Origin of the sequence: Natronobiforma cellulositropha (genome assembly GCF_025629245.1) — an archaeon.
Lineage (GTDB): Archaea > Halobacteriota > Halobacteria > Halobacteriales > Natrialbaceae > Natronobiforma > Natronobiforma cellulositropha.
Genome location: NZ_JANZXN010000008.1, coordinates 1 through 40,428, shown reverse-complemented (window position 1 = coordinate 40,428; position 40,428 = coordinate 1). Strand labels below are relative to the sequence as shown.

50 protein-coding genes and 1 pseudogene are annotated in these 40,428 nt (G+C 68.8%); 10 read left to right on the top strand and 41 right to left on the bottom strand.

The genetic code is table 11. The features are described 5' to 3' along the window. Positions 1-94: 94 nt before the first annotated feature. The 5 genes and pseudogenes from N0B15_RS04175 to N0B15_RS04155 form a co-directional block, all read right to left on the bottom strand. Positions 95-193, bottom strand: a pseudogene (locus tag N0B15_RS04175) (helix-turn-helix domain-containing protein); the annotation flags it as partial. Beyond that, positions 194-316 carry a hypothetical protein gene (locus N0B15_RS04170; protein ID WP_004971932.1) on the bottom strand — a complete coding sequence of 41 codons (123 nt, stop codon included), beginning with the start codon at positions 314-316 and terminating at the stop codon, positions 194-196. A 205-nt stretch (positions 317-521) separates the two neighbouring features. Then, positions 522-800, bottom strand: coding sequence for a nicotinamide riboside transporter PnuC (gene pnuC, locus N0B15_RS04165; RefSeq protein WP_263018208.1), 279 nt, complete (start codon positions 798-800; stop codon positions 522-524). A gap of 153 nt (positions 801-953) precedes the next feature. Further along, positions 954-2,021, bottom strand: a complete 1,068-nt coding sequence (locus N0B15_RS04160) for a pyridoxal-phosphate-dependent aminotransferase family protein (protein ID WP_263018207.1) — start codon at positions 2,019-2,021, stop codon at positions 954-956. Between the two features lie 101 nt (positions 2,022-2,122). Beyond that, positions 2,123-2,749, bottom strand: coding sequence for a class I SAM-dependent methyltransferase (locus N0B15_RS04155; protein ID WP_263018206.1), 627 nt, complete (start codon positions 2,747-2,749; stop codon positions 2,123-2,125). A 100-nt stretch (positions 2,750-2,849) separates the two neighbouring features. Between N0B15_RS04155 and N0B15_RS04150 the strand changes: the two genes are divergently transcribed. After that, on the top strand, positions 2,850-3,212 hold the full coding sequence (locus tag N0B15_RS04150) for a hypothetical protein (RefSeq protein ID WP_263018205.1): 363 nt from the start codon (positions 2,850-2,852) through the stop codon (positions 3,210-3,212). 8 nt (positions 3,213-3,220) lie between these two features. Here N0B15_RS04150 and N0B15_RS04145 read toward each other — a convergent pair whose 3' ends face one another. Then, the gene (locus N0B15_RS04145) at positions 3,221-4,036 is read right to left on the bottom strand and encodes a DUF6517 family protein (RefSeq protein WP_263018204.1); all 816 of its coding nucleotides are present in this window, start codon (positions 4,034-4,036) and stop codon (positions 3,221-3,223) included. A gap of 119 nt (positions 4,037-4,155) precedes the next feature. Between N0B15_RS04145 and N0B15_RS04140 the strand changes: the two genes are divergently transcribed. Beyond that, positions 4,156-4,785 carry a phosphoribosyltransferase gene (locus tag N0B15_RS04140; RefSeq protein ID WP_263018203.1) on the top strand — a complete coding sequence of 210 codons (630 nt, stop codon included), beginning with the start codon at positions 4,156-4,158 and terminating at the stop codon, positions 4,783-4,785. Positions 4,786-4,820: 35 nt separating this feature from the next. On the opposite strand, the gene gdhB is transcribed toward N0B15_RS04140, so the two are convergent. From gdhB to N0B15_RS04110, 6 genes are all read right to left on the bottom strand, one after another. Then, entirely contained in the window at positions 4,821-6,110 is a 1,290-nt protein-coding gene (gdhB, locus tag N0B15_RS04135) for a glutamate dehydrogenase GdhB (protein WP_263018201.1), read from the bottom strand. Positions 6,111-6,117: 7 nt separating this feature from the next. Then, positions 6,118-6,258 carry a rubrerythrin-like domain-containing protein gene (locus N0B15_RS04130; RefSeq protein ID WP_263018200.1) on the bottom strand — a complete coding sequence of 47 codons (141 nt, stop codon included), beginning with the start codon at positions 6,256-6,258 and terminating at the stop codon, positions 6,118-6,120. A 116-nt stretch (positions 6,259-6,374) separates the two neighbouring features. Further along, positions 6,375-9,203, bottom strand: a complete 2,829-nt coding sequence (locus N0B15_RS04125) for a bacterio-opsin activator domain-containing protein (protein ID WP_263018199.1) — start codon at positions 9,201-9,203, stop codon at positions 6,375-6,377. A 92-nt stretch (positions 9,204-9,295) separates the two neighbouring features. Next, positions 9,296-9,502 (bottom strand): DUF2196 domain-containing protein, encoded by a 207-nt coding sequence (locus tag N0B15_RS04120; protein WP_263018197.1) that lies wholly within the window; start codon positions 9,500-9,502, stop codon positions 9,296-9,298. 46 nt (positions 9,503-9,548) lie between these two features. Further along, the gene (gene msrB, locus N0B15_RS04115) at positions 9,549-9,956 is read right to left on the bottom strand and encodes a peptide-methionine (R)-S-oxide reductase MsrB (RefSeq protein WP_263018195.1); all 408 of its coding nucleotides are present in this window, start codon (positions 9,954-9,956) and stop codon (positions 9,549-9,551) included. A gap of 46 nt (positions 9,957-10,002) precedes the next feature. Next, a complete protein-coding gene (locus N0B15_RS04110; RefSeq protein WP_263018194.1) occupies positions 10,003-10,161 on the bottom strand; it encodes a hypothetical protein in 159 nt (52 codons plus the stop codon). A 190-nt stretch (positions 10,162-10,351) separates the two neighbouring features. Here N0B15_RS04110 and N0B15_RS04105 point away from each other — a divergent pair, with 190 nt between their 5' ends. Next, entirely contained in the window at positions 10,352-11,395 is a 1,044-nt protein-coding gene (locus N0B15_RS04105) for an NAD(P)/FAD-dependent oxidoreductase (RefSeq protein WP_263018193.1), read from the top strand. Here the strand turns inward: N0B15_RS04105 and N0B15_RS04100 are convergent. Further along, on the bottom strand, positions 11,392-11,937 hold the full coding sequence (locus N0B15_RS04100) for an HTH domain-containing protein (RefSeq protein WP_263018192.1): 546 nt from the start codon (positions 11,935-11,937) through the stop codon (positions 11,392-11,394). The genes N0B15_RS04105 and N0B15_RS04100 overlap by 4 nt on opposite strands. A 202-nt stretch (positions 11,938-12,139) precedes the next feature. Here N0B15_RS04100 and N0B15_RS04095 point away from each other — a divergent pair, with 202 nt between their 5' ends. After that, positions 12,140-13,366, top strand: a complete 1,227-nt coding sequence (locus tag N0B15_RS04095; RefSeq protein ID WP_263018191.1) for an ornithine cyclodeaminase, nickel-pincer nucleotide-dependent — start codon at positions 12,140-12,142, stop codon at positions 13,364-13,366. 65 nt (positions 13,367-13,431) lie between these two features. Here the strand turns inward: N0B15_RS04095 and N0B15_RS04090 are convergent, their stop codons facing one another. Continuing rightward, positions 13,432-14,232, bottom strand: a complete 801-nt coding sequence (locus tag N0B15_RS04090; protein ID WP_263018190.1) for a hypothetical protein — start codon at positions 14,230-14,232, stop codon at positions 13,432-13,434. A gap of 149 nt (positions 14,233-14,381) precedes the next feature. On the opposite strand from N0B15_RS04090, the gene N0B15_RS04085 reads away from it, so the two are divergent. Then, positions 14,382-15,338: a phytoene/squalene synthase family protein gene (locus N0B15_RS04085; RefSeq protein WP_263018188.1), complete on the top strand. Its 957-nt coding sequence runs from the start codon at positions 14,382-14,384 to the stop codon at positions 15,336-15,338. 292 nt (positions 15,339-15,630) lie between these two features. On the opposite strand, the gene N0B15_RS04080 is transcribed toward N0B15_RS04085, so the two are convergent. The 7 genes from N0B15_RS04080 to N0B15_RS04050 form a co-directional block, all read right to left on the bottom strand. Next, positions 15,631-15,864, bottom strand: a complete 234-nt coding sequence (locus N0B15_RS04080; protein WP_263018186.1) for a hypothetical protein — start codon at positions 15,862-15,864, stop codon at positions 15,631-15,633. A 98-nt stretch (positions 15,865-15,962) separates the two neighbouring features. Next, complete coding sequence (gene cruF / locus N0B15_RS04075) at positions 15,963-16,826, bottom strand: bisanhydrobacterioruberin hydratase (RefSeq protein WP_263018185.1); 864 nt, start codon at positions 16,824-16,826, stop codon at positions 15,963-15,965. Beyond that, positions 16,819-17,670 (bottom strand): prenyltransferase, encoded by an 852-nt coding sequence (locus N0B15_RS04070; RefSeq protein ID WP_263018184.1) that lies wholly within the window; start codon positions 17,668-17,670, stop codon positions 16,819-16,821. Before N0B15_RS04070 ends, cruF begins: the two co-directional genes overlap by 8 nt. A gap of 229 nt (positions 17,671-17,899) precedes the next feature. Beyond that, the gene (locus N0B15_RS04065) at positions 17,900-19,381 is read right to left on the bottom strand and encodes a phytoene desaturase family protein (protein WP_263018182.1); all 1,482 of its coding nucleotides are present in this window, start codon (positions 19,379-19,381) and stop codon (positions 17,900-17,902) included. Between the two features lie 49 nt (positions 19,382-19,430). Continuing rightward, on the bottom strand, positions 19,431-20,762 hold the full coding sequence (locus tag N0B15_RS04060) for an MATE family efflux transporter (protein ID WP_263018212.1): 1,332 nt from the start codon (positions 20,760-20,762) through the stop codon (positions 19,431-19,433). 161 nt (positions 20,763-20,923) lie between these two features. Beyond that, the gene (locus N0B15_RS04055) at positions 20,924-21,451 is read right to left on the bottom strand and encodes a YkgJ family cysteine cluster protein (protein WP_263018181.1); all 528 of its coding nucleotides are present in this window, start codon (positions 21,449-21,451) and stop codon (positions 20,924-20,926) included. 116 nt (positions 21,452-21,567) lie between these two features. Continuing rightward, complete coding sequence (locus N0B15_RS04050; RefSeq protein WP_263018180.1) at positions 21,568-21,813, bottom strand: twin-arginine translocation signal domain-containing protein; 246 nt, start codon at positions 21,811-21,813, stop codon at positions 21,568-21,570. A 184-nt stretch (positions 21,814-21,997) separates the two neighbouring features. On the opposite strand from N0B15_RS04050, the gene N0B15_RS04045 reads away from it, so the two are divergent. Beyond that, positions 21,998-22,402: a CBS domain-containing protein gene (locus N0B15_RS04045; RefSeq protein ID WP_263018179.1), complete on the top strand. Its 405-nt coding sequence runs from the start codon at positions 21,998-22,000 to the stop codon at positions 22,400-22,402. 43 nt (positions 22,403-22,445) lie between these two features. On the opposite strand, the gene N0B15_RS04040 is transcribed toward N0B15_RS04045, so the two are convergent. Further along, complete coding sequence (locus N0B15_RS04040; RefSeq protein ID WP_263018178.1) at positions 22,446-23,462, bottom strand: DMT family transporter; 1,017 nt, start codon at positions 23,460-23,462, stop codon at positions 22,446-22,448. A gap of 224 nt (positions 23,463-23,686) precedes the next feature. Here N0B15_RS04040 and N0B15_RS04035 point away from each other — a divergent pair, with 224 nt between their 5' ends. Next, complete coding sequence (locus N0B15_RS04035; RefSeq protein WP_263018176.1) at positions 23,687-24,478, top strand: helix-turn-helix transcriptional regulator; 792 nt, start codon at positions 23,687-23,689, stop codon at positions 24,476-24,478. Position 24,479: 1 nt separating this feature from the next. Here N0B15_RS04035 and N0B15_RS04030 read toward each other — a convergent pair whose 3' ends face one another. After that, complete coding sequence (locus N0B15_RS04030) at positions 24,480-24,641, bottom strand: glycine zipper domain-containing protein (RefSeq protein WP_263018174.1); 162 nt, start codon at positions 24,639-24,641, stop codon at positions 24,480-24,482. Between the two features lie 144 nt (positions 24,642-24,785). Between N0B15_RS04030 and N0B15_RS04025 the strand changes: the two genes are divergently transcribed. Beyond that, on the top strand, positions 24,786-25,184 hold the full coding sequence (locus N0B15_RS04025) for a nuclear transport factor 2 family protein (RefSeq protein ID WP_263018172.1): 399 nt from the start codon (positions 24,786-24,788) through the stop codon (positions 25,182-25,184). A gap of 27 nt (positions 25,185-25,211) precedes the next feature. Here N0B15_RS04025 and N0B15_RS04020 read toward each other — a convergent pair whose 3' ends face one another. The 10 genes from N0B15_RS04020 to N0B15_RS03975 form a co-directional block, all read right to left on the bottom strand. After that, on the bottom strand, positions 25,212-25,952 hold the full coding sequence (locus tag N0B15_RS04020; protein WP_263018170.1) for a fumarylacetoacetate hydrolase family protein: 741 nt from the start codon (positions 25,950-25,952) through the stop codon (positions 25,212-25,214). An 81-nt stretch (positions 25,953-26,033) separates the two neighbouring features. Further along, complete coding sequence (locus N0B15_RS04015; RefSeq protein ID WP_263018169.1) at positions 26,034-26,222, bottom strand: hypothetical protein; 189 nt, start codon at positions 26,220-26,222, stop codon at positions 26,034-26,036. A gap of 82 nt (positions 26,223-26,304) precedes the next feature. Next, positions 26,305-26,718, bottom strand: a complete 414-nt coding sequence (locus tag N0B15_RS04010; RefSeq protein WP_263018167.1) for a DUF8009 family protein — start codon at positions 26,716-26,718, stop codon at positions 26,305-26,307. A 41-nt stretch (positions 26,719-26,759) separates the two neighbouring features. Further along, positions 26,760-27,473, bottom strand: coding sequence for an adenosylcobinamide amidohydrolase (locus N0B15_RS04005; RefSeq protein WP_263018165.1), 714 nt, complete (start codon positions 27,471-27,473; stop codon positions 26,760-26,762). Beyond that, positions 27,466-28,500, bottom strand: a complete 1,035-nt coding sequence (gene cobD, locus N0B15_RS04000; RefSeq protein ID WP_263018163.1) for a threonine-phosphate decarboxylase CobD — start codon at positions 28,498-28,500, stop codon at positions 27,466-27,468. The genes N0B15_RS04005 and cobD overlap by 8 nt, the downstream gene beginning before the upstream one ends. After that, the gene (cobT, locus tag N0B15_RS03995) at positions 28,497-29,516 is read right to left on the bottom strand and encodes a nicotinate mononucleotide-dependent phosphoribosyltransferase CobT (RefSeq protein WP_263018162.1); all 1,020 of its coding nucleotides are present in this window, start codon (positions 29,514-29,516) and stop codon (positions 28,497-28,499) included. Before cobT ends, cobD begins: the two co-directional genes overlap by 4 nt. A 79-nt stretch (positions 29,517-29,595) precedes the next feature. Beyond that, entirely contained in the window at positions 29,596-30,171 is a 576-nt protein-coding gene (locus N0B15_RS03990) for an NTP transferase domain-containing protein (protein WP_263018210.1), read from the bottom strand. After that, complete coding sequence (gene cobS, locus N0B15_RS03985; RefSeq protein ID WP_263018160.1) at positions 30,171-30,929, bottom strand: adenosylcobinamide-GDP ribazoletransferase; 759 nt, start codon at positions 30,927-30,929, stop codon at positions 30,171-30,173. The genes N0B15_RS03990 and cobS overlap by 1 nt, the downstream gene beginning before the upstream one ends. Positions 30,930-30,933: 4 nt before the next feature. Then, positions 30,934-32,022 carry an adenosylcobinamide-phosphate synthase CbiB gene (gene cbiB / locus N0B15_RS03980; protein WP_263018159.1) on the bottom strand — a complete coding sequence of 363 codons (1,089 nt, stop codon included), beginning with the start codon at positions 32,020-32,022 and terminating at the stop codon, positions 30,934-30,936. Next, positions 32,019-32,657: an HAD family hydrolase gene (locus tag N0B15_RS03975; RefSeq protein WP_263018157.1), complete on the bottom strand. Its 639-nt coding sequence runs from the start codon at positions 32,655-32,657 to the stop codon at positions 32,019-32,021. The genes cbiB and N0B15_RS03975 overlap by 4 nt, the downstream gene beginning before the upstream one ends. 91 nt (positions 32,658-32,748) lie before the next feature. Between N0B15_RS03975 and N0B15_RS03970 the strand changes: the two genes are divergently transcribed. Continuing rightward, complete coding sequence (locus N0B15_RS03970; RefSeq protein WP_263018156.1) at positions 32,749-33,207, top strand: SHOCT domain-containing protein; 459 nt, start codon at positions 32,749-32,751, stop codon at positions 33,205-33,207. On the opposite strand, the gene N0B15_RS03965 is transcribed toward N0B15_RS03970, so the two are convergent. From N0B15_RS03965 to N0B15_RS03950, 4 genes are all read right to left on the bottom strand, one after another. After that, positions 33,204-34,343, bottom strand: a complete 1,140-nt coding sequence (locus tag N0B15_RS03965; protein WP_263018154.1) for a citrate synthase — start codon at positions 34,341-34,343, stop codon at positions 33,204-33,206. The genes N0B15_RS03970 and N0B15_RS03965 overlap by 4 nt on opposite strands. 137 nt (positions 34,344-34,480) lie before the next feature. After that, a complete protein-coding gene (locus tag N0B15_RS03960; protein ID WP_263018152.1) occupies positions 34,481-35,092 on the bottom strand; it encodes a translation initiation factor IF-2 subunit beta in 612 nt (203 codons plus the stop codon). A 78-nt stretch (positions 35,093-35,170) separates the two neighbouring features. Further along, complete coding sequence (locus N0B15_RS03955) at positions 35,171-35,542, bottom strand: DUF5789 family protein (RefSeq protein ID WP_263018150.1); 372 nt, start codon at positions 35,540-35,542, stop codon at positions 35,171-35,173. Between the two features lie 307 nt (positions 35,543-35,849). Continuing rightward, a complete protein-coding gene (locus tag N0B15_RS03950) occupies positions 35,850-36,227 on the bottom strand; it encodes a VOC family protein (protein WP_263018149.1) in 378 nt (125 codons plus the stop codon). 115 nt (positions 36,228-36,342) lie between these two features. Between N0B15_RS03950 and N0B15_RS03945 the strand changes: the two genes are divergently transcribed. Then, positions 36,343-37,644 (top strand): hypothetical protein, encoded by a 1,302-nt coding sequence (locus N0B15_RS03945; protein ID WP_263018148.1) that lies wholly within the window; start codon positions 36,343-36,345, stop codon positions 37,642-37,644. Here the strand turns inward: N0B15_RS03945 and N0B15_RS03940 are convergent. From N0B15_RS03940 to N0B15_RS03925, 4 genes are all read right to left on the bottom strand, one after another. Further along, complete coding sequence (locus N0B15_RS03940; RefSeq protein WP_263018147.1) at positions 37,641-37,961, bottom strand: cupin domain-containing protein; 321 nt, start codon at positions 37,959-37,961, stop codon at positions 37,641-37,643. The two genes, N0B15_RS03945 and N0B15_RS03940, sit on opposite strands and share 4 nt — an antisense overlap. 159 nt (positions 37,962-38,120) lie before the next feature. After that, positions 38,121-38,822, bottom strand: coding sequence for a hypothetical protein (locus tag N0B15_RS03935; protein WP_263018146.1), 702 nt, complete (start codon positions 38,820-38,822; stop codon positions 38,121-38,123). A 217-nt stretch (positions 38,823-39,039) separates the two neighbouring features. Next, positions 39,040-40,083: a DUF7958 family protein gene (locus N0B15_RS03930; RefSeq protein WP_464503021.1), complete on the bottom strand. Its 1,044-nt coding sequence runs from the start codon at positions 40,081-40,083 to the stop codon at positions 39,040-39,042. A 2-nt stretch (positions 40,084-40,085) separates the two neighbouring features. Continuing rightward, on the bottom strand, positions 40,086-40,337 hold the full coding sequence (locus N0B15_RS03925; protein WP_263018143.1) for a hypothetical protein: 252 nt from the start codon (positions 40,335-40,337) through the stop codon (positions 40,086-40,088). Between the last annotated feature and the right edge of the window lie 91 nt (positions 40,338-40,428).

Sequence of the window (40,428 nt, the reverse complement as noted above, 5' to 3'; positions counted from 1 at the left end):
ACTGGTTTGCTGGAACAGCAGTCATCTCAGCATGATTGCGGTCAGACTCGACGCAATTTCGGCGTGATCGCCATCTCAGCCAGCCACTAAGCTAGAACGGATGGTAGACTTGTCTACAGGTATCAACAGTCCACGCTAATCGCTCTTCGAGCGCGTCGGACGGTCGGAGTCGATACCTGTAGTTGTAGTTCATCTACGAGCGTTCTTCGATGAGTTCGTCAAGTTTCTCTTGGACGAACGACGAGAGGTTGAGGTGGTTGTCCTCGACCCACTCGGCTTGGTCGTCGCGGATAGAGATGTTCTTGCGCGTTGCCACACCACACAATACACAAACTACACAAACAAGGGTTGCGATTGCGTGGGCCTGTGGGCCGAGCGTTGGACGTGTTTGAGAACTGTGCGGCGTTGACGAGACGCGAAGCGTCTCGTTCGCACACCAGAAATCGAAGATTTCTGGGGACGCTGTATCCCCTCCCTACTCACTCGCTTCGCTCGTTCGTTGAGGAAGGGGCCTTAGCGCCTTAATTCAGGTAAAATCCGCTCGCGTAGGCGAGATAGGCGTAGAGGACGGTGTTCACGAGTCCGAAGTAGTAGTTGCTGATGCGCCCCTTGGCGACGAGCACTACCGTGATCATCCCCGTGATCGACGCCACCAGCTCGAGGGTGGTGCCGCCCATCGCCAGAGAGACGTAGACGGCGGTCGAACAGAAGAGCAACAGCCAGAGCCGTTCGAACACCGTCCACCCGGCGAACGCTGCCCGAAGCTGTGAACGCGGATCGAATCCGTGCGAGGTTCCCATCATAAAATCATCTACGTCGTCGTGGAACCAGAAAGCGATAAACACCCCGGTCACGCCGCCGGCCGCTCTCCCGGGGGTGAGGGACTCTCGCCACTCACGCCGCGGCGGACGCCACCGATACCGGCCGGCGGTGCGTGCTCGAGCACCGCCTCGCTACGCGAGCACCGCCTCGAGCGCGTCCATCGCCCGCACGACGTGCTCGAGGCGGGCGTTGTGTCCCATGTGGCCGATCCTGAGGATGTCGTCTTCGTGCTCGCCGAGACCGGTCGCGAGGACGATTCCGTGCTCCTCGCGCACCCGCTGGCTGACGGCACTCGCCCCCTCGAGTGAGAGCGCGGTCACCGTCGGCGAGGCGAGACCATCGTGCTCGGGGTAGGTCTCGAGTCCCACCGCCCTCGCCCGCTCGCGACAGCGCTCGGCACACGCCTCGTGGCGGGCGAACACCGACTCGAGACCCTCCTCGAGCAGCAGGTCGACCGCTGCGTCGAGCGCCAGCAGGTTCGAGACGGCGTGGCTGTAGGGGAACCACTCGTTCTCGAGCGCCTCCCGCCAGGGGGCGAGGTCCGCGTAGTACGAGCGGGTCTCGAACGACTCGATGCGCTCCCAGGCGCGCTCGCTCACCGAGAGCACCGTCAGCCCCGGCGGCGCGCTGAAACACTTCTGGGTCGCGCCGATACAGACGTCGATTCGCGCCGCCGGGACGGGCGTCCCGCCGAGTGAGGAGACCGCGTCGACGACGCTCACCACCTCGTGAGCCTCGAGCAACTCGAGCACCGGCTCGAGGTCGTTGAGCACGCCCGTCGGCGTCTCACAGTGGACCATCGTCGCCACGTCGAAGGATCCCGCCTCGAGTTCGGCTTCGATCCGCTCGAGGTCGTAGCCACCCGTCGAGGGCGAGCGACAGACGACCGCCTCCCCACCGTACAGGCCGACGAAGTCGGCGAAGCCCTCGCCGTAGCGGCCGTTGGCGATACAGAGCACCCGGTCGCCCGCCTCGACCAGCGAGGCGACCGCCGCCTCGAGTCCGAGAATCCCCTCGCCGCTGAGGATCACGACGTCGTTCGGGCCGTAGACCGCCTCGAGTTTCCCGACGAGGTCGCGGTAGAAGGCGTAGAACGCGGGTTCGACGTCGGGGTTCCAGGCTGCACGGCTCATCCGCTCGCGGACCGCCGCTGGCACCTCGGTCGGGCCGGGGGTCAGCCGCAGGAGGTCGTCGTCCATAGTCGAACCCGGGGTCGACGGCGCATAAATCCACGCGGCCGGTCGCGCGCGTCGGTTCGCCCTGGCGACCGATGCTCGCCTCGTGACTGACGCCGCTCTCGCTACCGCCGGCGCTCGAGTCGCCCGCGGACGAACGGCGCGGCGGGGAACACCCCGGCGTCGACGCGCTCGAGTTCGAGGACGGAAAACGCCTCGTCGCCGGTGAACAGCGCGACGGTGTCGCGGTCGAGGTGACAGCCGCCCGCGGCGCGCTTCCACAGCGGCGTCAGGCCGTCCTGAACGCTCGCGCGCCAGCCGTCGCCGCGGACGTGCTCGACGAAGCGGAACTCGCCGCCGGGGACCAGCACGCGGGCGACCTCACGGAGTGCGCGCTCGGGGTCCTCGATGGTACAGAAGACGACGCTCGCGAGGACGGCGTCGAACGAGTCGTCGGGGTACGGTAGCGACTCCGCCCGCGCGTCTCGGAGGTCGACTGCGACCCCAACGGCCCGCGCTCGCCGCTCCGCCCGGCGGCGCATGTGCGGGTCGGGTTCGACCGCGTGGACCTCGAGTGGCCCGTCAGCCGCTTTCAGGTACGGAAACGTCTCACCGGTGCCCGCGCCGAGGTCGAGGACGCGCCCACAGAGTCCGGCAGTGAGGTACTCGCGCTGGGGACCCATGACGGGTTCGTCGGGGAGGTGGTCGTAGACGGCTGCGAACACCGGGTGGGAGATGTCGTGTTCGCTCACAGGTCGAGCCACGACACGGAGACGGGTAACGGTTCGCCGCGCGAGCAACCAGATAGATACGAAACAGGTTTAGCCCACCGTGGTGTCCCCGAGGTTAGTAATGGACCGGGACTCGAGTGACGAATCGACCCACGACTGGGGGGTGACAACCTCGCTCGTGACGCTCGGTATCGTCGGCTTCTCACTCTCGTTCTCGGCGATCTCACTCTCCGCCGCCGCCGCTGGGATGCTCACGGGGGCGGTCTACTTCCCGATCTTTCGGACTCAGCCGTTCGAGGGCGTCGCCCGCGGCTTCTGGCACTCACAGGACGTCCCGGTCCTCCTCCTGTCGCTGCTCGCCTGTGCGCTCGTGCTGGCGATCGGGTTCGAACTGCTGTGGCGGATCACGTTCACCCCGGCCCTCCAGAGTTTCATCTTCGGCCTCGCACTCGCCTCCGCCGTCGTCACCGTCTCTAGCCGGTGAGGCGGTGATCAGACCGCGAGCAGTCCGCCGTCGCCGTCGTCGCTCTCGTCGTCACTTTCATCCGCGTCACCGTCGTCGCTCCCGCCCGAGCCATCGCTCTCGCTATCGTCCGCGCCGTCGCGTTCGTCGTCGCCACCGTCGTCACCGTCGCTCTCGCTTTCTGTCGACTCCTCCTCGGCGGCGTCCGGCCGCTCGTCGACGACCTCGCGCATCAGTTCGAGGACGTTCTCCTCCTCGAGCGAGCGCAACTCACGCGGGTAGACGCCGATGGTGACGACGAGGTCCTCGTCGGTCGCGACCGCCTCGCTGACGTGGAGGTCGACCTCGACGCTCGAGCCGTCGAACTCGGCGTCGGCGACGTAGCGGGTGCGGCCGGTCGACTGCTCGAGAATCGTCACGCTCGCGTCCTCGTCGCGGCGGACGTTCGAGATGCCGTCGTAGTTGTCCTGGACGAGCGCGACGAGGTCGTCGCTCGACATGTCTTCGACGGGGTTGAACTCCCGGCCGAGCAGGCGTACCTGTGGGGTCGAGAGCGCGATGAAGACTGCGCCGCGCTGGTCGCCGAGTGGACCCATGTCGACGCGTTTCTCGTGTTCGGTCAGGTAGTTGGTCACGGTGACCTCGCCGACGCCAGCGACCGACTCGCTGACGACGATCGCCTCGAAGTCGGTCTCTTCGTAGCCGGTGTCCGCTCTGGCGCTCGCGGCGACGCTGACGGGCGATGCCGCGTGTTCGGTCAGCTGGTCGCCGTAGAGGACGAACGCCCCGCCCGCTCCGAGGACGGCCGTACCTGCCAGCCCGGCGATGACGTGTCGACGTTTCATGTTCGCGTGGGTCTCTCGAGCGCCGTCAAGTGTCTTCTGGGAGCGACCGTCGAGCCACTGGCTCTCGACGGCCGAAGCGACAAGTGCGTCGCTGGCGTACTCGCTCGCGGTGGATTCCCGTGTTCGACGACCGAACCGACGCCGGTGAGCGCCTCGCCGCCGACCTCGAGCGCCGCGGCGTCGAGGCGGACCTCGTCCTCGCGATTCCTCGGGGCGCGCTCCCGGTTGCCCGCCCCGTCGCCGACGCGCTCGAGGCACCCCTCGACGTCGTCGTCGCCCGGAAGATCGGTGCGCCGACCAACCCCGAACTCGCTCTGGGAGCGGTAGCGAGCGACGGCACTGTCTGGCTCAACGAGCCGTTGCTCGAGCACCTGGGCGTCTCCGAGGAGTACCTCGAGCGCGAACGGGCGCGAGAGGCAGCGGCGGCCGACGAGAAGGCGCGTCGCTACCGGCCGGAGACCCGTCCCGAGCTACCCGCGCTCGAAGGGGAACGCGTCGTCGTGGTCGACGACGGGGTCGCGACCGGGGCGACCGCCATCGCCTGTCTGCGACAGCTTCGCGAGGCCGACGCCGCACGGGTCGTCCTCGCCGTCCCCGTCGGGTCGCCGGAGTCGCTCGCGCGTCTCGAGCGCGAGACCGACGAGGTCGTCTCCCTGCTGACGCCGCCGGACTTTCGCGCCGTCGGCCAGTACTACCACGACTTCGGACAGGTGAGCGACGCCGAGGCGGTCCGCTACCTCGACAGGTGAGTCGGACGGCCCGAAAAATGGGACGGTGGCCCGTCTCAGGGCCAGAGACCGCGCGCCGTGTGCGCTTCGGCGACCCGCTCGAGGGCGACGATGGAGGCGGCCTCGCGCCAGGTCACGCCGCGTTCGTCTCGCACCCCGCGGACAGTCTCCCAGGCGTCGACCATCGCCGTCTCGAGTTCGCGCTCGACGTCGGCGAGCGACCAGCGTCGCCGGTTGACGTCGCCGAGCCACTCGAAGTAACTGACCGTCACGCCACCGGCGTTGGCGAGGACGTCGGGGACGACCGGAATCCCGCGCTCGGTGAGAATCGCGTCGGCCGCGGTCGTCGTCGGGCCGTTCGCGCCCTCGACGACGATACTCGCGGCGACCTCGTCGGCGTTCGCCTCGGTGATGGCGTTGCCGATCGCCGCCGGGATCAACACGTCCACGTCGAGCGCGAGCAGTTCGTCGTTCGAGATGACGACCTCGGCGTTGCGCGTGGCGGCCTCTGGCTCTTCCTCGTGAGAGGGGATCGTGGCCACGTCGAGACCGTCAGGGTCGTAGACGGCACCGGTGACGTCGCTGACGGCGACGACGTGCGCACCCCACTCGTCGAGCGTCCGGGCGGCGTTCGCGCCGACGCTGCCGAAGCCCTGGACGGCGACGGTCGCCCCCTCGAGCGGGATGCCTTCGTCCCGGCAGGTCTCGCGGGCGACGATGGCGGCGCTCTTGCCGGGTGCGCCCTCGCGGCCGGGACTGCCGCCGATCGCGGGGGGTTTGCCGGTGACGATGCCGGAGGTGGTCTCGCCGGCCTGCATGCTGTAGGCGTCCATGAACCAGGCCATCGTCTGTGCGTCGGTCCCCATGTCAGGCGCGGGAATGTCCCGTGTCGGGCCGATGACGTCGCGCAGTTCCTGGGCGAAGCGGCGGGTGAGTCGCTCGTGCTCGTCGGGGCTGAGCGACTTCGGGTCGACGACGATGCCGCCTTTGGCCCCGCCGAAGGGAATGTCCATGACGGCACACTTCGAGGTCATCCACATCGCCAGGCCGACGCACTCGTCTCGCGTCACGCCCGGGTGGTACCGGAGTCCGCCCTTGTAGGGACCACGCACGTCGTCGTGCTGGGCGCGGTAGCCGGTGTAGACGGCGACCGTTCCGTCGTCGCGTTCGATCGGAACCGTCACCTCGTGGACCGCCGTCGGGTGAGCGAGGCGCTCGAGGACGTTCTCGTCGATGTCTACGTACGAACTCGCCCGTAAGAGCTGTGCGCGGGCGGTCTCGAGCGCCGAGGCGTCGTCGATACCGTCGGCGTGTGGGGGTCGGTCGTGCGTCGGTTCTGATGCCATCGGCGATTCACTCGAGTGGAATGTTCTGGTTTCGCATCTCGCTCCCGCAGTCGGGGCAGACGGTCGGCCGGGCCGTCCGGACGATCGTTCCGCAGTCGAAACACTCGTAGCGCTGTTCCTCGTTGGGGTCGTATTCGACGTCTATCATGGGTTGTCTCTGCGACGGTCGGGTCGTCGCGCGGGCGCTCCGCTGGCCTGTATAATAGGAATATAAGGATGATTCTACTTGTTCACAGTCTAGCCCCGTTCTTCTCGCCCCGTTCTCTATTCAACCCCCGTCCGTGTGGCCGTCGCGCCGTCGCCGAAGAGGGACGCGTAGACCTTTCGCTGGACCGTTCGGAGGTGGCGGTAGAACGCCGCCGGGGAGATGCCGAGCGTCGCTGCGATCTCTTCGCCCGTCCGCTCGCGCGGTGACTCGAAGAACCCGCCGTAGTAGGCCACCTGAATCACCTCGAGCTGGCGGTCGGTCACCGCCGAGAGGAGCGTCGACTCGAGGTCGCCTCGCGCGTCGTCGACGGTCGTCTTCGAGACGAGGTGGACGTCGTCGACGGCGTTCTCGACGAGACCGACGCTCCGACGCGGGTCGACCGTACTCGGCACGTCGATGACGACCGTCGCACCCGCTGGCGTCGCTTCGACCCGCCGGAGGACGATGCCGTGGTCTGCGAGGCGTGAGGCCAGAAACGGCCGGGCGAGTTCGAGACGGAGCGTTCCACCGCGCTCGCCGTCGTCGGTGAGCACCTGGACGCGTTCGACCGCGGCGAGGTCGGCCGCGACGGTGGCCACCGCCTCGGCCGACGCGTCGCTCACCGTAGCGAACACCGACGTTCCGTCCGCCGTCCGCTGGACGCCACCGCCGAACGACACCGTACACCCCGCGTCCGTCGCCAGCCGTCGGAAGACGAACGTCGGGTCGCCCACCTCGAGTTCGAGGCGCGTACTCGAGGTCGCGAGCAGCGCACTCTTGCGTTCGACGGCCCCCATGGCCGAGGCGATCGTCTCGCCCAGTTCGGCGAAGACCTCGCCCGAGACGTCGTCGAACGCCGCGGGTCGGTCGGCGTAGACGCTCAACACCCCGTAGGCGAACTCGTCGTAGGCTAGCGGGACGCTGATGACCGACTGGTAATCACGCGAGAGCGCCTCCTTGCGCCACTCGCTCTCTCGCAGTCGGTCGACGACGTTCGAGACGACCGCGACCGTGTCGTTCGCCGCCGCCCGCCCCGCGGGTTCTCCCCCCTCCTCACCCGCGTCAACGAGTGTGAACGCGACGCTGTCGAGGTAGCCCCGGTCGTCGCCCGCCCACGCCCGCGCGGTGAGCGCCTCGCCCGCCGCGTTCGGCTCACCGATCCAGGCGAAGCGAAAGCGGTCGGTCGCCGTCAGCCGCGTACAGACCGCGCGTTCGATCTCTTCGCGCGTCTCCGCGCGCACCAGCACCTGATCGATCTCGCGGATGATCTCGTTGAGCCGGTCGAGCTGGGTGAGCCGCTCGTTCTGTCGCTCGAGCGCCCGGTCGCGCTCGCGCAGCCTCGTCTCGCGCTCGACGCGGTCGAGCGCCGCCTCGGCCGTCGCCGCGAGCAGGTCGGTCAGTTCGCGGGTGACCTCGTCGAAGCGACCCACGGTTCCCGACCCGGCGACGAACAGGCCGTGATCGCCCAGTGGGACGAACGCACCGCTTCGCAGTCGCGTCGTGTTCGACGTCACCTCGGTCTCGCGGACGTCGTCGAAAAAGCGCGCCGCTCCCTCGACGTAGCACCGCCCCACGAGGCTGTCGTCGCTCGCTCGGACCGGCCGGTACGGCCCGTGTAAGCGCTCCATCGCACTCGAGGTGGCCACCGGCGTCAACACGTTCTCGTCGGTGTCGAAGACGAACGCCGCGCTCGCTTCCACGTCGAGAATCGCGGGGGCGTCCTCGACGACGATCCCGCCGATCTCGCGGTCCGTCTCGGCGTAGAGCAGCCGCCGCGCCGTCCGCTGGAGCGACGCCAGCGCCTCCTCGCGCTGTTTGCGCTTCGTCACGTCGCGACAGCTGTAGAGCACCGTCCCCTCCTGGATCGAGACCTCCCTGACGTTGACCAGCAGGGTGTGTTCTCGCCCCGTCCGGTCGGTCGCCGTACACTCGACGTTCGTCAACACGCCCGCCTCCTCGAGCGCGGCCCGCTCGAAGAGGTCACTCCCGAGCAGTTCGTCGATCGTCCCCATCTCGTGGATCTCCTCGTCGGTGTAGCCGAAGATGAAGTGGACGTTCGGACAGACGTAGGTGAACGCCCCGTCGTCGTCGGTGATCAACACCGTGTCCGTCATGTTGTTGAGCGTCACCCGGTGGAGTTCCTCCGAACGGCGCAGTTCCGACTCGAGGCGGACGCGCTCGGTCACGTCCGTCGCCTCCGCGACGAGTGAGACGACGGTGTCACCGTCTCGAACCGGCCGGACGGTCGCCTCGAGCGTCCGCCGCTCGCCGTCGACCGTGACCCCGAGGTCACACTGGGCGACGTCCCCCTCGCGCGCTCGCTCGACCGCCTCGCGAACGCACGTCCGAACGTCGTCGTCGGCCCACCACGCGACGTCGGTGAACGCCCGCCCCGCGACCCGCTCGGTCTCCGCACCCGTGAGGGCCCGCCGGAGGCGCTCGTTGGCCCGTACCACCGTGCCGTCGGCTGCGAGCAGCGCCGTGTGGGTGTGTTCGTCGTCGAAGATCGCCTCGAACGCGCGGGCGCGCTCTCGGTCGCGCTCGCGCCGTCGGGTCTCGCCGATCGCCCCGTCGACCGCCTCCCGGACGCGCGCCGCGTCTCGAGCCGACGGGGCGACGTACGCCGCGACACCGACGGCGAGCGCCTCGCTCAGCGCCTCGCTGTCGACCGCGTCGGGACAGTAGACGATCGGCACCTCGCTCGCCTCGTCCCGTGTGCGGAGGAACGCTGCTGTCTCCGTCGGACCGCCGGCGACGACGACGCAGTCGGCGGATTCCCCGGTGTCGGCCGTCGCGTCTGGGTTGCCCCGTCGAACGTCGTAGCCGGCATCCTCGAGTGCGTCCCGGATCACCCCGTCGCCCGCGATCAGCGACACCGTCGCCTGCCGGGTCGGTTCGACTGCCATCGCTCCACGGTAGGTGCGCTCACCGCTAGAATCCACCGGTTCACGTCCCGCCGACGACAGCCGTTGCCCGGCGACGGCCGACGGCTGGGGGCTCACTCGCCGGTGACGATCGACTGGACGTGGCCGACGACGCCGCTTTTGAGGTCGACCTTCGCCCCCTCGGGTTCGTCGCCGATGATCTCCCTGACCTCGCCGAGAACCGCCTGGTCGTCGCTCGAGGCGACGGACTGTTCTTCCTGGACGATACGGACGGTGACGCCCTGGGTCAGGTCGTCGGCGCTGGGTCGCTCTCCTGCCATGGCCGAACCTGGGTCGATGCGCTCGAAAAACGTGGTGCCTGCAGGCTCAGCGCTCGCCGTCCTCGAACTCGAGGGCGACCGAGTTGATGCAGTAGCGCTGGCCCGTCGGCTCCGGGCCGTCCTCGAAGACGTGTCCGAGGTGGCCGCCGCAGGTCGCACACAGGACCTCGGTACGGCGCATCCCGTGGCTGGTGTCGGAACGCGTCTCGATCCGGTCGTCGTCCACGTCGTAGAAACTCGGCCAGCCACACCCCGAGTGGTACTTCGTCTCCGATTCGAACAGCGTCGCCCCACAGCCCGCACAGGCGTAGGTGCCCTCGCCGTCGTGATCGACGTACTCGCCGCTGAACGGGGCTTCCGTTCCCGCCTCACGAAGAATCCGATACTCCTCCGCCGAGAGACGCTCGCGCCACTCCGCCTCGTTACTCGGAAGCTCACTCGAGTCCTGGCTCATACTCGAGTGGAGGCGTCTGGCACCTAAGTGTCTGTCTCCGGCGTGTTCACCGGCCGGTGATGATGTTGGTGCTGTTGCAGTCGGGACACTGTGTCATCCGTCCGAGTCCGGGGACGTGGACCTCGAGCCACGCGTCGTCACCGCTCGGTGCTTCGAAGCCGCAGTTCAGGCATCGGGAGACCGCGAGTGTGGGTGTGCTCGCCATAGTTCGGGATATGTCACGGACTGCCATAGGCATTTTTTCGCCCACAGTGACTGTCACTCACCCGTGAGTCCCCGTGATCCGAAGCGGTATTCGCCTGGCGCGCGTCCACTCGAGCGATGACCTCCTCTCTCGAGCGCTCTCACTCGCGGCTTCGCGACAGCCACGTCGGTTCCGCCACCGGTGACTCGCCGTGAGCGCCCCCACTGTCGCCGTCGTCGGTGCTGGCGTCGCCGCTGCGGGCGTCGCGACGGCGCTCGCCGACGCGCCGTGTTCGGTTACCGTCCTCGAGCGCGCGCCCGCCGTCGGCGGCCGGGCGGCCACCCGTCGGCGTGGGCGCTGTACCTTCGACGTGGGCGCGAACTACGTCACCGACGGCTCTCCGCGCGTCTCGGAACTCGTCCGCTCGCTCACCGACGAGGGACTGCTCGAGATCGAGTCACCGGTCTGGACGCACGACGCTGACGGCGTCGTCTCGCCGGGTGACGACCGTGAGCGCCACGCCTGGAGTTTCGAAGACGGCATCGCGACCCTGCCGCGAGCGCTGCTCGAGCGCACGGGGGCGACGGTGCGACTCGAGACGTCAGTCGAGCGCCTCGAGCAGCGTGAAGACGGCCGCTGGCGGGTGGTAACCGACGGCGGCCCGGTTCGGGCCGACGCGGTCGTCCTCACCCCGCCGGGACCCGCGCTCGCACCCATCCTCGCCTCGAGCGTCGTCGAGAGACCGCTCGAGACGGCCCTCGGTACGTTCGCTGCAGACGCCGCCACGGTCGCTTACCGCACCGTCCACTCGGTCGCGCTCCACTACCCGTTCGCGCTCGAGCGCCCCTACTACGCGCTGGTCGACACCGACCGCGAGCACGCCGTTGGCTGGCTGGCACGCGAGGGCGAGAAACGCGGCCACGTCCCGCCGGAGGAGACGCTGCTGATCGCCCAGCTGGCGCCCGAGTGGTCGCTCGCGAACGCCGAGACGCCCGCGGACGAGACCGCAGCCGACGTGGCCGGTCTCGTCGCGACGCTCCTCGGAGAACAGCGCCTCGAGACGCCCAACTGGGCCGAACGCGTCCAGTGGGACCACGCCCTGCCGGAAGAAGCGTGTCGCGTGCCCCGGGCGCTCGCTGACGCGGGTCTCTTCCTCGCGAGCGACTGCGTCCACGGCGAGCGTCGGCTCTCCGCGGCGCTCGAGTGTGGACTCGCGGTCGGTGATCGGCTTCGAGAACGGTTCGAGCGCCCCTAGGGGTTGGCCTGCGAGCGCTCGAGTTCGGGCGTGTTCGTCTCGCCCGTTCGCTCGTCTGGCTCCGCTCCAGCGTCGCTCCTGCGGGCGAGCGCCTCGAGTCGGGTACACGCGTCGACCACCGCCTCGTCCGCTCGCGACGGGGCGACGAACGCCAGGTCGCCGTCGTGGTACTCCGCGAGCGCGACCGTCGGCGGCCGACAGACGACGGTCGACTCACCCGTGATCGTCGAGACGGCTTCACGCGTTCGGAAACACGGCTCGAGCGTCCGGTCGGCCGCCTCGGCCCACCGTTCGAACGCCTCGAGTGTGGCGACCGACTCGCGCTCGGGCCGGCGGTTGCGGTCGATCACGCTCGGCCACTCGCGGACCTGCACGTCCTCGACGAGACCACGGGATACGAGGTGCGTCGCGTGCTCGAGTGCTCGCTCGCGGACGGCTCCGCCCGCGGTCGGGGTAGAGCGAACCCACAGCTCGAGCGTTCGCTCGACGGTTTCACGCGCGACAGCATCCGAGTCGGATCCGATGAGGTGGTCTCTATCCACGGCTGATCTCCGAGGAGACGCTCCACGAACGTCCATAAAAATCTTGCCGTGGAACTGACGTATGTGCTGGATCGGTGACCACTGCTCGAGGCTGGTCACCGGTGCTCGGTGGGTCCCGTCGGCACCCGGTTCCGGCCGTTCGCCGCCAGCGGTGCGAGCGAAGATACACAGATTGACGACGGAGGACCACTTACGCCAACGCATGACAGTCGCACGGGCCGTCGAACTCGAGGGCCACATCATCGATTCGGGGCTGATGGCACGGTGTTTCAACGCGGTCATGGACATGGGTGGCGAGTTCGAGGTCGAGGAGTTCGACGTCGGACGGCACAAACACGCGGAGACCTACTGTCGGATGCTCGTCTCCGCCGACACCGAGGCGGAACTGCGCGCCATCCTCCACGAACTGAACCAGAACGGCGCGACGGTGACGGGTGCCAGAGACGCCACGCTCGAGACCGCACCGGACGACCAGGTCGTCCCCATCGACTTCTACTCGACGACGAACCACCCGACCTACATCCGCGTCGAGGGCGAGTGGCTCGCCGTCGAGGAGCCGGAGATGGACTGCGCGCTCGTCGTCGAGGACCGCGACGGCGAGCCACGGGTTCGGACGAAGGTGCTCAACGCCATCGAGGAGGGTGATCTCGTCGTCACCGGCGAGACGGGCATCCGCGTCGAACCGCCGGAGCGACCCCGAAACGGCGGGAGTTCCTTCGGCTTCATGCAAGGTGGCGTCAGCAGCGAACGCCCCTCGGCGTCGCTGATCGCCGAAATCGCCGACGAGATGCGCGACGTCCGCGAGAACGACGGCACCGTCCTCGTCGTCTGCGGGCCGGCCATCGTCCACTCCGGCGGGCGTGATGCGCTCGCCGACCTCGTCCGTGCGGGCTACATCGACGCGCTCAGCGCCGGGAACGGCTTCGCCGTCCACGACCTAGAGCGCGACCTCTACGGCACCTCACTCGGCGTCGACACGGAAACGCTCGAGCACCCGCGAAAGGGGCACAAACACCACATCTACACGATCAGCGAGATCGGCCGTGCGGGCGGCATCGAGGCCGCCGTCGAGGCGGGAACGATCGAGAGCGGCGTGATGTACGAGTGCGTCCAGAACGACGTCCCCTACGTCCTCGCCGGATCGATCCGCGACGACGGCCCGCTGCCGGACACGGTCACCGACGCCATCGAGGCGCAGGCGGCGATCCGCGACCAGGCCCACGACGCCGACATCGTCCTCATGCTCTCGACGCTGCTCCACTCGGTCGCCGTCGGCAACTGTCTGCCCTCGACGACCAAGACCGTCTGCGTCGACATCAACCCCGCAACCGTCACCCAGTTGCTCGACCGCGGCAGCGCACAGGCCATCGGCATGGTCACCGACATCGGCACCTTCCTCCCCATGCTCGCCGACGAACTGCTCGAGTGACGCACGTCCGGGCGCCTGCCGACTCGAGCGGCCAGGCGAACTTGCCGATTCCTCGAGACGGCGGCTCAGTCACTACTCGGGGCGTCGTCGGCCCAACGCGGCCGCTCCGGTTCCGTCTCGTCGACGTCGAGGATGCGGAACTCGCGGACGACCGTGATCGGTTCCTCGCCCGCTCGCTGGGTTCCTTCGGCCGTCCAGGTGCGAACCAGTCCATCCTCGCGGACGAGCACCTGCAGCCCGAACGGGTCGTCGGCGCGAAACGCCGAGTCGGCCGGCGGATCGTAGGTGACGAGAAACGCGTACCGTTCGCCGCCGTCTTCGCGCCACTCGAGGTCGGCGTCGGTCGCCGCCGTCGCCGCTGCGATGAACTCGTGGCCGTCGACCGATGCCGGGGTCCACTCGCTGCGGGCCGTCTCGAGCGTCCCGTTCGCGTCCTCGATCCGTTCGACGGCGTCCGTGCCGTCGTACCACCGGCGCACCGTCGTCCGGTTCTCCTCGCCCGTCAGCCCGTCTTCGTCCCACGACCCGCGGTGTTGCTCGTAGGAGACGGCCGCCGTTCGGTCGGCACTGATCTCGTGGCGCTCGATGCTCACCGCGAAGAGGCTCCCGTTCGCGAACGTCGCGGTCGTCCGGGCGAAGATGGTGTGTGACCGCCCCTCGAGCGCGCGTTCGTGGTCGTCGACGCCGAACTCGTCTTCGATCCACGCCTCGTCCTGCCAGGCGGCTTCGTCGCCGGCGTCGAGCGACGACTCGAGCGGGTTCTCGACGGTGTACGGCGCTCGCTCGTCGGCCGGGTCGTCGCCGAACCCAGCACAGCCTGCGAGGACGACGAGCGCGAAGACGAGTCCGACGCTGAGTCGCGACACGGCCGTATCTGCGGGTCGATCCGTGTTAAAGGTCGTCCCAACGGTCCCCGCTCGCGGTACCAACTGCTGCAGTGTAGGGTAAGTCCTTTTATACCTATTTGTTGAAGGAGTCCTACCGTATCGCCCTCAGCTACACCGTGGGAGTCAGAATGCAACAGGAACACATCGACGCCGGAAAGGAGATACAGAAGCGGACTGGAAAGACGTTCTACCTCGCGACGCGGTTCCTCCCCCGTCGGGTTCGCCACGCCACGCACGTCCTGTACGCGTTCTTTCGCATCGCCGACGAGGTCGTCGACGACGCTGTGGGCGTCCCCCCGGCCGAGCAGGCGGCCCGACTGGACGCGCTCAGAGCACAGGCGCTCGGACGGGCCGACCCCGAAGACCCGGTGCTCGTCGCCTTCGACGAACTCAGGCGTCGCTACGACATTCCCGACACCGAGGTCGAGGTGTTCGTCGACGCCATGGCGAGTGATATCCACACGGACCGCTACGAGACTTACGCCGACCTCGAGGCGTACATGCGCGGGTCGGCCGCGGCCGTCGGCGTCATGATGACGGCGATCATGGATCCCGAAGACCCGGAGACGGCGCTCCCACACGCGATCGCCCTCGGCGAGGCGTTCCAGCTGACGAACTTCTTACGCGACGTCCGCGAGGACGTCGAAGACCGCGGCCGCATCTACCTCCCTCAGGAGACCCTCCGCGACCACGGCGTCTCGAACGACCAGATCGAACGCCTCGAGATGACCGAGTCGCTCGCGACGGCGATGGCCGAGGAACTCCACCGCGCCGAACGTCGCTACCGGGAGGGCGTCGCCGGCATCCGGTACCTCCCGGAGGACTGTCAGCTCCCGGTCCTGCTCGCGGCGGTGCTCTACGCCGAACACCACCGGGTGATCCGCACTCAGGGCTACGACGTTCTCACCACGGAACCGTCGCTCTCGACGCCGCGAAAGCTCTGGTGTGTCGCGAAGACGCGCTGGCACTGGCACTGGAACCGCGACCCCGAAGCCGTCTTCCAGCGGGTCGCGGCCGTTTCGGCCGGCGAGGGTGGTCACACCGGCGTCGACCACCACGAACCCGACGGCGTGCCGACACGCTAGCCGGTCGGCGTGCGTCCGTCGGGACGCTCGAGGCGACGCCGCGAGCGCTCGCTCGGCGTCGGTATCGTACCAATTGAAACGAGTTACACACCGCTCGCAGCCATCGCCCGGAGACCGGCCCGAGAGGGCGGTCTCCGGGGGAACGATCGCGAGCGGGTGTGCACTGACTTTCAGTGGCTACTATCACTACAGCAGAAGCACCGTTGGGGGAAACGGTGTGGAGCTCGTGTTCGTCGGGCGATACAGCGGTCAGCGCGGTGGGGCGGGTGTCACGACGCAGTTCGGACGGGGGTCAACACATCCCGATCTGGACGTCGTGACAGGTTCCGTCGTCGCAACACACTTCGATCCACTCGCGGCCGTGGCCGTCGCAGTAGCGGTCAGTCTTGGTGCAGTTGCTGGCCGCTCCGGTACCCACCAGTGCGGTGAGTCCTGCGATGCCTGCCGTTCCCAGTGCCGTTCTCCGGAGCATCGAGCGCCGGTTGAGCACGGGGACGTCGTCGGTCGCGTCGTGAGTGTCTTTCATCGATCACCATTGCCATTGGATATGGCCATAAATTACTCTCTCCTATTCTGTAATAACTGTTTCGGCTACTGGTCGCTCGCCCTCGTACGTGGGCGACGTCACCGGTCTCGTCGCCCCACGAACGACCCCGTCGCCGTGAGTTCGTAGTGCCCCGTCCTCACCAGCGCGAGACCGAATCCACAGGCGACGAGGGCGGCGAGCCAGTTGCCGTAGATGAGGTTGACCGTCCCCCACAAGAGGACGAAACTCACCAGGTCGTCGAGGACGAAGACGCAGGAGCGAACCCGCTCGAGTAACGCCTCGCGGTCGAACGCGAGGTCGACGCAGACGACGGCGACGGTGCCCGAGAGCACCCAGCCGAGGTAGTTCGAGACGGGAACACCGTAGTACGGTCCCGGCGGGACGAACGCCCAGAAGCCGACGGCGACCGCGGCCGGGTCGAGCACGAGGTCGATGGCGACGACGGCGACGACCGCCGCGGCGAGGCGAACCAGCGGATTCTCCCGGCGCTCGCCGAGGACCAACAGCGTCAGCAGGTAGGCGTTGAGCACGAGCGGGACGAAAAACAGCGGCAGCGCCAGCGGCACCTCGCCGAAGAGCATCGGTCCGAGCTGGATGGTGTACTCGAACGCGCCGTAGGGCCAGTCGGTGCGCACGCCGACGACCTCGATGGCGTAGGTGTAGGCGGTGAGCACCCCCAGCAGGCCGAGCGCACGCCAGCCAATCTTCGGCAGCAGGCCGACGATCAGCGGCGAGCGCATCACCAGCGTCCCGAAGAGGATCAACAGCGGGTTGTACTCGAGCGGTCCCGGCAACAGCCCCTCGGCGCTCCCGACGAGCGTCACCGCGCCGACGACGGGGAAGACCACCGCGATGGTGAAGCGGTTCTCCCGCACGACGTCCTCGAGTCGCGTCTGGACGCGCGCACGGGTCACGCCCTCGAGCGAGGCGCTCTCACCCATGGACGACCCTCCAGAGACCGCCGACGGTGAGCGCTGCACCGACGGCCGTGTTGACGCCGGGGAACCACCAGTAGGCCCGGGAGACGCCGACGCTCGAGGTCGCGACGGCGAGGACGAGCGCCGGGTAGACGAGGAGGACGGCTCCGAGGCGGGGGTCGAGCGTGGCGAAGGCAGCGGCGGCGGCGAGCCAGCACGCGCCGACGTAGGCGTAGGTGCGCGTCTCCCCGAGGACGGTCGCGGTCGTCCGGATGCCCGCCGCACGGTCGGGTCCGATGTCGGGAATCGCCGAGAAGGTGTGCATCCCCATCGCCCAGAGCCAGCCGCCGACGATCGCCGCCACCGGCGGGGCGGTCCCCGCGACGGCCGCGTAGGCGGCGATGCCCGGCGTGACGTAGAGTCCGTTCGAGACCGAGTCGAGGGGCGGCGTCGTCTTCAGACGCGCGGGCGGCGCGCTGTAGGCCGCCCCGAGGAGGAGAAACAGCGCGAGCCAGGGCCAGGCGCTCGCGGGGAGGAGCGGGGCGAACGCGAGCGGCGCGAGCGCACACGCCGTGACGGCGATGGGGACGACCGACTGGCCGCCGTATCTGGCTTCTCTCCCCGCTTTCTTCGGGTTCTCGGCGTCGATCTCGCGGTCGTAGATGTCGTTGATCCCGTAGAGGAAGACGTTCGCCGGGAGCAGGAAGTAGGCGAACAGGAGGACGCTCGCGGGCGTGAACAGGTCGGCGGGCGACGCCGCGGCGTAGGCGACGCCGACGAGCACCGGCCCGGCGAGGTAGAGCCAGAAGCGCGGCCGCGAGAGCGTCAGCAGGTATCGGAGCTGGCCGCGCGTCGTCGTCCCGGTCATCCGTCGCCCTCGCACGTCGGTCCGGGACCGCGCCGCTCGAGTGTCGTGTGCACAGTCATCCGTGATCCTCGCGTGTGGTCTCGATCATCCGTGATCCTCGCGTGTGGTCTCGATCATCCGTGATCCTCGCGTGTGGTCTCGATCATCCGTGATCCTCGCGTGTGGTCTCGATCATCCGTGATCCTCGCGTGTGGTCTCGATCATCCGTGATCCTCGCGTGTGGTCTCGATCATCCGTGATCCTCGAGCACCGCCTCTGCGGTCAGGTCGCCGCTGATGAGACACATGGGGACGCCGATGCCGGGAGTCGTGTAGGAGCCGACGAAGTAGAGACCGCTGACGGCCTTCGAGCGCCGGGGTGGGCGAAACAGCGAGGTCTGGCGGAGCGTGTGGGCCATCCCGAGGGCGGATCCCCTGTAGCTGTTGTACCGGTCCGCGAAGTCGGAGACGGAGAACGTCTCCTCGAAGACGATCCGCTCGCGCAGGTCGACACCCGTGTGTTCGGCCAGGTCCGCGAGGACAACCTCGCGGTAACGCGCCCGCGTTTCGGGTCCGTCCTCGAGTCCGGGGGCGATGGGGACCAGGACGAAGAGGTTGCTGTGGCCGTCGGGAGCGACCGTCTCGTCGGTCTTCGAGGGGACACAGCAGTAGTAGGCGGGGTCTTCTGGCCACGCCGGCTCGTCGAAGATCTGGGCGAAGTGCTCTTCCCACTCGGTCGGCAGGACGAGCGTGTGGTGGGCGAGTTCCTCGACGTCGCCCTCGACGCCGAGATAGAGCAGGTATGCCGACGGCGCGTAGGTCCGTGACTCCCAGTAGTCGGCGTCGAAGCCCCGGCCGTCGGGCGGTAAGAGATCCTCCTCGGTGTGAGCGTAGTCGGCGTTGCTCACCACGAGGTCCGTCCGAACCGCGCCCTGGGGCGTCTCGAGGACGAACGCGTCCTCGCGGCCTTTGATCTTCGTCACCGGCCGGCCGGTCTCGTAGCTCACGCCGAGTTCCTCGCCGAGTTCGACCATGCCGTCGACCACCGCGCCGAGACCGCCGTCGGGGTACCAGACACCGAGGTTGAAGTCGACGTGGCTCATCAGGTTGTACAGCGCGGGCGTGTTCTGCGGTGAGCCGCCGAGAAACACCAGCGTGTACTGCATGATCTGCTGGAGTTTCGGGTGGTCGAAGTACTTCTCGACGTGGCCCTGCATCGACCCCAGCAGCGAGAGACCACGCGCCTGGCGCGCCACGTCGAGGTCGAGGTAGTCGCGAAGCCGGGTCCGGTCCTCGTAGACGAAGTGTTCCATCCCCACCTCGTAGTTCAGCGCCGACTTCTCGAGGTAGCGCTCTAAGCTCTCACCGGCGCCCGCCTCGTACTCCTCGAAGCGGCGTTTGGTCCGCTCGAGGTCCGGCGTGACGTCGATCCGGTCGCCGTCTTTGAAGAAGATGCGGTAGTGTGGGTCGAGCTGTTCGAGGTCGTAGTACTCCTCCGGGGTACGGTCGAACGCGTCGAAGAAGCGCTCGAAGACGTCGGGCATCAGGTACCACGACGGTCCCATGTCGAAGCGGAAGCCGTCGGTCTCGAGTCTCGAGGCGCGCCCGCCGAGCTGTTCGTTCTTCTCGAGGACGCGTACGTCGGCCCCGGCGTCGGCGAGGTAACAGGCCGTCGAGAGACCGCCGACGCCGGCGCCGATCACGACGACCGACGCGTCGGCAAGCGAATGCATACTCGTTCGTGAGTATCGACGCGGTGATAAACGTGTACCCTCACACGGATCACGCCCGTTCCGGATCGTCCCCTTCCGTCGGGAGACTGCCCCGGTCGCGCATCATCGACGCGCCGCGCTCGAGCCAGTTCTTGCGGAGGTAGACGCCACCGATGACGACGTTTCGCCAGGCGAAGTCGGCGACGATGGCGACGTAGGCGGCGACCACGCCGTAACCCAGTCCGACGCCGAAGACGTAGGTGACGCCGAGGAGGAAGACCACCGCGCCGGTGAGTTTCGCGACGAACGGCGGGCGGGTCTCGCTGCCGCCACGAAGCGACCCCGAGAGGACGACGTAGAGCGCGATGAGGACGGTCGCGACGGCGTAGGCTCGAGCGAAGTCCGCGGCGTAGGCCACCGTCGTGGGGTCGCTGGTGAAGAGGCGGACGATTTCGTCGGCACCGGCGAAGAGGGCGACCCCGATGGCGCCGATGGTGACCATTGCGAGGGCGGCCGCGGCGAGTCCGTCGAAGTAGGCCTCGTCGGGGTCGCCGCGGCCGAGCGCCTGCCCGACGAGGACGTTCGCGGCGACGCCGTAGCCGCGGGCGAGCGGGGCGGCGACCTGCTGGTAGACGCGTCGGCCGATGTGGTAGGCGGCGTTGACCTCGGTCCCGAAGGTGAGTAAGATGGCGTTGAACGGGAACTCCGCGACGAGTTCGGTGACGCCCTCTGCGACCCGCGGGGCGCTGACGACGACGAGCTGTTTCGTGATCACCCACTCGCTCGGGCGGACCAGCCGTAGCTCGCTCCACGGACTCACGATCACGAGGACGAACGCCGTCGCCGCGAGCACGTCGCCGACCGCGGTCGCGACGGCGATGCCGAGGATCGAGAGTTCGGGGAACGGACCCAGACCGAACGCCAGCGTCACCGTCAGGACGATGTTGAGCGCGTTGGCACAGGCGTTGATGTACATCGGCGTCCGCGTGTCGCCGGTGCCCTGAATCGAGCGCGCAGCGATGAGCGTCACGTGAAACGCCGGCGCGGTGAGGAGGATGACCGCGAGGTACTGGCCACCGAGTCGCACCGTCTCGTTGTCGGCCCCGAGGACGGCGATGGCCGCGTAACTGCCGACGAGACCCAGGAGGGCGAACGGAATCCCCATCACCACGCCGAGCAACAGCGCCTGCGTGATCGCCTCGTTCCGGTTGGCCGTCTGGCCGCTCCCGGTGTCCTGACTCGAGAGCGCGATGGCGCCGTCGCCGACGCCGAGACCGAGCCACAGCGGCAGTCGGCCGTAGATGTCGGCGAGACCGACGGCGGTGACTGCCGCGGGGGAGAAGAGACCCGCGACGACGATGTCGGTCGTCCGCATCAGCGTCCGCAGCACCTGCTCGGTCATCACCGGCCAGGAGAGGCTGAACACGCGCCGCCAGAGCGCGAGGACGCGAGCGCGAAGCGCCGTCCGGGACGTGGTCACTGGCGGTGCTTTGGCGCTCTAGCAGTTGTACGTTGAGGTTGCGGAGAGCCGACGCAGGGGCCGAGGTGGCGGCCGCCGTCTCCTCACAATACCCGGTCGCTGTCGGGATTCGGGAGTTCCCAGAGCAGCTCCGGGAGGAAGGCGTCGAGGTGGTCAACCACGCGCCGCTCGCTCACTCCGAGTCCCTCACAGTGGTCGTGGGCCGACTCGCGGATGCCGACGTGTAACTCGTCGTCCTCGCGCCAGACGCCGAGCGGAAACACCGAACACCGGGTCGGCTTCCAGTCGTGCTCGAGGTGGAGCGAGCACAGCCCATCCGCCCGGAGGAACGCACAGGCCTCGCCGTCGTCGCCGACGTGTTCCTCGCGGCCTTTCTCCTCGCGGCGGACGAACGGTTCGCCGCGAAACTGGGTCGTCGTCTCGGCGAGGTTCGCCCTGGCGGCGAGTTCGATCAGGTCCTGGTCGTACAACAGCACGCCGTGGTGACAACACCAGGTACACTCCTCGACGCACTCGAACGTCAACTCGGGGTCGAACTCGACGACGGCCGTCCGGCCGGGGTGGACCTCGACCCGTCGTGGCGTTCCGCTCGCCGACGAACGCGTAGACACGACTCGAGCGTCGGGGGCGAGCGGCAAGTGTCTTTCCACCGCTCGTCGTCGCACCGCTCACCGCCCGTCGTCGCACCGCTCACCGCTCGTCGTCGCACCGCTCACCGCTTGCGGTCTCAGACGTCCTCTTCGACGTCCTGTTCGCCTTCTTCAGCGTCCTCCTCGACGTCTTCGCCGGCGTCTTCGACGTCCTCTTCACCCGTTTCCGCGTCCTCTTCGACGTCCTCTTCGACGCCCTCTGCGTCCTCTTCGGCGGTGTCTTCTTCCTCACCGGGACCGCCACAGCCTGCGATGGCCACCGCAGCGAGTGTGACGCCGGCGCCTTTCAGTACTCTCCGTCGAGACTGTCTGTTTGCTACCATCGCCGGCTACTCCACCCTCCAGCGCTATAACTTGACAGCCCAACTCCATTTCTCTCTGAACGAAACGGCTCAACTTCTATCGGTGTCGAGGAACACGCTCGTGAGCCGTTCTCCGCTCACAGGGTGTGGGTCTGGCGCTGTCGCGCTCCGATACACCTTTTTGCGTCCCGCGAGAGTGAGCGGTATGGACGATATTTTCGTCGCACGGCTCATGTCTACGTCGGTCCGCTCGGTCACGCCCGACACGCTCGTCGAGGACGCCGCACAGGAGATGCTCGAGCACGGTATCGGCTCGCTCGTCGTCCTCGAGGATGGGGAACTCGCGGGAATCTTGACGACGACGGACTTCGTCGAAATCGTCGCCGAGAGCCACCCGAAAGCGGAGACAACCGTCGCCCGCTACATGACCACCGACGTCGTCACGACGACCGCTCAGGAGTCGATCCGCGACGTCGCCGACGCGATGATCGAACACGGCTTCCACCACATGCCCGTCGCCGACGAGGTCGAAGGCGTCGTCGGGATGATCACGACGAGCGACCTGGCGGCCTACCTCTCGCACGTCCAGACGCCGAACGCCTCCGAGTGACCCCTCGTCCGACGCCTCGAGTCCGGTCACACCCGTCGCGCGGTCAGTCTCCGTCGAGATCGAACGACGTGACGTAGCGGTTTCCCGACCGCGTTCGCACCGTCTCACTCGTCGTGACGGCGGGACGGCGCTCCTCATCGCTCGAGCGCCCGAGGTGCCCCGCGACCGCCGACTGGAGCGTCCGGTGGCCCATCACCGCGAAGCCGAGGACGATGGTCGCGAACCCGACCAGCGCGAGCGCCGAGAGCGTCTCGCCGAGAAGCGCCCACCCGCCGAGGCTCGCGACCACGGGGCTGACGTAGAAGGTCAGACTCGAGCGGATCGCGCCGACCTCCTCGAGCAGTTCGAAGTAAGCGATGTAGGCGACCGCGCCCGCGAGCACGCTGAGGTAGCCGAGCGCGAGGACGGCCTCGAGCGTCCACTCGATCGCCGCGGGTGACTCGCCTGCCGCGAGGCTCGCCCCGTGGAGGGCGATCGCGCTGATCGGCAGCGCCCACGCCGTTCTGACGGTACTCGAGGTCGTGGTCTCGACTCGACGGATCAGGACGGCACCGAGTGCGGCGCTCACCGCCCCCGCGAGGACGACGAGTGCCCACGGGTCGACGGCGCCGGCGAGGTCTCCGGGATCGATGCCGATCACGAGCGCGACGCCGACCAGCGAGACGAACCCACCGAGTGCGCCCGCTACCGTGAGGCGCTCGTCGGCGAGGACGGCGGTCGCGAACAGCGGCGAGAGGATCGGCACGAGGCTGAAGACGATCGCGCCCACCGCGCTCGTGACGTAGCCCTGGCCGACGAACAGCAGGGCGTTGGCCGCGCCGATGGCGAGGAGTCCTGCGGCGAGGATGCCAGCGAGGTCGCCACGGGTCCGCGGGAGTCGCTCCCCTCGCGGCACCGTCAGCAGGACGTAGCCCGCCAGCAACAGCGCCGCCACGTCGAAGCGCAAGGCGACGAACAGCAGCGGCGGGATGTACGCCTGGCCCGCGTTCGCCGCCACGAACGTCCCGCCGAAGAAGAGGCTCGCGAGCGCGAACAGCCAGACCTGACGGGAGTCTACCATCTCACCACACCTCCGGCGAGCGACGCCGATCTCCCGTGTTTCGTCTTCGAGCGCATCTCTACTGGATCGAAGGTCCCGGCGCTACATAAGAAATATCAGAAAAACAATCATACCTCGACAGTCGATCCTGCCCCGACCAGCGTTCCCTGCACGCCAGTATTTCACAGGGTGAAATGAATTCACAGTTCGAAACGCCCTTCGTCTCCCGGGTGTAACGGCGAGACATGGACGACGCACTCGAGGAGATCGAGTTTCTCGCCCTCTCGGCGAACCGCGTCGCTGTCCTCGAGACGCTCGCGGGCGGCCGATACACCCGGCGTGAACTCGAGGCGGCGACCGGCGCGTCACAGCCGACGCTCGGGCGCATCCTGCGTGACTTCGAGGAGCGGGCGTGGATCACCCGGACCGACGACGGCTACGAGGCGAGCGCGACGGGCAGACTCGTCGCGGCCGGCATCACCGACCTCCGCGAGATCGTCGAGACGGAACTGCGACTCCGCGAGGTCGTCGCCTGGCTGCCGACCGAGGTGATGGACGTCGATTTGCGCGCGTTGCGCGAGGCGACGGTCACCGTCCCCAGCCGAACCCGGCCGACCGCGCCCGTCGACCGCGTGAGCGACCTCACCGCCCACACCGACCGGCTCTCGCTCGTCTCCTACGCCTTCAACGACCGTACGCTCGAGCGTGCCAGACGCCGCGCGCTCGAGGAGGGACTCACCGTCTCCGGCGTCTTCTCGGCCGACGCCCTCGACGCCGTCGCAGACGACGCGACACTCCGCCGGGGCTTGCGGGACCTCGTCGCCGCCGACACCGCCGAAATACGCCGCTTCGACGGCGAGATCCCGCTCGCGCTGACGATCACCGACCGCCACGCCCACCTGCTGTTACGCGACGACGACGGCGTCTTGCAGGCCTCACTCGACACCGACCACCCGGCGGTCACGGCGTGGGCTCGAGAGACCTACGAGCGCTACTGGGAGGAAGCGACACCGCTCGAGACCGGGTCGCTCGAGTAGCTCACCCCTGGCTCCAGGCCGCGCCGAACGCCACACCCATCGCGACACCGACCGGGAGCCACAGCGCCAGGTTGTCGGTCAGGATGCCGAGCGAGATGCCGAGCGAGACGCCGATGGCCATGCCCGCCCCGAGTTCCATCCCGTCGTTTCCCGTATCACTCATACCTGTCCGTTCGCTCGGGGGACGATAACTGTGGGTCCTTTCGGCCGGCGGTAACGGGGGGAGACTCGAGCGCTCCGCTCACACCACCAGACACCCGACCCGAAATCTGCCACCGTTATAGCCCTCGGTCGTCGTCTGGGAGGTATGTCCGAAACCGACGCTCGGGCCATCGAACGGCTCAAACACGAGTACTGTTTCACCATCGACAGCGGCGCCTACGACGCCTGGGTCTCGCTGTTCACCGACGACGGCCGGTTCGTCCGCGGCGACGTCGACGTCTACGAGGGGACGGACGAACTCGCGGCGTTCGCCACCGAGGTCTTCGACGCCGCCTTCGAGCGGTCGGCCCACCTCGTGACGAACCCGGTCGTCGAGGTCGACGGCGACGAGGCGACCGGCCGCTGGTACCTCCTCTTGCTCGCCCAGACCGAAGACGGCGTCTCCTTCACGCAGGCGCGCTACGACGACACCTTCCGTCGCGTCGACGGCGAGTGGCGGATCGCGGAGGTGGCGATCACCTACGGCATCCGTCACGAGACCTGAACCGGTCCGCGTCCGTCTTGGCCGCCCTCAGAAGCGCGCTGTCGCCTCGAGTCCCGTCTCGGCGACCGTGTTCCGCAGCGTTCCCACGCCCTCGTAGGTGATCTCGACCGTCTGGCCTGGCTCGAGCAGGCCCGGGTTCGCCGGACTCCCGAACGCGACGACGTCACCCGGCCGCAGGGTGAACCGCTCGGAGAGGAAGGCGACCACCTCGAACGGGTCGAACAGCATCTGCGCGGTCGAGGCCTCCTGGCGGCGCTCTCCGGCCACGTCGGTCCACATCTCGAGCGCCGTCGGATCGACGTCGGTCTCGATCCAGGGACCGAGCGGGGCCGACCCATCGAAGGCCTTGCGGGCGGTGCGCCCCTGCTGATCGAGCGCGTCGACGTCGTTCAACACGGTGTAGCCGCGGACGACCGCCGGCACGTCTTCGGGTGTCAGTGCCCGACAGCGCTGGCCGATCACCGCCGCGAGTTCCCCTGCGTACGTCAGTTCCTCGGTGAACGTCGGGTACGGAATCGCCGCCTCGTGACCGACGAGCGCCGTCGGCGGCTTGATGAAGAAGTCTGGTTCTGCCGGCCTGTCGTACGCCATCTGCTCGAGCGTCGCCGCGTAGTTGCGCCCGACGCAGTAGAGCGCCGAGGGCGCACACGGCGGGAGTAACGGCCCGTCGACGCCGACGGTGTACGCCCCGTCGTCGGCGTAGACCACGCCGTCTTCGTAACGGCCGGCCACCGGTCCCGTCGGCGTCGCGAGTCGTGCGAGTCGCATGCGCTCACTCTCGGCCGTCGTGACGTAGCTGTGGCGGTTGGCGTCGGTTTTTCCGCCCGAGCGCCGCCGCTCGCTCGAGAACTACTCGTCGACGACGAGGTACGTCCGTGCGCCGCGGTGCTCGAGTGAGACGGCGGTCGAGCCGACACACTCGCGGGCGTAGGCGGCCACGCCCGCGGCGTGGACGTCGGTCACGTCGATGCGTCGTCGCCCGTCGCTCGTCCCGGTGGCTCCCGGCTCGCTCTCACGCCCCTCCACACACAGGTTCATACTCCTCGATTGGAACGGTCCCACGTCAATCCGAGCCAAGGGGAGTGAAAGTGAACGTGGGAGGTGACGCGGTGCCGTGGACTCAGCCGAGTCGGGCCACCGTGACCTCGTGTTCGCCAGCGGCGGTCTCGAGCGTCACCGTCTCCACCAGCGCCTCCCGTGCGCGCTCGCGCCAGGCGTCGACGGCATCGGCGTAGCGCGCACCCGCGGGTTCGGCGTCTCCCGCTCCGGCCGCGGGCGCGGGGTAGGCCGCCACCACGTCGTCCTCGAGCAACGCCGCTGGCTCGAGGTGGAGCGCGCCGGTCTCGCCCGCGTCGTCGCTGACGTAGACGTGGAGCCGAGCGCGCATCCGGCCGTGAAACGGCGGCGTGACGCGCACCACCGCGGTCGCCGGGTTCTCGCGCGTGTAGACGAACGCGTCGAGGACGTCCGCCGTCGTTACCGCGAGCGAGCGGATGACACGCGGGTCCGCGCCGCTCTCGTCGGGATCACTCATCGCTCGAGCGTGACTACGCGCTCGCCGCCGAAGACGGTTTCTCACTCGAGTCGAACGACGCTCGCCTCGACGTCGGTCGAGGTGCCGTAGGGTGCGTCCGACGCCGCCTCAGCCGCTCGCTCGAGGTCGCCGTAGCGCGAGCGCAGCGACGCCAGCACGGTCTCGCGAACGCAGGCGCGCGTCGCCGCGCCGACGGCCGTCGCGCTGCCCGAGAACTCGCCCGTCCGCCCGTCCGGGTCGTGGCCCACGACGACCGCGTCGGTCGTCGTTCCCGGTATCCCAGTCGCCGCGAGCAGCGTCGCCGCCTTCGCCTCCGCGGCGGCCGCCACCAGGTTCGCGAGCGCACCCGCCGCGAGCGCTCGCGTGGTGAAGACGACCAGGTTGACCGTCCCGGCCGTGGGTTCGACCCGCCCGTCCGGCAGCGCTCCACCGGGAGGCTCCATCGGCAGCGCGGCGGGGTTCGAGACGCCCGCCGTCGCGTAGGCCGTGACGGGACCACAGCGTGCACCGCGGGCGTGCTCGAGGTCGACGCCGGTCAGCAGGACGGGTCCCGCCTCGTCGAATCCGGCCCGCTCGAGTCGCGCCTCGACGTAGGGGGCGAGTCGCTCGCAGTGCCAGCCCTCCGGAACGGAGACGTTGTAGACGGCTGGCGCGCGCTCGCGGCCGCCGTTCCACCCGGTCGAGAGCCACTCGGTCCCCGGCCGTCGGAGCTGGAGCACCCCCTCGCTGACCGTCGCCTCGAGTCGCTCACTCACCGACGAGCACCTCGAGTAGCCGGCCGTTCGCCGCCCGGTCTTTCACGGCGACGCGGACGTGGGAATCGAGACCGCGGAAGGTCCGGGCGTCGCGGAGGGCGACCCCCGCCTCGCGCGCAGACGCACACAGCGCCGCCACCGGCGCTCGCTCGTCGGCCAGTGGATCGGCCGCCGTGAGTTCACAGAGCAGAAACGGTGCGTCGGAGGGGGAGACGTCGAACCGGCGCTCGAGCGCCCCACGCAGTCTCGCACGCTCGCGTGCGACCGTCGTCCGCGTCTCCCGGACGAACGCCTCCTGGCGCAGGCAGTGTGTGCCGACCATCGCGGCGGGCGTACCGAGGTTCCAGGCGGGCCGGGCGCGCTCGAGTGCCTCGCGCTGGTCTCCACTCGCCACCGCGAAGCCGGCGCGCAGGCCGGGCAGGCCGAAGAGTTTGGTGAGCGAGCGCGCGACGATCACGCCGTCTTCGCCCGCGAGCGTCGGCTCGTCGGTGAACCCCAGAAACGCCTCGTCGACGAGCAGCGTCGTCCCCGCCTCGCGACAGCGCGCGGCGTACCGGCGCAATTTAGCCGCGGGCGCACACTCGCCGGTCGGGTTGTTCGGCGTACAGACGACCGCGAGCGCGTGGCCCGCCGGCTCGCACTCGAGGATGTCGTCGTGACGGACGAATACCGGCGTCGCCCCCTGGAGGCGCACCTCGCGGGCGTACTCGCCGAAACTCGGGTACGGCACCAGGACGGTGTCGCCCGCCTCGACCGTCGTCTCGATGGCCAGCCTGATCGCCGCCAGCCCACCGGGTGTCGGAATCACCTCCTCGGGCGAACAGCCGACGTAGGCCCCCGCCGCCTCGCGGTATTCGCGGTACTCGTCGTCCGGGTAGCGCCGGGAGCGCTCGAGCGCCTCGCGGTAGACCGCCTCGACGCCCGGCGGCGTGCGGGGGTTGACGTTCGCGCTGAAGTCGAGTACCGCGGGGTCGCTCTCGCCGCCGTGGGGGACCCGTTCGGTCCGCCCGACCGCCTCGCGGTTCACGCGCCCTCCGCATCCGTCTCGAGCGGTACCCGGCCGTCGATTCCGAGGCGCGCACAGACGCGCTCGAGGCGGTCGCGCACGGTCTCCAGCTCGCCATCGGGGACGAGCGAGAGCGCCCCGCCCATCGCGACGCCCTCCTTTCCTTCCCCGGCACAGTAGCGCGCCATCGAGACGTGCTCCGACTCGTCGAAGCCGGGGTCGGTCACCGTGAGCTCGAGGTCGAACCGTTCGGCCGCCCGCTCGAGGTCGACCGCCGGGTCCCCGGCGACGAACGAGGTCGTCGCGAGCGAGAGCGGTCCTCCGATACCTGCGTGGCGCACCAGTGCGGCCACCGCGACGAGCTGGGTCCCGCCCGCGAGCGTCACTGCCGTCCCCGACTCGAGTGCGCCCGTGACGACGCCCGCGACGGCGGCCTGGACGGGGTCGCCGACCGCGCGAATCGCCGCGAGTGGCTCACCCGCGCAGGCGCCCGCCTCGAGACTGCTCGCCGCGAGTCCCTCGCGAACCACGGCCCGTTTCCGCTCGAGCGGGTTCTCGGCCAGCGAGGAGGAGACGCCGATCGGTTCGCCGAGCGCGCTCGTCACGCCCAGGGCGGTCGTCGTGCCGCCGGGAATCGTCTCGCCGATCAGGAGGCGCTCCTCCGGGAGGTTCGCGCCGAGACGGGCGGCCGCTTCGAAGACAGTTTCTGCATCAGCTACGGCGACCGCCTCGCGGATGTCGCCTCCGGGCGCCGTCTCGAGGTCGACCGTCGGCGCGACGGTCGGCTCGGCGAGTCCCGCGTCGATGACGGTCACCTCGAAGCCGACCACCTCGCGGACGGCACGCGTGACCGCTGCGGGTGTCGGACACCCGCTCGGACTCACCGGCGTCACCGGCGCACAGACCGGCTCGCCGTAGACGAGAATCTCGGCGTCTGCGGGCGGCGTCTGCGCCAGCACGTCGCGCGAGGCACCGGCAGCGCTGATCCCCTCGATCAGCCCCGTCTCGGTCGTCCCCGCGGCGAGCATCACTCGCATGGGTGCTCACCCGGGTCTCTGCGCTCGCCGTTCTGGGTTCGATTCAGCAACCGTCCGTACTCGTCGTCTCGTCGCGCTCTCATGTACTCACCAGTCGGTCCGCCAGACGGGCATCCGCACGTCTGTTCACGTTTACGGCCAGCCGTCGGTCGTAGCTTTCGAACTGCCGCTCGCTCGAGCCATCGCCGACGACGTTCACGCCCGTCGGCGCGAGGTGGCCGCCCTCGAGCGTCGTCTCGACGCTGGCTCCCAGCCGTCGCTTCAGCGCCACCGGGACGCAGACGGTCAGCGAGGGCGGCTTCTCGGTCCGCTCGCGCACCCGGCCGTACGCCGCACACACCCGGTCGAGGACGCTGCCCTCGAGCAGCGGCAGGTCGGCCGCGACCGTCAGCACGGGTGGGCTGAGGCGCTCGTCGCGCAGCGCATCGAGGAGGTCGCTCACGTAGCCCGCCCCCGCGGTTTCGATACACGTGACGCCGCGGCGCTCGAGGTGGGCCTGCGTCGCCGGCGCCTGCGGCGAGACGGCCGCGTAGGTCCGCTCGAGACGGCTCGCCTCGAGTGCGCCGAGGACGCGCTCGACCATCGCCTCGCCGCCGATCGGATACAGCGGCTTCTCGCGGTCGCTCTCGAGTCGCGTCCCGGCACCGCCGCACATCACCAGAGCGTCCACGCGATCACCCCCGCGTGGAGACCGGCGACGCGGCCGACCTCGTTGACCGCGCCGAAGACGTCGCCGCTGACACCCTCGAGATTCCGGCGCGCCCAGGCCCACGGCAGACACGCCCCACAGAGCGCGCCACCGAGGGCGACCGCGGCCGCCGGGTGGGGCCACGCCAGCGCCGCGGCCGGAAGCGCGACGGCCAGCGGGGTGAGCGCCGCCTTCGGGTCCGCCGCCTCGAGCACGCGTGCGCCCATCCCGTCGTGGGTCGCCGTCTCGAGGCAGGCCAGCAGTGCCATCGCGAGTTTCGCCCCGACTTCGGCCGCGACGACGACGGCGATCGCGATCTGGAGCGGCGCGCCCGCCAGCGCCAGGCCGCCGAGGGCGACCCCCGCGACGACCAGCGAGACGGCCAGCAGGGCACCCACGCCGGTCGTCGTGTCCGTCATCGCCGCCCGGCGGCGTGCCGGGTCGCCGTGGACGGCCGCCGCGTCGCCGAGGTCGGCGACCCCGTCGAGGTGGTGGACGCCCGTCAGCAGGTACACCGCGAGCAGGTAGCCGAGCGCGACGGTTGCCGCGGGCAGGCTGCCAGCGGCCAGAAACGGGAGGGCGGCGAGGACCCCGACGCCGAACCCGACGAGCGGGAAGACGACCGGCCGGGCGAGAAACGCCGCCCAGTCGCCCTCGTGGTGGTCGACCGGCAGCCGCGTCAGGAAGGCGACCCCGCCGCGTACGCCTCGAGCGAGCCCTCTCATCCGCTCACCACCTCACCGCCTCGCGGAGGCGGCCGGGGAGCGACGCGAGCCACTCGAGCGCCGCCCTGAGCACGTCGGTCAGGGTGTCGACGGCTGTCACGAGCGCGTCGACGACCATCGTAAGCGTCTCGACGACCGTCTCGAGCACCGGGACGACGGCCGCCTCGAGTCCGGGACCGGCGGCCGCGAGCGCCGCCGCGAGTGCGACCGCCAGCACGCCCGCGCGGCCGACCAGTCGGATCGCCCGCGTGCCGTCGTCGGGCGTCGGTAGCTCCGCGTCGGGGTTCAGGACGTACGCGCCGGGTTTCTCGAGGCGGACCGAGAGCGCCGCCGCGAGCGTCGCCATCGGCCACCCGGAGTTCGGCGAGGCGGGTACCCGCGCCCACCGCCGGGCACTCGAGAGCGCCCGCGGGTCGAGCGCGGCGACGGCGAGTGTGAGGGCGCTGATCCGCGCCGGGAGCCACATCACGCGGTCGTCGAGGCGGGCGCTCGCCGCGCCGATGGGGTTCGAGTGGTAGCCGAGCATCGAGTCGAGCGTGTTGACCGCCTTCACCCAGACGGCCGCCGCAGCCGCGAGTGGGAGCGAGATCGGCGCGAGCAGCGCGAACGGGAGCAGCGTCGAGACCAGGCCGTCGGCGAGGTTCTCGGCGGCGCTCTCGAGTGCGGCGCTTCTGATCTCGGCGGGTGAGAGGGCGTCCGTCTCTCGGCCGACGAGACCGATGGCCCGTTCGCGGGCGCTCTCGAGGTCCGTCTCGCTCGCGTCGACGACCTCCCGGGTCAGATCGAGCAAGCGCCGGAGGCTGACGGTCAGAAAGAGGACGACCGCGGCGGCGACGGCTTCGGCCATCGACGAGACGGCTCCTGCAGCCGCGACGAGCCACCAGACTACACCTGCGGCCGCCACCGGGAGCGCGAGCGCGACGGCGACGCCGATGGCGCTGTGGGCGCGCTCGTCGTCGATCCACTCGCGGTCGACGAGGGCGACGAGACGGCCGAACCACGCGACCGGGTGGAGCGCCGTCGGCGGTTCGCCGATCAGTAAGTCGAGGCTGAACGCCAGGGCGATGGCGGCGAGCGCCGTCAGGACCGTCACGGCTCGTCACCCGCGCGAGAGGTTTCCAGTACCGCGCCCAGCTCCGAGAGCGGTGTCTCGGTGACCGACACCGCCGTCCCGCCGACGCGCTCGACGCCGCCGTCTGCCTGCGGGTCGTCGCCGACGTGGAGCAGGGCCGCAGGCTCGACCCCGAGTGCGCTCGCGGTCTCGAGAAAGATCTCGGGGGCGGGCTTTCGCCAGCCACAGTCGACGCTCGAGACGACCGCGTCGAAGCGCTCGGTGCCGATGCCGGCGCGCTCGAGACTGTGCTCGACGAGACCGGAGACGCTACAGTTCGAACAGATCGCGACCGGACCCGCCGCCCGGGCGGCGTCGACCGCCTCGAGTGCGCCCGCACGCATCTCGACTGGCCGGTCGAAGGCGGCGAACACCGCTGCCTCGACGGCCGAGCGCTCGGCCGGGTCGCCCGCACTCGCGAGCGCTGCAGCGACGTGATCCGTGAGGGCGAGTTCGTGCCCGTCGGCAATCTCGAGGTGGGGATGTGCGTAGCTCGCCCCCCAGTCGTCGGGGACGGAAACGCCGCGGGCGGTCAGTTCGGCAGCGATCGCGCTCGCGGGGTCTGCGGGCGGGTCCGGCGAGACGAGCGTACCGAAGAGGTCGAACGAGACTGCCACGTCACTGTGACTCGTAGCCGTCGTCTTTACTCTCGCGGTCGGTTCGGTTCTCACCGGAACGCTTTTTCAACCCGCTTTCGTCTCGGATCCTGTGAACGAGACGACGATTCGGTTCCTGCGCGCGCTTCCGGCGTTCATCGCCGTGGGGACGCTCCCCCTGGCGATGCTCCTCGCGTTCGTCTTCGGGGTGTGGTACGCTGGCGCGTTCGCGCTGTTCATGTGGGTCGGCGTCTTGCCGCTGACCGCCATCTTCCTCGAGGAGGTGCTCGACATCGAGAACTGGGACGCCGAGGAGACCGCGGCCGACGCCGACCGCCGGGCCGTCGGTGAGGATCCCCTCGAGACCATCCGCGAGCGCTACGCCCGCGGAGAGATCGACGACGAGGAGTTCGAGCGCCGGCTCGAGGCGCTGCTCGAGACCGACGACGGCGACCCGACGGCGTACATCGAGCGACGCGACCGAAACCGGTCTCTCGAGTCTTCGCGTGACGGTGACCGGGGTAGCGCTCACGAGCACGATGACGACCGCGAGCCGTCGTTCGAGCGCTAGCGCTCCTCGAGCGGCGTCCAGCTTCGATCCCGCTCGCCCACGTAGCGCGAGCGGGGGCGGATGAGCCGGTTCTCCTCGCGTTGCTCGAGACAGTGGGCACACCAGCCGCCGACCCGGGAGACGGCGAAGGTCGCACTGAAGAGGTCTCTGGGGATACCGACGCCGTGGAGTAAGACGGCGGTGTAGAACTCGACGTTCGTCGAGAGTTCGAGGTCCGGGCGGTGCTCTTCGAGGGCGGCGAGCGCCGCTGCCTCGGTCTCGCGGGCGGACTCGAAGAACGCGGTCTCCTCGTCGCCGTCGCGGTAGAAGCGTTCGGCCGCACTCGAGAGGACGGCCGCGCGGGGGTCTCTGACCCGGTAGACCCGGTGGCCGAAGCCCATGAGGCGCTCGCCCGCCTCGAGTTTCTCCCGGAGGTGGGTCTCGGTATCGTCGGCGCCGGCCGTCTCCTCGAGCAGGTCGAGGACGGGTCCCGGTGCGCCGCCGTGGAGCGGTCCCTTCAGCGCGCCGACGGCCCCGGTGACCGCCGAGACCACGTCGGACTCGGTCGAGACGATGGCGCGGGCGGTGAACGTCGAGGCGTTCAGGCCGTGGTCGACGACGGTGTTGAGGTAGGTCTCGAGACCGCGGACCGCCTCGTCGCTCGGCTCCTCGCCGGTCAGCATGTAGAGGTAGTTGCCGGCGTGGGAGAGCTCTCGGCGAGGCTCGAGGACGGGCTGGCCCTCGCGGACGCGCCAGTAGGTCGCGACGATCGAGGGGACCTGGGCGACCGCGAGTCGGGCGTCGTCGGTCAGGTCCTCGTCACCGTCGCGGGCGAGCGTCGCACTCGCAATACCCATCCGGAGCGCGTCCATCGCCGACTGGCCGTCCTCGGCGGCGCGCTCGACGACCGTGCGCGTTCCCGTCGCGAGCGTCCGGTTGGCGCGCAACTCGGCGGAGAACGCCTCGAGTTCGTCCGCGGTGGGAAGGCGGTCTTCGAACAGCGCGAAGAGCGTCTCCTCGAAGCGGGCGTGGGTGGCGAATTCGGCGAGCGGGAAGCCCGCGATGACGAGTTCGCCCGCCTCGCCGTCGATGGCACTCAGGCGGGTTTCGGCGGCGAGCACGCCCTCGAGTCCGGGTCGGACGGAAGAATCTGCCATGTCTCGAGGTGACGTGACGGAGAACCGTTAGTCTTCGCGCTGGGGTGGCCGGTTTCGTACCGTCGGTTGTCCGTTCCTCCCGGCGGGGGCGCGCACCGTCGTTCGTCTCCACCTGACTAGCGGTACAGCCGACAGTATCAGGCGCGCCGGGCGAACGCGAGGTTGCCCGAGATGTTCTCGATGTAGATCTCGACGACGTCGCCTTTCTTCGCGCCGGGGACGAAGATGGTGTACTTGCCCTTCTCGGCGACGCCGTCGCCCTTGCGGCCGGTCCCGGTGATCTCGACGGTGTAGGTCTTGCCCTCCTCGACGGCATCGCGCTGTTGTTGCTGCTGGCTGCCGGAACTGCGTTTGGTCACCGGACGGAACGCCCCACAGGCGTCACACCGGAGCATGGGGGTGCGGTCCTCGCGGACGAGGCGGGTGTCGGGGAGACCACACTCGGAACAGAGGACGTACTCGTCGACGTAGGCGTCGATGGTCGCGTCGAAGTCGCTGTGGGAGAAGGTCCCGTTGTAGCGTCCGCGGCCGTCCTCGAGTTTCCCGCTGGTCCCGAGTTCGCGCTGGACGAACCGGTGGAGGTGTTCGTCCTCTCGAGAGAGCACGTCGGCGATCTCACCGAGGTTCGTAAACCGGGTGAACGCACCGTCTTTCTGTGGCTGTGCGTCCGGAATCTGGAGCCGCTGGGTATCCGCGCCGATGTCCGGGACGTTCTCCATCGCCCGGCCGAGACTCGCTTCGTAATCCATACCGTGGTGAAGACGACGGGAACGTAAATCCGTTCTGCTCTCGGGGGGAGCCACTCCTCGGTCTTCTCGGCTGACAACTCACCGCGCGTCGCTTCCACGCTCGCTGACGTGCTCGTCGAGTCGCTCGAGGTCACGCTCCGGGTTCGCCTCGTTCGGGTCGCCAGCCTCGCCGGTCACCTCGCCGAGGACGGTCTCGCGAATCTCCGCACTCGAGTCGAACCGCTCGGTCGCCAGGCGGTCGAAGACGCTCCCGAGGGACTCCGTCTCGTTCGGGAGGTCGATCTCGTCGAGGGCGTACTCGGTCGCGAGTTCCTCGCCGGAGACGGGATACTCGATGTCGCCGAGGCGGCGCTCGACGTCTTCGAGGACGGTTTCGGTACTCTCGGCCCTGCTCGAGCGCCGTTCGTTCGCCTGTCTGGTGACCTCGCTGGGGTCGTGCTCGTCGCTCATAGCCGGGCTAGCGCAGTCGGCCGGAAAAACGGTCGGCAAGCGGCTGCGGGGTGGCGTCCCTCCCGTGGTCTCTATAGTCCTCGTGACAGGAATTATACAGGTTCATATCGGGTCGTCTCCTCCGATCGATCGGCGTGCGTGGCCAACCATACCCGTCTCGTGCGACCACCGACACGCCCAGCCCGACGTACCGTCGGACGGTGCTCGACGGACTGTCCGTCACGGCCACCACGCGGGTGTAAACGCCCCGGCACCCGTTCGGTGGCCGCTCCGCCACCTGTAGGCATGTTCGACCGGACGGCCGGTGTCACTCGAGTGACTCGATCAACTCGACGCCGTAGCCGTCGGGGTCGTCGACGAAGGCGATTCTAACGCCCATCTCTTCGATCGTCGTCGGTTCGCCGGTGACCGCCCCGCCGTAGTCCTCGACGAGTCGTTCGACGGTCGTGTCGACGTCTGCGACGGCGATGGCGGTGTGATCGAACCCGGAGGGGTCGACCGGTGCGGGGTCGTCCTCGCGGTACTTGAACTGGAGTTCCGTCTCGCTCTCGCCGGTCAGGAAGTAGTTCGTCACGCCGTCGTCGCCGACGAACTCGCGGGAGTACTCGAGACCGAGTCCCTCGCGGTAGAATGCGTCCATCGCCTCGACGCTCTCGACCCAGATCGCCGTGTGTAAGACGTCCATGGCTGAGGTCTCAGAGCGGGTGTGTAAAAGCGTGACGTTTGGAACCGGTCGGCCGCCGTGACCCTCACCCACACCTGAACAGGGGTTGATGTGTCCACTCCGAACACGTTCACGTATGGGTGTCTACACCAGACGGGCGTATCTGGGGCTGCTCGCCAGCGGCGGCGCGCTGGTGAGTGTGACCCCCGGTGCGGCCCAGCCGACGGTGGTGGTGTCGATCACCGAGACGAACGCACCGGTCGCTGCGGGGGCGGAACTCTCGGTGCGCGCTCGCGTCGAGAACCGGAGTGGGTCGACGGTGACGCGGACGGTCCACCTCGTCGCCGGCGAGGAGACCGTCGACTCACGGTCGGTGACGGTCGGTGGTGGCTCGAGCGAGACGCTCACGCTCGCCTACGAGACCTACCCCGTCCAGCAGGACGTGACGTTTCCGGTCACGGTGGCGACCGACGACCACGCCGCAGCGCGCCAGGTCAGCGTCTACGCGGGCGACGAACCCGGCGTGCGCCGCGTCCACCCACCGAAGGAGGTGACCGTCAGCCCCGGGACGACGGTCATGTTCGAGGTGGCCTCGCCGCTGCTCGGGTCGTTCGGCGGGACGGAGTGGACCGTCGGCGGTGAGTCGATGGGGCCCATCGGCGACCCCTGGCAGGCTGCCTACTACGACCACCAGGGTGCGGACTACTTCCAGCACACGTTCGAGTCCGCCGGGACCACGCCGGTCCGCGCGGTCGTCGACCCGCCTCACGAGGGTGGTGCCGGCGAGCACGCCGTCGAGTGGACCGTCCACGTCGACGGCGACGGCCACGGCCCCCCGTCGGTCGACGCCGTCCGCCCCAGCGGGGGCGCGCTCACGCCGACCGGCGAGACGGTCGACCTCGAGGTGGACATCTCCTCGTCCGGGGGCGACCTCGAGCGCGTCGTCTGGTGGATGCACCAGTACGACGTGGTGCTCGGCGTCTCCGAGGTCTCGGGCGCACAGGATACCGCGACCTACACCGACGACGCGGCCTCCTTCGGCTGTCACACCTGCGACATTGTCGTCTGGGTGATCGACGAACACGGCTGTTTCGTCGAGGAAAATCCCTGGCGGATCGACGAGCACGGTGGGGGTGGTGGCGACGGTGGCGGCCTCTCGGTGTCGATCCTCGGGACCAACGCGCCGGTCCACGCGGGGCAGGTGCTCTCGGTGACTGCGCGCCTCGAGAACCCGAGCGCGCAGGCGGTCACCGAGACGGTTCAGCTGCTCGCCGGTGAGGTGGTCGACAGCCGGACGGTGACCGTCGCGGCCGGGTCGGCGGTGACGCTCACCCTCGGCTACGAGACCTACCCCGTCAGGCGAGACGTCACCTTCGACGTGACGGTCGCGGCCGAGACCGGCTCGGCCACCCAGGCGGTCACCGTCTACGGTGGCTAGCCCTCGGCGTGGTAATCCGGCGGCGCGTAGAACGAGACCGTCTCGAGCGCCTTCTCACCCTCGTTTCTGAGCCCGTGGGTCTCCCCGGCCTCGAAGCAGACGAGCACGCCCGCCCGGAGGTCGTAGGACTCGCCCTCGACGACGGCGGTTCCCCGCCCCGATTTGACGTAGAGCCACTGGTCGCTCGTCGGGTGGCGGTTCTCGGGGCCGCCGACCGCCTGGCCCGGCTCGAGGTTCATCACCGCGGCCTTCGAGCGCTCGGTCTCGCCGACCACCTCGAAGAAGCCGCTCGTCTCGTCGGTGTCGATGTGGTGCATGGCTCGAGGCTCACGCTCGAGTGACAAAGCCCCTGTGTTCGCTCGAGTGGGGAGCGATGTCGTGGCCGCCGTTTCGGAGGGCTCGCCGGTGAGTACGCCGTCGCTCGTGGCGTCCGTCGGTTCTCGAGTCGGCCGGAACCAGTCGTCGTTTCGCTGGCGCTACCAGCGCTCTTCGGTGCGTATCTCTTCGGGAGCGGGCAGGCCGATGTGGTCTGCGACCGGCTGGAGCGAGGTCTCCCAGGTCGGATCGTCGTGACAGACGAGGATGATCGCGCCGTCCTCGAGTTCCTCGACGTGCCAGGCGGGCGCAGAAAGCAGCGTCTCGCGGCCGTAGGTTTCGACCAGCGGCGGGGTGAACACCGTCAGCCAGCACAGGTGGGTCAGTTCCGCGTTCGCGAGCGACGCTGCCGTGATCGGTGGCCGCCCGATGTACGGCATATCCGGCGTTATCGAGTAAGCCACGTACGGCGGCTCGTCAGTCGCTTCGTAGCCGAGTGTGACCAACTCGAGTATCTCGGTGACGATCTCACGGTCGGTCCCCGGTGGCGGATACTCGTCGTTTCCGAGCAGAAACCGCAGGTCTGCGAACTCGTAAGAGACGACGGGACAGGTCGTCAGGTCGATCACGTCTCCGTCGTCTTTCGTGTGTCGCATCGATCCACCAGCGTCGTACGGCCACAGCTCGTGGAGGTCCGGCGAGGAGACGACGTGTACGTGGTCGGTCCGTTCGGTCTCCACGATTCGGCCCCCGACCAGTTCGAACGCGGCCGCCCGCTCGAGTGCCTCCCAGTGCAGTCGGTGCCACTCCTCGTCGTCCCCGGAGGGATAGACGAACTCGACGTGGAGGTCTTCGGTGCTCATTGGCTCACCATTTGTGTCTGGGGCTGCGCTCGAGCGCGCCGTGTCCGTTCGTTTCGCTCGCTGTCACCGTTCGACCGGTCGCGCCGATCCCGGCCGAAGCTCATCCATCCCACCTCGGCTGTTGCTGCATTGGTAATTGTCAGACAATTACTGTTCGATTCTATCAGGTATTAGTATTCGGACACTCGACCGACGCGGACCTGTTCACCCGTGGTTGCTACCGGCCGAACAACGCACGGACGATGCGCCGCAGCAGTGGGCCGGGCTGGCCCGGGCCAGCGAATTCACCGCTCGCCAGTGCCCCCTGTTCGATTCCCGGCGGCCGGTAGCCCTCGATCTCGGCATCGGTGAGATGGTACGGCGGGTAGAGGTCGGCGTGCTGATAGTGCATCGTCTGTTCGGCGAAGCCCTGGCCGAGGACGCGAAACGCCTCCGGCGGTTCGAGCCCGAGCCGGAGATACGCATCGCGGACCTGACACTGGAGGTGGTGACAGAGTAAACCCTGGATAATCTCGGTCGTCAGTTCCGACTCGAGGGTGGCCTGTGGAGGCGTCATCTGGAGCTGTGCATCGGGCGGTCCTGCGCTAGTGTGGCTACGCTCGCCGACGACCGGCTCCTCGACACTGCCGTCGTTGGCGCGGCGCTGGTACTGGAGATCGAGCGCCGACACTTCGGTGATCGGTGCCGTGTCCGGCGGCAGGCGCGCCTCGAGTTCGGCCGCCAGCGCCTCGTAGAGGTCGTACGCGTCGGTGGTTCCCGCGACGGCGTCTATCGGCGACATCGCCGCTGGATCCTCGAGATAGGCGTCGAACTCGAGGGCGAGAAACACGTCGGCGCGGTAGACGATACCGCCGACGGGAGCGGTCTCGTCGGGCATCTCCACGATGGGGGGAACCTCGGGGTGGAGCGCACTGTGGTACTGCTGGGCGTAGGGACCGAACTGTCGCTCGAAACCCTCGAACTCGAGACCGAACACCGCGCCGAGCGAGTAGGGAATCCACTCCGGTGTCAGGTGTGGGGGGAGCGTTGGATAGCCGCGCTCGCGCTGGACGTAGTACTTGGCGTACTCCTGAGCCTGTCGCAAGTGGACAACGTCGTTTGGAGTCTGTTCAGAAGCGGAGTTCGGATAGGCTTCCTCATCGTCATGGTGGGTGACTGCTCCACTGTCGTATTTTATCTCGATCCAGTGTTCAATTCCGTTATTGTCTGTGACTTGGACCCCACACCCAGAGTCGTCTTCACCGCCAATCGTGGCATCCATAATTACTTGTATTCTGCTTCGCTTTCCGATGGTTTCTCGAATCCCATACGTTCCATGACGGTTAGAATCCGCTCCTCTTCTCCGAGCACTCGAGCGACCTCGAGCGTGAGGTAGATATCTTCGCGGTGGAGCCGGTCTTTACCGACGTGGATGGTTCCACCGACAGCGAGCGTCACCGCCATCGCTTCGGGCTGGCTCAGTCCGTACTCCGAGACGAGCGGCTGGACCACGATGGTCAGTGACCTGGCTGCCACGACTCGATCGTCGCCGACTCGTCGTAGTAGGGTTCGTAGAGGTCGCTCGAGCGCTGGTAGAGCGCTGCCCGGTACGTTCCGTAGCCTGGCT

Excerpts from the sequence above, each read along its gene's own strand:
- N0B15_RS03965 (WP_263018154.1), bottom strand. The coding sequence starts at position 34,343 with ATGGCAGATTCTTCCGTCCGACCCGGACTCGAGGGCGTGCTCGCCGCC.
- N0B15_RS04035 (WP_263018176.1), top strand. The coding sequence starts at position 23,687 with ATGGACGACGCACTCGAGGAGATCGAGTTTCTCGCCCTCTCGGCGAAC.
- N0B15_RS04085 (WP_263018188.1), top strand. The coding sequence starts at position 14,382 with ATGCAACAGGAACACATCGACGCCGGAAAGGAGATACAGAAGCGGACT.
- N0B15_RS04070 (WP_263018184.1), bottom strand. The coding sequence starts at position 17,670 with ATGACCGGGACGACGACGCGCGGCCAGCTCCGATACCTGCTGACGCTC.
- N0B15_RS04025 (WP_263018172.1), top strand. The coding sequence starts at position 24,786 with ATGTCCGAAACCGACGCTCGGGCCATCGAACGGCTCAAACACGAGTAC.
- N0B15_RS04010 (WP_263018167.1), bottom strand. The coding sequence starts at position 26,718 with ATGAGTGATCCCGACGAGAGCGGCGCGGACCCGCGTGTCATCCGCTCG.
- N0B15_RS04040 (WP_263018178.1), bottom strand. The coding sequence starts at position 23,462 with ATGGTAGACTCCCGTCAGGTCTGGCTGTTCGCGCTCGCGAGCCTCTTC.
- N0B15_RS04050 (WP_263018180.1), bottom strand. The coding sequence starts at position 21,813 with ATGGTAGCAAACAGACAGTCTCGACGGAGAGTACTGAAAGGCGCCGGC.
- N0B15_RS04020 (WP_263018170.1), bottom strand. The coding sequence starts at position 25,952 with ATGCGACTCGCACGACTCGCGACGCCGACGGGACCGGTGGCCGGCCGT.
- msrB (WP_263018195.1), bottom strand. The coding sequence starts at position 9,956 with ATGAGCCAGGACTCGAGTGAGCTTCCGAGTAACGAGGCGGAGTGGCGC.
- N0B15_RS04145 (WP_263018204.1), bottom strand. The coding sequence starts at position 4,036 with ATGAAACGTCGACACGTCATCGCCGGGCTGGCAGGTACGGCCGTCCTC.
- N0B15_RS03940 (WP_263018147.1), bottom strand. The coding sequence starts at position 37,961 with ATGCACCACATCGACACCGACGAGACGAGCGGCTTCTTCGAGGTGGTC.
- N0B15_RS04150 (WP_263018205.1), top strand. The coding sequence starts at position 2,850 with ATGGACCGGGACTCGAGTGACGAATCGACCCACGACTGGGGGGTGACA.
- N0B15_RS04095 (WP_263018191.1), top strand. The coding sequence starts at position 12,140 with ATGACAGTCGCACGGGCCGTCGAACTCGAGGGCCACATCATCGATTCG.
- N0B15_RS03950 (WP_263018149.1), bottom strand. The coding sequence starts at position 36,227 with ATGGACGTCTTACACACGGCGATCTGGGTCGAGAGCGTCGAGGCGATG.
- N0B15_RS04160 (WP_263018207.1), bottom strand. The coding sequence starts at position 2,021 with ATGGACGACGACCTCCTGCGGCTGACCCCCGGCCCGACCGAGGTGCCA.
- cobS (WP_263018160.1), bottom strand. The coding sequence starts at position 30,929 with ATGAGAGGGCTCGCTCGAGGCGTACGCGGCGGGGTCGCCTTCCTGACG.
- N0B15_RS03960 (WP_263018152.1), bottom strand. The coding sequence starts at position 35,092 with ATGGATTACGAAGCGAGTCTCGGCCGGGCGATGGAGAACGTCCCGGAC.
- N0B15_RS04060 (WP_263018212.1), bottom strand. The coding sequence starts at position 20,762 with ATGACCGAGCAGGTGCTGCGGACGCTGATGCGGACGACCGACATCGTC.
- N0B15_RS03930 (WP_464503021.1), bottom strand. The coding sequence starts at position 40,083 with ATGGATGCCACGATTGGCGGTGAAGACGACTCTGGGTGTGGGGTCCAA.
- N0B15_RS04065 (WP_263018182.1), bottom strand. The coding sequence starts at position 19,381 with ATGCATTCGCTTGCCGACGCGTCGGTCGTCGTGATCGGCGCCGGCGTC.
- N0B15_RS04030 (WP_263018174.1), bottom strand. The coding sequence starts at position 24,641 with ATGAGTGATACGGGAAACGACGGGATGGAACTCGGGGCGGGCATGGCC.
- N0B15_RS03990 (WP_263018210.1), bottom strand. The coding sequence starts at position 30,171 with ATGTGCGGCGGTGCCGGGACGCGACTCGAGAGCGACCGCGAGAAGCCG.
- N0B15_RS03945 (WP_263018148.1), top strand. The coding sequence starts at position 36,343 with ATGGGTGTCTACACCAGACGGGCGTATCTGGGGCTGCTCGCCAGCGGC.
- N0B15_RS04130 (WP_263018200.1), bottom strand. The coding sequence starts at position 6,258 with ATGATAGACGTCGAATACGACCCCAACGAGGAACAGCGCTACGAGTGT.
- N0B15_RS03955 (WP_263018150.1), bottom strand. The coding sequence starts at position 35,542 with ATGAGCGACGAGCACGACCCCAGCGAGGTCACCAGACAGGCGAACGAA.
- cruF (WP_263018185.1), bottom strand. The coding sequence starts at position 16,826 with ATGGGTGAGAGCGCCTCGCTCGAGGGCGTGACCCGTGCGCGCGTCCAG.
- N0B15_RS04110 (WP_263018194.1), bottom strand. The coding sequence starts at position 10,161 with ATGGCGAGCACACCCACACTCGCGGTCTCCCGATGCCTGAACTGCGGC.
- N0B15_RS04125 (WP_263018199.1), bottom strand. The coding sequence starts at position 9,203 with ATGGCAGTCGAACCGACCCGGCAGGCGACGGTGTCGCTGATCGCGGGC.
- N0B15_RS04045 (WP_263018179.1), top strand. The coding sequence starts at position 21,998 with ATGGACGATATTTTCGTCGCACGGCTCATGTCTACGTCGGTCCGCTCG.
- cobT (WP_263018162.1), bottom strand. The coding sequence starts at position 29,516 with ATGCGAGTGATGCTCGCCGCGGGGACGACCGAGACGGGGCTGATCGAG.
- N0B15_RS04120 (WP_263018197.1), bottom strand. The coding sequence starts at position 9,502 with ATGGCAGGAGAGCGACCCAGCGCCGACGACCTGACCCAGGGCGTCACC.
- N0B15_RS04080 (WP_263018186.1), bottom strand. The coding sequence starts at position 15,864 with ATGAAAGACACTCACGACGCGACCGACGACGTCCCCGTGCTCAACCGG.
- N0B15_RS04015 (WP_263018169.1), bottom strand. The coding sequence starts at position 26,222 with ATGAACCTGTGTGTGGAGGGGCGTGAGAGCGAGCCGGGAGCCACCGGG.
- N0B15_RS03935 (WP_263018146.1), bottom strand. The coding sequence starts at position 38,822 with ATGAGCACCGAAGACCTCCACGTCGAGTTCGTCTATCCCTCCGGGGAC.
- gdhB (WP_263018201.1), bottom strand. The coding sequence starts at position 6,110 with ATGGCATCAGAACCGACGCACGACCGACCCCCACACGCCGACGGTATC.
- pnuC (WP_263018208.1), bottom strand. The coding sequence starts at position 800 with ATGGGAACCTCGCACGGATTCGATCCGCGTTCACAGCTTCGGGCAGCG.